This window comes from Streptomyces sp. NPDC019396, from assembly GCF_040632375.1.
Taxonomy (GTDB): Bacteria; Actinomycetota; Actinomycetes; order Streptomycetales; family Streptomycetaceae; genus Streptomyces.
In genome coordinates this window covers 1-55683 of sequence record NZ_JBEYBS010000015.1, presented here as the reverse complement: position 1 = coordinate 55683, position 55683 = coordinate 1, and the positions used below count along the sequence as shown (strand labels likewise).

The window sequence follows — 55683 nt, the reverse complement described above, 5'->3', positions numbered from 1 at the left end:
ACGGGTTCGGGTCCGTCGGGGGGCGGCTGTGTCGGAGTGGTCATGCCGTATGCCTTTCCCGGGATTGCGTTGCCGTGTGCGTACGCTGCGGCTACCCGGGGACCGCGCCGTGAATCAGCGCACCGGCCGGCAGCCGCTCGTCAGGCATCGGGTGGGCGGCGGTCAGCCCTCGGTCACCGCCTGGTGCTCCTTGGCCAGTTCCAGGTACATGAGGGCGTTGACCTTGAGCCCTTCGCGCTCCTCGTCCGTCAGTTCGCGCCTGACCTTGGCCGGTACCCCGGCCACGAGTGAACCGGGCGGCACCCGCATCCCCTGCGGGACGAGGGCCTGGGCCGCCACGAGTGAACCCGCCCCGATATGGGCGCCGTTGAGGACGGTCGCTCCCATGCCGATCAGGACGTCGTCCTCGACGGTGCATCCGTGCAGTACGGCGTTGTGCCCGACGGTCACGCGCTCGCCGACGGTGACGGGGAAGCCGGGATCGACATGGACCGTGCAGTTGTCCTGGACGTTGCTGTCCACGCCGATCACGATCGGGCCGCAGTCGCCACGCAGCACGGCGTGGTACCAGATGCTCGATCCGGCGGCCAGGGCGACCTCGCCGATCACGACGGAGGTGGGGGCGACGTACGCGCCGGGGTCGATCCGGGGCTGCTTCCCGCCGACTCCGGAAATGAGTGCCCGCTGTCCCTGTGCCATCGCCTGCTCCTCGTGAGGGTGACCGCCGCAGGGGCTGGTCACATCGTCAGTTCTGGGCCGCGTCGGCTTGCACCGCGGAGGACGCGACCGGTTCGCCGCCGTCGCCGTCCGTGGCCGCGCTGCGTGCCGCGGCCTTCTTGGCCCGGTTCCGGAGCACGAGCATCGAGGTGAGGCCGAACAGCACGGCCAGCACGAGTCCGAGCCACGAGAAGCGCTTGAGCCAGGCCTCGGCCACGATGCCGACCGAGTAGATGACCGCCGTGGTGCCGCCCGCCCAGAGGATGCCCCCGAAGACATTGGCGATCAGGAACTTCCAGTACGGCATGCGCAGCACACCGGCGAGCGGGCCGGCGAAGATCCTCAGCAGAGCCACGAAGCGGCCGAAGAAGACCGCCCACATGCCCCATTTCTCGAAGGACCGCTCCGCCAGCGCGATATTGGCCTCGCTGAAATGCTTGGGGAATTTCTTTCCGCACCAGGCGAGCAGCGGCCGGCCGCCCTTGCGTCCGATGGCGTAGCCGATGGAGTCGCCCACGATGGCACCGGTGCTGGCGCAGATGCCGAGCACCCAGGGGTCGATCTCACCGTGCTGGGAGGCGAGGAGGGCGGAGCTGACGAGGACGATCTCGCCCGGCAGCGGAATGCCGAGGCTCTCCAGCCCGATGACCACACCCACCAGGATGTAGATACTCACCGCCGGGATGGTCTCGAGCCACTCCTGGACGTGCACCGCCGGTCCTCCCGTTGTCGTTCGGCCCGGGCCCGTGGTTCGCGGGGCGCGGCGTGGGCGCGGCCGTTGTGTTCGGGCTCGTGCCGCCCGGCGTGCGCCCCCGTGGCACACGCCGGGAAGCCTACCTGGTCGGACGAAAGCCGCCGCCCTGCCGTCCCGCGTCGGGACGGCAGAGCGGCGGGGTGGCTCCCGGGACCGGGGGTGGCTCAGGCGTTGGGACGCAGGGTCCACAGGACGGTCATCTCGCCCGTCACGGCGCCGTCCTCGCGGGTGATCGCGACCTCGACGGGGAACTCGGGGCGGACGCCCGCGTCCAGCTCGGCGATGACCTCGGCGGCGGGACGGCCGAGGGTGGCGGTCGCCGTGACGACGCCCATGGCCAGCTTCTTGTAGCCGATCTCCGCCTTGACGGCGAGCGGCACGGCCCGGCTGAGCTGCTCGCCGAAAGCGGCGATCACGATGGCACCGCTCGCGGACTCCGCGAGGGTGAACATCGCTCCGGCGTGCGGGCCGCCGACGTGGTTGTGGTAGTCGGCCTGGTCCGGCATACGGACCACGGCGCGTTCGGCGGTGCTCTCCAGGAACTCGAGGTCGAGGGTCCTGGCCATGGGAACCGTCGCGAGGAGAAGCTCGCCGGCGGACATCTGGTCTGCGCTCATAGGGACGGATGTTACCGGCCAGTAGCCGTCTTGGCCATCCCCTGCCGGGACTCCGGATGGGCATGTCCACCCGTTATGTCCGCACAGAAGGCGGGGGTGGATTGCGACAGCGGATGTCAGCGGTGGGAGCGCTTGGCGACATGAACTCGCCAACCTCTATGGTTGGGGGCCATGTGGCCAGGACAGCAGCCGCCCGGGGGCGAGCAGAACCCGCAGGACCCGAACCAGAACCCGTACGCGCAGCCGGGATACCAGCAGCCGAACCCGTACGCGCAGCCGGGATACCAGCAACCGAATCCGTATGCCCAGCCGGGGCAGCAGCCGAATCCCTATCCCCATCAGCAACCGGCCACACCCCCGTACCCGCATCCCGCTCCGCCGCAGCCCGGTCCTCCGCAGCCCGGCGGGCCCGGCGGGTCGTCGGACCGCAAGAAGACGACCATCGTCGCCATCGTCGCCGCGACGGCCGTGGTCGCCGCCGCGGTCATCACCGGCGCCGTGGTGCTGAACGGCAAGGACGAGGGCGACGACCGGGCCGACGACGGCAAGAAGCCGGTCGTCTCCCCCGCTCCCTCCACCCAGGCTCCCTCCCCCACCGCGAACCCGCGCGACGGCTCCAACGAGGCCAAGCCGCTCATCACCGGCTGGAAGGTCGTCACCAACCCCAAGCACGGCACCCAGTTCGACGTGCCACCGGAGTGGGAGGTGGCCGGTACGGGCGTGGCCACCGGGTTCGAGGACCAGGAGAAGGGCGACGGCTCGCCGCTGATCATGATGACGGCGCCCGCGTACTTCAAGAGCAAGTGGTGCAGCATCGACTCCAACAAGGACGGCCGCGACGAGGACTCCAGCCTCGCCGGGACCGGCACCAAGGGCGGCCAGGGCGCCAAGGACACGGCCAGCGCCTCGCACAGTGAGGCCGGCACCTGGGTGTGGGCCGCCTACGGGCAGGCGGAGCCGCAGAGCAAGGTCAAGTTCACCAAGCCGAAGCCGTACACGACGAAGTCCGGGCTGAGCGGACATGTCTCGACGGCCTGGATCGACGGCGTCAAGAAGGACGACAAGTGCGACACCGACGGCAAGTCGATCGCCTTCTCCTTCAAGAACGCCAAGGGTGACTTCGCGAACTGGATTCTCTACGCCAACAAGGGTGTGCCGGACGAGCTCCCGGACGCGACGATCGCGCAGGTCCTGAGCACGGTGCGCCTTGCGGGGGCCTCCGCGTCCTGATCGTCCCCGGCCACGGCGTGCGGTTTGGCAGGAAAGGCCGGGGCGGGCGATAGTCCACGGGTGACAGGTCCCGCCCCGGCTCCCCGGAGCCGTACACCCCGCCGCCCGCGCCGACCGGAATGGGCGGGCCGCAACTACACGTTGCTGACCGCCTCCGCGGTCGTCACCAATCTGGGCACCCACGGTGCGCTGATCGCGGCGGCGTTCGCGGTGCTGGAGTCCGGCGGAGACGGCGGGGACGTGGGGCTCGTCGCGGCGGCGCGCACCCTGCCGCTGGTGCTCTTCACGCTGATCGGCGGAGCCATCGCGGACCGGCTGCCGCGCCACCGGGTGATGGTGGCCGCGAACGCGCTCAACTGCGTGTCCCAGGCTGCGTTCGCCGCGCTGGTCCTCATGGGCGAGCCGCAGCTCTGGCAGATGATGCTGCTGACCGCGCTCTGCGGCACGGGGCAGGCCTTCTTCAACCCCGCGGCCGAAGGCATGCTGATCTCCAGCGTGCGCGGGGAGCAGGCAGGCAGGGCGTTCGCGCTCTTCCGGCTGGCGATGCACGGCGCGGGCATCGGTGGTGCCGCGCTGGGCGGTGTACTGATCGCCGGATTCGGTCCCGGCTGGGTGCTGGCGGTCGATGCCGCGGCCTTCGCGGTGGCGGGCGCGTTCCGGGCGTTCCTGGATGTCAGCCATGTGCCGCGGCGCGGGAACGGCGGCGGGCTGCTGGCCGATCTGCGCGACGGCTGGAGTGAGTTCGCCGGCCGGACCTGGCTGTGGTCGATCACGGCGCAGTTCGCCGTGGTGAACGCGGTCGTGGGCGCGGCGGAGGCGGTGTACGGACCGCTGGTGGCCGAGGAGTCCCTGGGCGGTGCGGGCCCCTGGGGTCTGGCCCTGGCGGCGTTCGGCGCGGGCACCATCGGCGGGGCGCTTGTGATGACGCGCTGGAAACCGCGGCGGATGCTGTTCGTGGGCACTGTGTGCGTGTTCCCGCTGGCGCTGCCGTCGGCAGCGCTGGCCGTGCCGTTGCCCTTCGGTGGCCTTGCCGCGGTGATGTTCGTCAGTGGTGTCGCGATCGAGGTGTTCGGTGTGGTGTGGATGACCGCGCTGCACCAGGAGGTGCCGGAGGAGAAGCTGTCCCGGGTCTCCGCGTACGACTGGTTCAGCTCCACGGCGATGCTGCCCCTGTCGACGGCGCTGGCGGGTCCCACAGAGCAGCTGTTCGGACTGGAAGAGTCGCTGTGGGGGTGTGCGGCGCTCGTCGTGCTGGTGACGGGACTGGTGCTACTGGTGCCCGACGTACGGAATCTGACCAGGCGTACGCGCCAGGTGGCCGGGCACCGGATCGAGTCCACGCCCCCGGTGTCGGCGGCGGCCTCAGGGTCCTGAGGTCCTGGGACCTGAGGGCGGCCACTCGGTCCTCGGGCCCTCAGCCGATACCGAAGGCACCTTCGGGCGGCTCTGGCGAGGCGACGGCGTCCCCGTCGCCCACCGGCTCGGCGTCCCCGATGAGGCGGCGCAGCTCCCGGCCGTGTTCGACACGGGCGGGGAAGGCGTCGGACGCGCTGCGGCGGGCGAGGCCGGCGAGGTCGAGCGGGTGGTGCGAGGCGAGCAGTATCGCGTTGCCGAACCTCCGTCCGCGCAGCACGGCCGGCTCTGCGACCAACGCCAGTTCCTCGAACTCGGCGGCGAAGTTGGCCAGTTGCGAGCGGAGGAAGGCGAAAGGCGCACCGTCGGCGAGATTGGCGGCGTAGAGGCCGCCCGGGCGCAGCACGCGCCGTGCGGCACCCGCGTACTCGCGTGAGGTGAGCTGCGCGGGCACCCGCGAGCCGCCGAACACATCCGCGATCAGCACATCGACGCTGCACGCCGGCGCCTTCTCCAGCCAGCCGCGGGCATCGTCGGCGTGCACCGTGATGTCCGCGGTCCCCGGCAGGGGCAGGTGGTCGGTCACGAGTGCGAGCAGCCCGTGGTCCGCCTCGACCACGACCTGCCGGGAACCCGGCCTGGTGGCGGCGACATAGCGGGGCAGGGTCATCGCCCCACCGCCGAGGTGCAGCACGTCGAGGGGTTCCCCCTCGTCCGCGGCGCAGTCCACGGCATGGGCCAGCCGCCGGGCGTACTCGAATTCGAGGTGGGCCGGGTCGTCGAGATCGACGTACGACTGGGGCGCCCCGTCCACGGTCAGCAGCCAGGCCCGCTCCCGGTCGACATCGGGCATGAGCTTGGCGATGCCGTGGTCGACGCGACGGCTGACGGGGAGGGCCTCATTCACCTGCCCATTGTGCGCCCGGACTACTGCATTCGGGCGATCCTGCCGGGCTCAGGGCTTGGTCCGGGAGGGTTTGGCTCCCGAGGTCGTACCGGAGAGCTTGGTGCGGGAGGACTTGGCACCGGAGGGCCAGACCGCCCCCACAGCGTCCGCGTGGGCCTTGGCCTGTGCGAGACCCGCGCGTGCCGATGGCGCGCGGCGGGCGGGGTCGAGGACATTGCGGCCGAACGCCCTGCGAGCGGCCCGGTCCGGGGTGATCAGGGTCACCCGGGCGCCCGATGCGGCCAGCCGGGCGGCCAGGGTGCGGGCGGAGAGCACGGGGCCGCCACCGACCGCGATGGGGGCCACGATGACGACGGTTCCGTATCCCAGGGCGAGGTCGGCGTTGGTGGAGGAGCGGACTCCGCCGTCGATGAAGCGCCTTCCGCCGATGGTGACGGGTGGCCAGACACCCGGTACGGCGCAGCTCGCGCCGACCGCGTCGATCAGGTCCACACCGCTGTCGCGGTCGAAGGCGCGGAACTCGCCGCTGACCGCGTCGACGGCGGTGACGACCAGTCGCCGCGCACGCGGCCATTCGTGTGTGAGCAGCCGCTCGGCGAAGACCGCCCGGCGTACCTCTTCCGGCTCGGTAGGGGCGGACAGGGCGAGCCGCCCCATACGCGCACCGTAGGCCTCGGGTTCGCGGCACCACAGGACACCCCAGAGGTAGCGGGCCAGCACGGCCGCCCCCATGCCGGCGGGAACCTCCCCGTCGGGGTCGGCGAGCTGACGGTCGTACAAATCGGGCAGGGTGAGCCGTCCGGAACCGAGCTGGGCACCGACGACCGAGCCCGCCGATGTACCGACGATCAGATCCGCATCCGTCGGGTCGACACCCTCCCGGGCGAGTCCGCTCAGAATGCCGATCTCCCAGCCGATCCCGGCGAGGCCGCCGCCGCCCAGTACGAGGGCCGTGCGGTGCTCGTTCGATGCGCGCTTGGCTGCCGGTGCCTGCTTCGCTGCGTCGTCCTTGTCCGCCATGGCAACAGTGTGGCGCCGGACGGCCGGGTCCGCCCCCCGCTTGTGGCGGGTGGCGGACCCTTCACGCCGGATCGCGCCGGTCAGAGCAGCTCGGTCACGGTCCCCGCGCCGACCGTGCGGCCCCCTTCGCGGATCGCGAAGCCGAGACCGGGCTCCAACGGGATGTCACGGGCGAGCTCCACGGTCATCGTGACCGTGTCGCCCGGGCGGGCGATCGCCGGCTCACCGAGGTCCACGTCCCCGACGACATCGGCCGTGCGGATGTAGAACTGCGGCCGGTAACCGGTGCCGACCGGGGTCGTACGGCCGCCCTCACGGGCGGACAGCACGTACACCTGCGCCGTGAAGCGGCGGCGGGGCACAACGCTTTCCGGCGCCGCGACGACATGCCCGCGGCGCACGGCGTCGCGCGGCACACCCCGCAGCAGCAGCGCCACGTTGTCGCCGGCCTCCGCCGACTCCATGGGCTTACCGAAGGTCTCCAGACCGGTGACGACGGTGGTCACCTCCGCGCCGAGCACCTGCACCCGGTCGCCGACCCGTACGGTGCCCCGCTCGACCGCTCCCGTGACCACCGTGCCGCGCCCGGTGATGGTGAGGACGTTCTCCACCGGCATCAGGAACGGCGCGTCCGTGTAGCGGACCGGCACGGGCACATAGGTGTCGACCGCGTCGAGCAGCGCCCCTATGGCCGCCGTCCACCGGGGGTCCCCCTCCAGCGCCCGCAGCCCGGACACCCGGACGACCGGCACCGAGTCACCGCCGTATCCGTGTGCGGTGAGCAGCTCGCGGACTTCGAGCTCGACCAGGTCCGTGAGCTCGGGGTCGCCGGCGTCCGCCTTGTTGAGGGCGACGACGATGTGGTCGACACCGACCTGACGGGCCAGCAGGACGTGCTCGGCGGTCTGCGGCATGATGCCGTCGAGCGCGGAGACCACCAGGATGGCCCCGTCGAGTTGCGCGGCCCCGGTGACCATGTTCTTGACGTAGTCGGCGTGGCCGGGCATGTCGACATGGGCGTAGTGCCGGGTGTCGGTCTCGTACTCGACGTGCGCGATGTTGATGGTGATACCGCGGGCGGCCTCCTCGGGCGCGCGGTCGATCCGGTCGAAGGGCACGTACGTCGTGGATCCGCCGGAGCTGGTGGCGCCGTCGTTGGGGGTGCGCTCGCTGAGCACTTTGGTGATGGCGGCGGTGAGGGTGGTCTTGCCGTGGTCGACGTGGCCCATGGTGCCGATGTTGAGGTGCGGCTTGGTGCGCACGAATGCCGTCTTGGGCATGGCTGTCGCGGTTCCTTCCCGGAACTCTTCGCGCGATTCCCCGCGTGAACTCCCTGCGGAGGGGGACCCCTTGACCGGACCGACCCTCCCCCTGCGGGGTCCGCCGGACAATCCGGAGAGGGTCAGCTTCGGGCGCCGTCGAGCGGCGCGGCGGCGACTGCCGCTGCGAACGCCGCGACCGCGGCGACCGCAGCGGCGGTCGTGGCGGCATCGACCGCGACCGCGGCCAGGAAGGCGGCAGCCTTCGGCGCGCCCGCGACTGCGGACGGCGCTGAGGTGAAGGCGTACCGGAACATGCGTCCATGATCGATGGACGGTGGGGTCCACGTCGAATGGTTTTCGGGTGCGGCGTGCCGTCAGGAACCCGCGTGTCGGATGTTCTTGAGCGCCTCTCGTACGGAGAGCGGGGCGAGCCGGTCATGTGCTTCGTCGACGAAGGCGCGCACCGCGTCCGGATCGGTCTTGGCGTACTCGCGCAGGCTCCAGCCGATCGCCTTGCGGATGAAGAAGTCGGTGTGGTCCGACTGACGCAGGCAGTAGCGGAAGAGGCGCCCGGCGTCGGTGTCGGCCTTGTAGCGGAGCTGGTGCAGCAGCGCGGTACGGGCGATCCAGAGGTTGTCGTCCTCGATCCACTCGTCCATCACGGACACCAGTGCGGGGTCGGCCGCGACGAGAGGGCCGACGACATGCGCCGCGAGGGTGTCGACGGTGTCCCACCAGGAGACGGTGACCAGGAGGTGCCGTACCACCGGCAGGAATCCCGGTGAGCAGTGCCCGACCCAGCGGCGCAGGTAGTCGGCGGCGAAGTAGTGGTACTCGCGCTCGGGCAGGTCCCAGCAGCGCAGCGCGATCGCGGTGCAGTCGGTCTCGTCCGGACGCGGAGTGCCCCGGAGCACGGTGCGGGACAGGGCGCGCCGATCGGGGGTGCGCAGGCCGAGGAACGGCGCGACGTGCTTCATGTACGCGGCGGCCTCAACCGCACGTGCAGGGTCGGCGGCAGCCGCGTAGACGGTGGTGAGCCGGTCCAGCACGGTGTCTGCGAGTGCGCTGGCGAGCGCGGCCGGGAGCGTCATGCGGCACAGATTACGGCGATCGAACCGATTCGTCGGATAGTCTCCCCGGATGCTCGACCCCGTAACCGGACCGCGGGACGGCCTCGCCCTGCGCTGTGGCCGGGCCCTGCTCTCGCCCTGGGCGCGGCTGGTACTGCTGGCGCTGCTGCTCGTGTCCGCGGCCTGCGCCGTGCTGGTCTACGAGCCGCAGCGGCTGCTGGCCGCCGGCTGGCCGCCGCAGCTGAGCGGCGGCACGGCGTTGGCCCTGTTCGGTGTCTGCTACGGGCTGTGCACCGCCGCACTGGTGCCGCGCCCGCTGCTGAATCTGGCCGCGGGCGCGCTCTTCGGTGCCCCCGCCGGGCTCGCGGCGGCGATCGCGGGCACGGTGATCGGGGCCGGCATCTCCTTCACCCTGGGGCGGGTGCTGGGGCAGGAGGCGCTGCGCCCTCTGCTGCGCGGGCGCTGGCTGAAGGTCGCCGACGGTCAGCTGAGCCGCCATGGGTTCCGCTCGGTGCTGGCGCTGCGGCTGTTCCCCGGTGTTCCGTTCGCCGCCGTCAACTACTGCGCCGCCGTCTCCCGTATGGGCTGCGTTCCGTTCCTGCTGGCCACGGCCGCCGGTTCGGTGCCGAACACCGCCGCGTATGTGATCGCGGGCAGCAGGGCGGGGTCACCCGACTCACCGGTCTTCCTCGCGGCGACGGGCTTCATCGTGCTGTCGGCGCTGGCCGGGGCCGCCGTGGCCTGGCGCAAGCGCCACCGTCTGCGCGAGTCCTGACGGGGCCGGGGCGGGGCTGCGCCCTGGGCATCCGGCTGCGCGTCGTCTACAGCGCTTCGAGGATCGTCGCGTTGGCGAGTCCTCCGGCCTCGCACATGCTCTGGAGGCCGTAGCGGGCCCCGCGGGCGCGCATGGCGTGGACCAGCGTCGTCATCAGGCGGGTGCCACTGGCGCCGAGCGGGTGCCCGAGCGCGAGGGCCCCTCCGTTCACGTTCAGCCTCGCCGGGTCGGCGCCGGTCTCCTGGAGCCAGGCGAGCACCACGCTCGCGAACGCCTCGTTGACCTCGAAGAGGTCGATGTCGTCGAGGCGGAGCCCGGCCCGCTTCAAAACCTTCTCGGTGGCCGGGAGCACACCGGTGAGCATCAGCAGCGGATCCGAGCCGGTCACGGCGAAGCTGTGCAGCCGGGCGAGCGGTCGCAGACCGAGGCGTTCGGCCAGCTCCGCCGAGGTGATGAGCACGGCGGACGCCCCGTCGTTCACCGGACTGCTGTTGCCGGCGGTGACGGACCACTCGATCTGCGGGAAGCGCTCGGCGAACACGGGGTCCTGGAACGAGGCCCGCAGCCCCGCAAGCACCTCCGCCGTCGTGCCGGCTCGTACGCTCTCGTCCGTGCTGAGCCCGCCGATCGGGGCCACTTCGGCGTCGAAGAGGCCGTCCGCCCAGGCCTGGGCGGCGCGCTGATGCGAGGTCACGGCGAAGGCGTCCATCGCCTCGCGTCCGATCGACCACTTGGCCGCGATGAGTTCGGCGCTGATGCCCTGCGGCACCAGTCCCCCGGGGTACCGCCCGGCGACTCCCGGGCCGAAGGGGTCGGCGCCCGGGGGCACGTTGGACCACATCGGTACGCGGCTCATGGACTCGACCCCGCAGGCGACGACTGCGTCGTACGCACCGGCCATCACGCCCTGAGCGGCGAAGTGGACGGCCTGCTGGGACGATCCGCACTGCCGGTCCACCGTGGTGGCGGGGACGGACTCGGGCAGTCCGGCCCCGAGCCAGGCGTACCGCGTGATGTTCATGGCCTGCTCGCCCACCTGGTCGACGGTGCCGCCGATCACGTCGTCGATCAGTTCGGGGGCGATCCCGCCACGCTCCACGAGCGTACGCAGGGTGTGGGAGAGCAGTTCCACGGGATGGATCCCGGAGAGCGCGCCGTTCGGCTTTCCTTTGCCGACCGGGGTCCTGACTGCTTCGACGATGACGGCATCACGCATGGGAGGGCGCCTCCTCGTTCGGGGCACGGCGACAGGGGGATGGCTCCGGCCTCGTTAGTTGGAAAACCGGACCCACTCAGTGCTCCACGGTAGAGGGTTGAGTTGGATTTTCCAACCCACTACTTCCTAAGCTGTCCCCATGACGACCCCGCGCCCCTGCTCCATCGCCGCCACCCTCGCCGTCGTGGGCGAGAAGTACGCACTGCTGGTGCTGCGCGAGGTATTCCTCGGCGTCCGCCGCTTCGACCGGATCGCGCGCAACACAGGCGCCCCGCGCGACGTCCTGACTGCGCGGCTGCGCCGCCTCGTGGAGGCCGGCGTGCTCGAGAAGGTCCCGTACAGCGAGCGGCCCCGGCGGTTCGAATACGTCCCGACGGACGCCGGACTCGAGCTTCAGTCCGTGCTGCTGACCCTGATGGACTGGGGCGACCGGCACCTCTCCCCGCACAAACCGACCGTGCTCGTGCACGAGTGCGGGGAGGAGCTCAGGCCCGTCGTCGTATGCGCCGCCTGCGGCGGTGCGGCGCCCCAGGACAGCCTGACCGCCCGTATCGAAGCGCCGGGCTGGACGGTCTCCGGACCGGCCGATGACGACCACTGACCAAAGCCCTCCGGCAGAGGCCCCAGGGGACGCCCGAGGGGCGGCGGCCACCGCCCCTGATCGCGATTCCCGGCGGTGTCGTAGATCACCCGGGGGGAGCCCGCCCGTTCGGCCGAATCCGCCGGACGCTACGCTGCCAGGCGCGGACGCATGATCGCGGCCCGCGCCACCCGTACGTTCCGACCCCTGACAGCACTTGGACGGCTTAGCTTTCATGTCGTGGTTCGAATCATTCATCCTCGGGCTCGTCCAGGGGCTGACGGAGTTCCTGCCCATCTCCTCCAGCGCGCACCTTCGCCTCACGGCGGCGTTCGCCGGATGGCACGACCCGGGTGCGGCCTTCACCGCGATCACCCAGATCGGCACCGAGACGGCCGTGCTGATCTACTTCCGCAAGGACATCGCGCGGATCGTGTCCGCGTGGTTCCGCTCGCTGACGAACAAGGCCATGCGCGGCGACCACGACGCGCAGATGGGCTGGCTCGTCATCGTGGGCTCGATCCCGATCGGCGTACTCGGCGTCACCTTCAAGGACCAGATCGAGGGGCCCTTCCGTGACCTCCGTCTGATCGCCACCACGCTGATCGTCATGGGCATCGTGCTGGGTATCGCCGACCGCCTCGCGGCCCGTGACGAGGAGGGCGGCAAGCACCGTGCCCCCCGGCACCGCAAGAGCCTCCAGGAGCTGTCCGTCAAGGACGGTCTGATCTTCGGCCTCTGCCAGGCGATGGCCCTGATCCCCGGCGTCTCCCGCTCCGGCGCGACCATCAGCGGTGGTCTGCTGATGGGCTACACGCGTGAGGCGGCGGCGCGCTACTCGTTCCTGCTCGCCATCCCTGCCGTGCTGGCATCCGGCATCTTCGAGCTGAAGGACGCGGGCGAGGGCCACGTCTCCTGGGGCCCGACGATCTTCGCGACCCTCGTCGCCTTCGCGGTGGGCTACGCCGTGATCGCGTGGTTCATGAAGTTCATCACGACCAAGAGCTTCATGCCGTTCGTGATCTACCGGATCATCCTCGGCATCGTGATCTTCATTCTGGTGGGTACGGACACCCTCAGCCCGCACGCGGGCGAGTCCGCGGGCTGACGCCCCGGCCCGGCCATGCGGCCGCCCGTGTGACGACACCCCGGCGCGGCGGGATGTCGTCACATGGGGGGCCGCATACGCTCGCGCCGTGTTCAACCTGACGGCGTTTCTGAAACGGCTGGTCATCGGGCGGGCGCTGCGCAGCGATGAACTGGGGGCCACCCTGCTGCCCAAGCGGCTGGCGCTCCCGATCTTCGCCTCGGATCCGCTGTCGTCGGTCGCGTACGCCACGCAGGAGATCCTGCTGGTGCTCACCGTCGGCGGACTGGCCTATCTGCACTTCACCCCGTGGATCGCGGCCATGGTCGTGCTGCTGATGACGGTCGTGGTGCTGTCGTACCGGCAGGTGGTGCATGCCTATCCGACCGGCGGCGGCTCGTACGAGGTCGCCTCGACCAACCTCGGCGAGTCGGCCGGCCTGGTCGTCGCCGCCGCGCTGCTGGTCGACTATGTGATGACCGTGGCGGTGTCGGTCGCGTCGGGGGTCGACAACATCATCTCGGCGATCCCCTCGCTGGCCGACTTCCGGGTGGCCCTGGCCCTTGCCTTCGTCGCCCTGCTCACCGCGATGAACCTGCGCGGGGTGCGGGAGTCCGGCCGTACGTTCGCCGCGCCGACGTATCTGTTCATCGCCGGTGTGCTGATCATGTGCGGCACGGGACTTCTCCGCTACCTGCTGGGCGACGCCCCGGTCGCCGAGACGGCGCAGTACGGCATCGAGCCCGAACCGGGAGAGGCGGACCTCATGGGTCTCGCCCTGGTGATGCTGGTGCTGCGCGCCTTCTCCAGCGGCTGCACCGCGCTGACGGGAGTCGAGGCGATCTCGAACGGAGTGCCGGCCTTCCGCAAACCGAAGGCGCGGAACGCCGCCACCACACTGGCCGCGATGGGCCTCGTCGCCGTCACCATGTTCGTCGGGGTCACCACCCTCGCCATCGTCGCCAAGGTGCATATCGCGGGGAACAGCTGCGACCTCATCGGCCTGCCGAACTGCGCGGACTACACCCAGCGCACGGTCATCGCCCAGCTCGCCGCCTCGGTCTTCGGCGGCGAGCACAGCTTCGGCTTCTACTACGTGCAGGCCGCCACCGCGCTGGTGCTGATCCTCGCCGCCAACACCGCCTTCAACGGGTTCCCGCTGCTCGCGTCGATTCTCGCCCAGCACCGCTACCTGCCCAGGCAGTTGCACAACAGGGGAGACCGGCTGGCCTTCTCCAACGGCATCCTGGCCCTCGCCGTCGTCGCGGGAGCACTGCTGTGGGCGTACAAGGCGAACGTGACCAGCCTCATCCACCTCTACATCCTCGGCGTGTTCACCTCCTTCACGCTCTCCCAGACCGGAATGGTCCGGCACTGGAACCGGGAACTGCGCACCGAAAGGGACCCTGCGCTGCGCAGGCGCCACCACACGGCCCGCGTCATCAACGCCACGGGCGCGGTCATCACCTGTCTGGTGCTGGTGATCGTGCTTCTCACCAAGTTCACCCAGGGCGCCTGGCTGGCGGTGCTCGCCGCGCTCGTGCTCTGGGTGACGATGCGGGCCATCCGCCGCCACTACGACACCACATCGGCCGAACTGGCAGTGACGGACCCTCATGTCGAGCTGACACCGCCGTCCCGGGTCCTCGCCATCGTGCTGGTGTCGACCCTGCACAAGCCCACGCTCCGGGCACTCGCCTACGCCCGGGCCTTCCGGCCCGACCGGCTCGAGGCGCTGACTGTCGCCGTCGACCGCGACGCCACCGCCGAGTTGCAGCGCCAGTGGGACGAGTACGGCATCGACGTGCCCCTCAAGGTCGTCGACTCCCCCTACCGGGAGATCACGAGCGCGGTCCTGGTGTACGTGCGTTCCATCGTGCGCGAGAGCCCGCAGGACGTGATCGCCGTGTTCATCCCCGAGTACGTGGTCGGGCACTGGTGGGAGAACCTGCTGCACAACCAGTCGGCACTGTGGCTGAAGAGCCGGCTGCTGTTCAATCCCGGGGTCACGGTGACCAGCGTGCCCTGGCAACTCAGCTCATCGGCCGCGGCCGACCATCCCGCCGCCCGTGCGCCCGGGGCGGTACGGCGCGGCGAGCCGGTCGGCCGCTTCAGGCGCTGACCGTGCGGGCCTCTTGGCGCCGCGCCCGCGCTGACCGACACTTGGCCGATGACGCAGCGCGTGGATCTCGCGACGGTGATGGACCGGCTGGCGATCGACGACTTGGTCACCGGGTACGCGGTGGCGGTGGACGACGCGGACTGGACGGCTTATCGGGGCCTGTTCACTCCGGACGGACGCGCCGACTACCGCGGCGCCGGTGGTATCGAAGGCCCTGTGGCGGAGGTCGCGCGGTGGCTGGAGCAGACACTCCGGCTGTTTCCGGTGAGGCAGCATCTGATCGTGAACCGCCGGGTGCACATCCAGGACCTCGGCGGCTATCCGGGGGACGGGGCGGAGGTGCGGTCCGACTACGTCAATCCCATGAGACTCGAATCGGGCGCGGACTTCGTGTCCGGTGGTCGGTACACCTTCAGTCTGACGCGTACGGAAGGTGGCTGGCGGCTGCGCTCGGTCACCGTCCAGGAGAAGTGGCGGCGTGCGTCGTTTCCGGTCGGCGCCGCCGAGTGAGTGCGGCACCGCCGAAGGCCCGACTCCGACCCTCGGCGCCGCCGAGTCCCCCCGTGTGAGCCGCTGACCCACACTGGAGGCACAGACACTGCTCGCGGGAGGCGCGGCATGCGGATTCCGGTCGGCCGGCGGGAGCGGCTGACGAAGCTGCTGTCGTCGCCGTGGTGGCGCGGCGTGGCCGCGCTCGTGGCGGGGGCGCTGCCCGTTTTCGTCTTCCCGGCTCCCGGGCTGTGGTGGTTCGCGTACGTCGCCCTCGTACCGTGGCTGCTGCTGGTCCGCACGGCACCGACAGCGCGACGTGCGCTGCTCGACGGCTGGCTCGGCGGTACCGGCTTCATGCTGGCCGTGCACCACTGGCTGCTGCCGAACCTGCATGTGTTCCTGATCGTGGTGGCGGCGCTGCTCGGGCTGCTGTGGGCTCCGTGGGGGTGGCTGGTCCGGCTGATGCTCGGCGGGCACCCGTCGTCCGCTCGCGCGGTGGCCTCGCTGGCCGTACTGCCTTCGGCCTGGCTGATGGTGGAACTGGTCAGGTCGTGGGAGGGGTTGGGCGGCCCCTGGGGGCTGCTCGGTGCGAGCCAGTGGCAGGTGCCTTTCGCCCTGCGGTTGGCCGCGTCGGGCGGGGTGTGGCTGGTGAGCCTGCTGGTGGTCGCAGTGAACACAGGGGCGGCCTTGCTGGTGGCTGTTCCCACGGCACGCGTCCCCGCGGTGGCCGGGCTCTGCGCGTGCGCCGTGGCGGTGGGGGCGGTCTGGCTGGGGTCACCGGGGCCGGGGCCTTCGGACGGGGAGTTCCGGATCGCCGTTGTCCAGCCGGGGGTGGTCCAGGGGCCCGAGCGGCGCTTCGACCGGAGTGAGCAGCTCACCCGGGAGCTGTCCGGCCGGAGCCCGGACCTGGTGGTCTGGGGCGAGAGCAGCGTCGGCATGGATCTGGCCGCCCGGCCCGATCTGACGGCGCGGCTTGCCGCGCTGTCCCGTGCGGTGGGCGCCGAGATCCTGGTCAATGTCGACGCACGGCGCCCGGCGGGGACGCGGGCGGGGTCCGCCGATGGCGAGGGCGGCATCTTCAAGAGCAGTGTGCTGGTGGGGCCGCGGGGCCTGACCGGCGACCGCTACGACAAGATGCGGCTGGTGCCCTTCGGTGAGTACGTACCGGCCCGTGCGCTGCTCGGCTGGGCCACATCGGTGGGCCGGGCCGCGGGTGAGGACCGGATGCGCGGAAGTCGCCAGGTGGTGATGACGGTGCCGGACGGGCGGACGGGTACGGCTGTCCACCTGGGGCCGCTGGTGTGCTTCGAGTCGGCCTTCCCCGACATGAGCCGACGGCTGGTCAGGGATGGCGCCGAAGTGCTGATCGCCCAGTCGGCGACATCGACGTTCCAGTCGAGCTGGGCTCCGGCGCAGCACGCCTCGCTCGCGGCGCTGCGGGCGGCGGAGACGGGCCGGCCGATGGTGCACGCCACCCTCACCGGCGTCAGCGCGGTGTACGGGCCGGACGGCGAGCGGGTGGGCGAACGGCTGGGCACCGGCGACAGTGCCGCCGCCGTGTACGTCGTTCCGCTGGTCCACGGCACGACGCCGTATGTGCGCATCGGCGACTGGCCGGTGTACGGGGCGCTGGCGGTGCTGGTGGCGCTGTGCCTCACCGGGGTGGTGCGCCAGATCGTACGGTCGCTCAGGAGGCCTGCTCCAGCGCCTCCCGCACGATCCGCTCGCACAGCTCATGGGTCAGCAGTGCGTCCTCGGCGCTGAGGAACTTCCCGGAGCGCACGGCGTCGAGGAAGGCGAACACCGTCTGCTCGATGCCGCGTTGACGCGCGACGGGCACCCAGTCACCGCGCCGGCGCACCGTCGGCTGGCCCTTGTGGTCGATCACATCCGCGAGGTTGAGCACCTCGCGTTTGGTGTCCTGTCCCGCCACTTCGAGGATCTCCTCGTTGGAGCCGCCCCGCCGGTTCATCATGCCGATCGCGGTGAAGCCGTCCCCGGAGAGTTCCAGCACGACGTGGTGCATGAGCCCGTCCTTGACCCGGGCCCGTACCCCGGTGTGCTCGACAGGCCCCGGCAGCAGGAAGCGCAGGGTGTCCACGACATGGATGAAGTCGTCCAGGACCAGGGTGCGCGGGTCCTCGGGGAGACCGATGCGGTTCTTGCGCATCAGGATCAGTTCCCGGGGGTGGTCCAGGCACTGGCCGTACGCGGGCGCGAAACGGCGGTTGAAGCCCACGGCCAGTGAGGTGCCGGTGCGCTCCGACAGCTCCACCAGCCGGGCCGCGTCGGCGAGCTGGTAGGCGAGCGGTTTGTCGACATAGGTCGGCACACCCGCCTCCAGCAACCGGGTCACGATCTCGGGGTGCACGGGTGTGGGGGCGTGCACGAAGGCGGCGTCGAGGCCCTGCGCGATGAGGGAGTCCAGGGTGGTGTGGCACCGGTCCGCGGGGATGTGGTGGCCTGCGGCGATCCGGTCGAGGTTGGCGGCCGTTCGGGTGTGCAGGTGCAGTTCGGCATCCGCCCGGGTGGTCAGCACCGGCAGGTACGCCTTGCGCGCGATGTCCCCGAGCCCGATGCAGCCGACCTTCACCGTGGTCTCCCTCATCCCTGAGTCCCGCGTCAGCGCGCGCCCGTATGCCGGGGCGCGCTGACGCCAGGATACGGCGGCTGCCAGTCGGCGATGCCGTCGAAGCCGCGCAGGACGAGTCCAGGGCCGAAGCGCGAGACCGCCCTGATGAGGGCGTCGCGTACGGCGACGCCGACGGCGCTGTCGTGCAGGGCCATCCGCCCGGTCCGGGTGGCCAGGCGGACGATGCCCATGGTGCGCGGCAGCCGTTCGCGCGTGTACGCGGCGAGGCCCCGGCCGGTGTCCGGACCGCTGCCCGCGTGCTGGGCGAGCACGATCGCGTCCTCGATGGCCTGGTTGCCGCCCTGGCCGAGGGTGGGCTGCATGGCATGGGCGGCGTCGCCGATGAGCGCCACCCGGCCGCTGTGGTAGGCGGGCAGCGGTTCGGCCATGTGGTGGACGTCGTGGCGCAGCACCTGGCCGGGTCGGGCGCACGCGATGATGCCGGGGACCGGCTGGTGCCAGTCGCCGAAGCGGCGCAGCAGTTCGGCCCGCTCGTCGTCGGCCGCGTGCTCCCCCGGGGGTGCCAGGGCCGCCGCGTAGGCGTAGACCCGGCCGTCCTTCAGGGGCTGGGTGCCCCAGAGACGGCCCCGGCCCCAGGTCTCGTGGGGGGCGAACGGAGCGTCGGGGGCGGGGACGACGACACGCCAGGTGGTGTAGCCGGAGTAGCGGGGTCCTGGATGTCCGGGGAAGAGCACGGCGCGCACCGCGGAGTGGATGCCGTCGGCGCCGACCACGAGGTCGGCTTCGAGGTCTGTCCCGGGGGTCCTGACCACCGCGGGACGGCGGTCGTCGCCCGGATCCGCGAGTGTGGCCGCCGCTGCTGTGCGTACGGCTCCGTCGGGCAGTGCGGAGACGAGGATGTCCACGAGGGTCGCACGGTGCACCAGGACCAGGGGGCCGCCGAACCGCTCGGCGGCGGCGCCGCTGTCCGTGCGGTTGAGCCAGCGGCCCCGTGGGGTGCGCAGACCGCCGTCGCCCTGCCAGGCGGACAGGGCTCTGACCTGGTCGCCGAGACCGATGACATCGAGCGCGCGCTGCGAGTTGGGGGCGAGTCCGATTCCGGCGCCCACGGGGGCGAGGGCGGTGGCGCGTTCGAGGACGGTGACGTTCCAGCCCCGCTGGTGCAGGCCGACGGCGGCGGTGAGTCCGCCGATGCCGCCGCCGATGACGATGGCCCGGGGCTTGCGTGCGTGGTCCATGATTCCTCCGTGACTACACCTGTAGTGCGCTTTACGGTACTACAGCCGTAGTGCGAGAGGTAGGGTGCCCTCATGCCCGCACGCTCCACCGGCTCCACCAACTCCACTGGCCGCTCCGCGCTGATCGCCGACACCGCGCTGGCCCTGCTGGCGGAACGGGGGATGCGCGGGCTCACCCACCGCGCGGTCGACGAGGCGGCAGGACTCCCCCAGGGGTCGACGTCCAACCACGCCCGCACCCGCCAGGCACTGCTCGAAGCGGCCGTCCGGCGGCTCGCCGAGCGGGAGGCGCAGGTGCTCACGCCGGACGAGCTACCGGACGGGACCGGGGGCGTGGACGGGGTGCTCGACGCGCTGTCGCTGGCGCTGCACCGCTATCTGACCGGGCATCGCACGCTGCTGGTCTGCCGCTACGAGCTGGCCCTGGAAGCCACCAGGCGGCCCGAGCTGCGGGCGTTCTATGACCGGACGGGCGCCGCCTTCCGCGAACCGCTGGTCGCACTGATGCGGGGCGCCGGTTCCGCCGAGCCCGAGCGGCACGCCCTCTCGGTGGTGGCCTGGTGCGAGGGGCTGATGTTCTCCTGCGCGGTCGGCTCGTACCACGCGTCCGTCCCCACCAGGAGCGAGCTCAGGAAGGGGTTCGGTGAGCTGCTGCACGGAATGCTCTGTCCTTGACGGGAGACGAGGCGCCGCCGGAGCGGGAGGCCGCGGCACGGCAGGTACGAAATGCCTTGCACCCGAGCATGCCCATGATCAACGATGCGCCTCATGACCACCTCCGAACGCACCAAACCATCCATCACCGCGGGCGAGCGCGACATGCTCGAAGGCTGGCTCGACTTCCACCGGGAGACACTCGCCCAGAAGTGCGCGGGGCTCGACGACAAGCAGCTGCGGGACCTCTCCGCCCCGCCGTCCGAGCTGACCCTGCTCGGGCTCGTCCGGCATATGGCGGAGGTCGAACGCCACTGGTTCCGCCGGATCCTCATGAACGAGGACATAGCCCCGCTCTACTACGGCGAGGAGGATCCGGACGGGGACTTCCACGTGACCGCCGACGACACCTGGGAGCGGGCGCACGGCGACTGGGAGGCCGAGATCGCACGCGCCCGTGAGCTCACCGCCCCGCTGTCCCTGGACGAGCGGACGCAAGGCACCAACAGCGCCGGAGAACCGTTCAATCTGCGCTGGATCTACGTCCACATGATCGAGGAATACGCCCGGCACAACGGGCACGCCGATCTGCTGCGCGAGCGGATCGACGGAGCGACCGGATTCTGACGCCGCCCGCTCACTCCCCCGCCAGCCGGCCCTCCAGCCGTGCGATCGCCGCCCGGACCCCCTCGCCATAGGGGTCGTCCGTCAGCACCGCCGAGGCGGCCCGGGCCCGGTCGAGATGGACCCTGGCCGCCTCGAGGCGCTGGAGCTTCAGATAGTCGGCCGCCAGATTGAGGTGCAGCGCCGGGTGGAACGCCGCTTCGCCGGCCAGCCCCTGCGCCGCCGACAGCGCCCGCAGATCCCAGGCGAGCTCGTCGCCGGGATCGTCCTGGGTGTCCGCCATGTAGTGCGCGAGCGTGCAGCGGTGCAGCGCGGGCCCGCACTCGCCGATCTGCTGCCACAGCTCCCCGAAGCGATTGCGCGCCTCCTCGCGGTCCCCGGCATGGAGCAGCATGACCGCCTGCCCGATCCTGGTCATGACGGCGTCATCCGGCGTCTCACCCTGCTCGCTCACTGCGGCCTCCAGCGCCTTGACACGGGTGATCCCGACGCTACCCCGGAATGCCCGGCGCAGACCCGGAGCAGACCCGCAGCGGGCTCCGAGCCTGCATCGCCCGGATGCGGCACCTCAGGGCCGTCCCCTGGGCTACCCCAGGTCGGGGATCCGCCAGTCGATCGCCTCATGGCCCTGGGCCGCCACTGCCTCGTCTATCTGGGTGAAGGGGCGGGAACCGAAGAACTTCTTCGCGGACAGCGGTGAGGGATGCGCGCCCTTCACCACCACATGGCGCTCCTGGTCGATCAGCGGCAGCTTCTTCTGGGCGTAGTTCCCCCAGAGCACGAACACCGCCGGGTCGGGCCGCGATGCCACGGCGCTGATCACGGCGTCCGTGAACTTCTCCCAGCCCTTGCCCTTGTGGGAGTTGGCCTCGCCGGACCGCACCGTCAGGACCGCGTTGAGCAGCAGCACGCCCTGCTGGGCCCACGGCATCAGATAGCCGTTGTCCGGCACCGGGTGCCCGAGCTCTTCCTTCATCTCCTTGTAGATGTTCCTCAGCGACGGCGGGGTCTTGACGCCCGGGCGCACCGAAAAGCACAGGCCGTGCCCTTGGCCCTCGCCGTGGTACGGATCCTGGCCCAGGATCAGCACCTTGACCCGGTCGAAGGGCGTGGCGTCCAGCGCCGCGAAGACCTCCTCGCGCGGCGGGAACACCGGCCCCTTGGCGCGCTCGTCCTCGACGAAGTCGATGAGCTCCTTGAAGTAGGGCTTCTGGAGCTCCTCGCCGAGGACGCCGCGCCAGGACTCGGGCAGCATATCGGTGTCGGTCACGTCAACAACCTCCGGTGAGCGATCAGTTCTCGTCCAGAGAACTTACCGGCGGCCACTGACAATCGGGGCCACGGCCGGACTCCGGAGCCCGGCGGGGACCGCTACCAGCTCGTCTTCCGCTCCAGCGTCCACACCTGCATGATCGTCTGCGGGTCGAGGGCGCGCTCGCAGCCCGCGATCTCCTCGCTGGCGGCGATATGCAGCTTGCCCTGCCACAGCGGCAGCAGCCGCACGTCCTTCACCAGGAGCTTCTGGGCTGTCTCGAACTGGTTGGACACGGACACCGACCCGCGGTCGCTCTCCTTGCGGGACAGCGTGAGCTGCTCGGCGATCTCCGGGCTGTCGTAGGGGGTGCCGAGCGCGTTCTCCTTGCCGACGAACGGCGCGATGAAGTTGTCGGGGTCCGGGAAGTCGGGGAACCAGCCTCGGCCGAAGACCGGGTACTGCCCGTTCTTGTAGCCCTCCTGGTACTCCTTCCAGGGCTTGCTCTGCAGTTTGACCTCGAAGAGTCCCGACGCGTCGAGCTGGCGCTTGATCTCGGCGAACTCGAGGGCGGTGGAGGAGCCGTACCGGTCGGTGGTGAACCAGAAGGTCAGCTTGACCGGGGTGTCGATCCCCGCCTTCTCGAGGATGCGGCGCGCCTCCTCGACGTCCGGGTCGCCGAACGTGTCGAAGAAGCTGGTGGTGTGGCCCGCGATGCCCTTCGGGATCATGGAGTACAGCGGCTCCGCGGTGCCGTTGTAGACCTTGGCCACGAGCGCGTCGCGGTCGATGACCTGGGCGATCGCCCGGCGTACGGGGAGCTTGGCGGCAGCCGGGTCCTTGGGGTTGAACACCAGGTACCGGATGTCGGCACCGACGGTCTCGACGACCTGGATCCCCTCGTTCTCCGGCTTCTTCTCCTGGAGGGAGGTGACCTCTTCCGCGGTCAGACCGCGGTTGGTGGCGTCGATCTCCTTCTTCTTGAGGGCACTCACCATCACTTCCGAGTCCTGGAAGTAGCGGATGGTGACCGCCTCGTTCTTGCGGTCGGCGAAGCCGTGGTAGCTGGTGTTCTTCTTCAGCTCGGCCCGGTCGCCCTCCTTGTAGGACTCCAGGTTGTACGGACCCGAGCCGGTGAGCCTGCCGTCCTCGCGGAGCGCGTCCGCCGGGTATTCGGCGGGGTCGACGAGCGACATGGCGGGAGTGGCGAGGATGAACGGGAAAGTGGCGTCGGACTTGGAAAGCCGGAACGTAATAGTCCGGTCGCCCTCCGTCTGCACCGCGCTCAGCGATCCGAGCAGTCCGGCGGGACCACCCTTGACATTGATCTTCTTGATCCGGTCGATGGAGTGCTTGACCGCGGCGGCGTCCAGCTTGTGACCGTTGGAGAAGGTGAGGTCCTCCCGGAGCGTGCACTGGTATGCCGTACTGGTGGCATCCGTGAACTGGCAGCTCTGCGCCGCATCGGGCTGCGGGCTGGTGCTCCCGATGGGGAAGCTCAGCAGCGTCTGGAACACATTTCGGTAAAGCTCCCAGGAACCGTCCCACGCGGCGGCGGGATCGAGCGTGCTGGGCTCACTCGTGGTGCCGACGACCACCGGCTTCGCCCCATCGGCCTCATCGTCGGAGAAGAGCCCGCATCCCGCCACCAGGGATATGGACGCAACGGCCGCGGCGCCCCGCAGCATCGTCCGGTTGAACACGTGCACACGCTCCTCGTTCAGCCATGGGTCGGCGAACCATACCGCAGCGCCCCTCCGAATCAACGGTGTGGTCCGGAGGGGCACTTATGGCAATCCATGGCTATTCAGGCATAAAACGACTCAATGGACTCCGGCATTGAGGAAGATACCGCCGTCGACGACGAGTGTCTGCCCCGTGATCCAATCCGATTGATCCGAGGTGAGAAAAGCCGCGGCGCCACCGATGTCACGGGGAACGCCCAGCCTGCCCATGGGATAGGCGGCTGCCGCCTCCGCTTCCCTGCCTTCGTACAACGCTTCCGCAAACTTTGTCTTGACCACGGCGGGTGCGATCGCATTGACTCGGACGACCGGCGCGAATTCGTGCGCCAGCTGAAGGGTCAGGTTGATCATCGCCGCCTTGCTCATTCCGTACGCCCCGACGAACGGGGAGGCGGAGATCCCCGCCACGGAGGCGATGTTCACGATCGCGCCACCGTGCTCACGCTGCCATGCCCGCCAGGTTTGCTGGGCGTAACCGAGCGCGGAGATCACGTTGGTCTCGTAGACCTTGCGGGCCACGGCCAGGTCGAGCTCCGCCATGGGGCCGAAGACGGGATTGGTGCCCGCGTTGTTGACGAGGAAGTCCACCCGCCCGAAGGCCGCCATGACCTGCTCGACGGCGGCGGCCTGGTGCGTCTCGTCGTGGGCCTTGCCCGCGACCGCGATCACCCGATCCGCGCCGAGCCGTTCGACGGCCTCCTTGAGCGAGTCCTCGTTCCGACCGGTGATGCACACCTGGTCGCCGCGGGCGACCAGTGCCTCGGCGACGCCGTAGCCGATCCCCCGGCTGCCACCCGTGACCAGGGCGACCTTGCCGGAGAGCGGCGGAAGTTCCTGAGTCGTCATCGTCGTACCTCCGAGTCAGTTGAGCGGGCCGCCGGCCACGTACATGACCTGCCCGGAGATGAATCCGGCGTCGTCACCCGTGAAGAAGGCGATCGCGTTGGCTACGTCCTCCGGCCGGCCGACCCGCTGCACCGGGATCTGGGTGGCGGCGGCGGCCTGGAACTCCTCGAAGCCCATGCCGACGCGGGCGGCGGTCTGCGCCGTCATCTCGGTGACGATGAAGCCGGGAGCGACCGCGTTGGCGGTGACCCCGAACTTGCCGAGTTCCTTGGCAAGGGTCTTGGTGAACCCCTGGAGACCTGCCTTGACCGCGGAGTAGTTGGCCTGGCCCCGGTTGCCCAGCGCGGAGCTGGAGGACAGCGAGACGATCCGCCCGAAGCCGGCGTCCACCATGTGCTTCTGGCAGGCCTTGGCCATCAGGAACGCGCCCTTGAGGTGCACGTTGATCACGATGTCCCAGTCCGACTCGCTCATCTTGAAGAGCAGGTTGTCCCGCAGCACCCCGGCGTTGTTGACGAGGATGGTCGGAGCGCCGAGCTCGGCGGCGACGCGGCCCACAGCGGCCTCGACCTGGGCGGAGTCCGAGACGTCGCACCCGACGGCGATCGCCTTGCCACCGGCCGAGGTGATCTTCTCGACGGTGTCCTTGCAGGCCGCCTCGTCGAGGTCGAGTACGGCGACGGCACGGCCCTCGGCCGCCAGGCGTACGGCGGTGGCGGCGCCAATGCCGCGCGCCGCTCCCGTCACGATGGCAACGCGCTGCTCGGTGCTGGACATGGTTGGCTCTCCTCGCCCTTGGATCCCGGTGAATGCAGTTGAACGCATGCGGTTGTACAGCTGGATGAGGTCGCCCGGTCACGGCCCGGAGAAGGGATGAGCGACCGCTTAGTACCTTCAGCTGGACGAGACGCTAGAAGCCCTGGCACCCGGTGTCAACGGACCCCCCGCATTACGGCGCCCGGTTCACCTCCGCCACCCGCGCGATCAGCGCACCAGCACGTCGAGCAGGCGCTCGACCTCGGCTTCCGGATCAGTGGTCAGACCGGTGTGCACGGGCCCTGGCTGCACCACCGTCGAACGCGGCGCGATCAGCCAGCGGAAGCGGCGTCCCGCATCGTCCCGGGCTGCCTGTCCCGCATACTCGCCGCCGCGGCACACTCCCTCGACGGCATGCAGCGCCGCCCGCACACCGGTGATGTCCGCCTGCGGGTCCAGCGCCCTCAGCTTCGCCTCGTCCAGATGGGTGCGCGCGGACACGAAGGACCGGGCACGGCAGTAGACCACCACCCCCGCGTTGAAGCACTCGCCCCGCTCGACCCTGGGCACGACGCGCAGCAGCGCGTACTCGAACACGTCCCGCTCTTCGCCGCCCCTGCTCACTGCCCGCCGCCCTTCACGCCGTCCCGGTCCTTCTTCGTGGGATGCGGCCACGGTGTGAGGTGCTCGGTCAGCCATCCCGGGGCCTGCGAGGGCCGCGACGCGGAGGGGGCGCCGAGGGTGATCCGCTCGTGGATGGAAGCGGCGCGCGACAGCAGTGCCTCCACGTAGGAGCGCCGGACGGCGTCGGTGGACTCGAACCCCGGCTCGTCGACAAGCCATTCGTCGGGCACGTCAGCGGCCACTTCGGTCAGCAGTTCCTCGGTGACCTGCGGCGCCAGCGCGGCGGCGGCCGTGGCGACGTCGGGACGGAAGGGGGCGAGGGCGTGGTCGGACGCGTCGTAGGGCTTGGCGGCCGAGGCCCTCGCGCCCGCCCAGTTGTGGTGCCAGATCATGGTGGCGCCATGGTCGATCAGCCACAGATCACCGTGCCAGACCAGCATGTTGGGGTTGCGCCAGGACCGGTCGACGTTGTTGATCAGCGCGTCGAACCAGACGACCCGGCCCGCCTCCGCGGCGTCCACCTCGTACGCCAGCGGGTCGAAGCCGAGCGACCCGGGCAGGAAGTCCATCCCGAGGTTCAGGCCACCGCTGGCCTTGAGCAGCTCCTGCACCTCCTGGTCGGGCTCGGAGAGCCCGATGACCGGATCGAGCTGGATCTGCGCCAGCTCGGGGACCCGCAGGCCCAGCCTGCGACCGAGCTGACCGCAGATGACCTCGGCGACCAGCGTCTTGCGCCCCTGGCCGGCTCCGGTGAACTTCATGACATACGTACCGAGATCGTCGGCCTCGACGATGCCCGGGAGGGAGCCGCCTTCACGCAGGGGCGTGACATAGCGGGTCGCCGTGACTTCGGAGAGCATCCCGCCAGATTACTGTGCGCCCCCACGGCGTGGTCGTTGAACATCGTGGGGCCGGGTCCCGTACAACATCACGAACGGGCCCGATCCCGGGCCGCCGATGGAAAGGGAGGCCCGCATGAGTGGAACGCAGGGACCGGCGCACCCCGTGACACGCCGCACCGCCGTCGCGGCGGCGGGCGGAGCCGGGCTGTGCCTGGCCCTCACGGCGTGCGGCGGATCGAACGAATCCGGAGCGGCCGGTGAGCCGGCGGCCAGCACGGCCACCAAGGACCCCGGTGGCGCGACGGGCGGCGGTGGCGGGAAGGTGATCGCCAGGACGGCGGACATCCCCGAGGGCGGCGGCAAGGTGATCGGCGACGTGGTGGTGACCCAGCCGAAGGCCGGGGAGTTCAAGGCCTTCTCCGCCAAGTGCACCCACCAGGGCTGCGCCGTGAAGAACGTGTCGGAAAACATGATCAACTGCCCGTGCCACAACAGCATGTTCGACGCGTCCGACGGCAGCGTGCACAAAGGCCCTGCCACATCCCCGCTGCCGTCCGCCGCGATCGTGGTGGAGGGGGACTCGATCAGGCTGGCGTGACCCGCTCCGGATGCTTCCAGCACGCGAGCACGTCGTCGGTGGTGGTCACGGTGGCGACGAGGGCGAGCGTGTTCCTGACCATCGCGGGGGTGTACTCCGCGGGCACCCCCGCGATGGCGTCCGCCGGTACGACCGCCCTGTAGCCGAGATTGACGGCGTCGAACACGGCGTTCGGGATCGCCACGTTCGCCGAGACCCCCGTGACTACCAGCGTGCGGCAGCCGAGATTGCGCAGCAACGCGTCCACATCGGTGCCGGCGATCGGGGAAAGCCCGTGCAGTCTGCGGACCACGATGTCCTCGTCCGCCACCTCGATGGGCGCGGCGACACGGACCGCCTCGGTGCCCGGGTGCTGCTGGACCGGCAGTCGGCGCGCGGCCCGGAAGAGGCGTGCGTTGTGGTTGGAGCCGCGCCCGTCGGGCCGCCGCTCCGCCACCGCGTGCAGCACCTGCACCCCGGCCCCGTGCGCCCCCGCGACAAGGCGGGCGATCCGGGCCAGGACCCCGGACGACCGGGCCTCGGTGGCGAGTGCGGGAAGGGCGCTGTCCGCGCCGACCACTCCGTTCTGGCACTCGACGGTCAGCAGCACGGTGCCGCCCGGGTCGAGCTGCTCCACCAGCTGCTCGCGCATGGGCATCCTCCGGCCTCCACTCCCCGTCGGCATCATCTTGCGGGCGCGTGACCGTATCGGGCATTGCGTCAGGAGGGAAGACTCCGCATGATTCCTGTCACCCTGTCAGCTACGAGGAGGAGACCAGGACATGCCCGCCACTCAGCGCCGGGGCCGCCGGATCATGATGACGCCGGAGGAGCTGGACGTCTTCCTCGCCGAGCAGCGCACCTGCCGGGTGGCGACGGTGTCGGCCGACGGACGGCCGCACGTCAGCACCCTCTGGTTCGCGTGGGACGGCACCTCCCTGTGGCTGTACTCGATCACCCGCAGCCGCCGCTGGACGGATCTGCGCCGCGATCCGCGGATCGCGGTGGTGGTGGACACCGGTGAGGAGTACGGCGAGCTGCGGGGTGCCGAGCTCTCCGGCAGCGTCGAATTCGTCGGCGAGGCCCCGCGGACCGGCGAGCCGGATCCCGGGCTCGACGAGGTCGAGCGGTTGTTCGCCCGGAAGAACTTCGGCTTGGACGCCATGCCGCACGACGGCAGGCACGCCTGGATGAGGCTCACCCCCGAGGCGATCGCGTCATGGGACTTCCGCAAACTGGCCGCCCTGTAAGGGGCGGTGGGTCCGGGCGGGTGCCTGCTCAGAGCGCGGCCACGCCCGCCGCGGCCCGGTGCAGCGCTTCGACCGCCGCGCGGATGGACGGGCGGCGGTCCGCGTCACTGCGCCAGATCGCGTAGATGTGGCGGTGCATCTTCTGGCGTACGGGCACGAATCTGACGCCTTCCGGCACCGGACCCCGGCCGAGCCGCGGGGTGACGCACACGCCCATTCCCGCGGCGATCAGCGCCAGCTGGGTGTGGTGTTCTCCCGCCATGTGCGCGATCCGGGGCTCGACCCCCTTCGCGCGGAGGGTGAAGACCAGCCACTCGTAGCAGAACTCGCCCTCGGGCCAGGACACCCACGGGTCGTCGGCGAAGTCCTCGAGATCCACCTCGGCGCTTGCCGCGAGCGGGTGGTCCGCGTGCATGGCGACATCCGCCGCGTCGTCGAGCAGTCGCGCCCGTGCGAGGCCGCCGGGCACGGGCAGCCGCTTGTTGCTCCAGTCGAGGACGACGGCCAGGTCGAGGTCGCCACGGACCACCTGCCGCACGGCGTCCTCCGGCTCCACCTCTATGGAGCGCACGCGTAGTTCGGGATGGGTGTCGCGCAGGGCGGCGAGCGCCTGGGGGAACAGCCCCCGCGCCGCGGTCGGGAAGGCTCCGATGCGCGCCTCACCGACGACCTGACCGCGTTGTGCCTCGATATCGGCCTGGGCGAGCTCCACCTGGGAGAGGATCCGGGCGGCGTGGTCGGCGAGCAGCCGCCCCGCGTCGGTGAGCCGCACTCCCCTGCCGTACTTGGCCAGCAGCTGCTGGCCGACCTCCCGCTCCAGCTTCGCCATCTGCTGTGACACGGCCGACGTGGTCACATGCAGCCCTTCGGCCGCCGCGCTGACCGAGCCGTGCCGTGCGAGTGCGTCCAGCGTGCGCAGGCGCTCCAGATTCAACATGTAAGTAATGCTAATCCAATAACGGAGAATTTCTCGCTTGTCCTAAGTGATTGACCAGTCCACAGTGAGGGCATGAGCACCGTTTCGCCGACCCGGCAGCACAGCCCTGCACCCTCACCGACCACCCATGCGGGCGGCTCCGCGTCCTCCGCCCCGACCCGCCGTCGCCCGGCCCTGGACTGGCGTATCAGGTTCGCGGTGCTCGCCCTGATCTGGGGCTTCAGCTTTCTGCTGATCAAGGTGGGGACGCACGGTTTCGCGCCGTTCCAGGTCACGTTCGGCCGGCTGTTCTTCGGTACGGCCGTGCTGGCGGTGGCCATGGCGGTGCGGCGTGAACGGCTGCCGCGCGGCCTGCGCACCTGGGGCCATCTGATGGTCGCGGGCTTCTTCCTCAACGCCCTGCCGTTCTCGCTCTTCGCCTACGCGGAGCTGACGATCCCCTCCACGCTGGCCGGGATCTGCAACGCCACCTCCCCGCTCTGGGGCATGGTGCTGTCCATGGTGGCGCTCTCGGAGGACCGCCCGACCAGGCGCAGGGTCGCAGGGCTCGGCATCGGCTTCATCGGCGTACTGACCGTGCTCGGCGCCTGGCAGGGCTTCGCAGGCGTCGACATGACCGGCACCCTGCTCGCGCTGCTCGCCTCGCTGAGCTATCCGGTGGGCTGGATCTACGTCCGCCGCACCCTCGCGGGGTCGTCCCACTCGCACCTTTCCCTGACCGGCGCGCAGTTGCTGCTCGCCACGCTCCAGCTGGCCGTGGTGACACCGCTGTTCACCGCGCGGCCGACGGCGTTTCCTGTGGTGCCGCTGCTGGCCGTGATCGCGCTGGGCGCGCTGGGAACGGGTTTCGCGATGCTCCTCCAGTACGGCTTGGTCGCCGAGGTCGGGCCGACGACCGCGACGATGGTCACGTATTTCATCCCGGTCATCGCCACCGCCGCCGGTGTGCTGGTGCTGGGCGAGCAGCTCGGCTGGAACACTCCCGTCGGCGCGCTCGTCGTGCTGGCGGGCGCGGCGCTCACCCAGAGCAGGCGTCAGCCGTAGCTGCGCACGGGCGGAGGGGCCGTCGCGGAGGCCACCGCGTCGGCGAGCGGCTCGATGTCGGCGGCGCTGAGCGTGGACACGGTGAGCCTCATTCCCGGGGGCGCCGACAGGCGGAAGCGGGCACCCGGGGCCACCGCCCACCCGGCTTGGAGCATCCGGGCCACGGCACCCGTCTCATCGGGGACCGGCACCCAGACATTCATCCCGCTCCGCCCCTGCGCAGCGACCCCCCGTCGCGCGAGCGCGCCGATCAGAGCGTCCCGCCGCTCCGCGTACGCGCGCGCCACCGCCGCCGGGTCGACGGCGCCCGTCGACCACAGCTCCACCATGGCGCGCTGCGTCAGGCGGCTGACCCAGCCGGGCCCGAGCCGCTGCCGTCCCCCCACCCGGTCGATGGTGAGCGGGTCGCCGGTCATGACGGCGAGCCGCAGATCGGGCCCGTAGGCCTTGGCGACGGACCGCACCAGCGACCAGTGCCGGGACGCTCCGGCCAGCGGATGGAGCGGCTCGTCGACGATGGCGAAGCCGTGGTCGTCCTCGATGACGAGGAGCTCCGGATGGGCGGCGATGAGGCCCCGCAGTTCCCTGGCGCGTGCCTCGGTGATCACAGCCCCGGTGGGGTTCTGTGCCCGGCAGGTGACGATCAGCGCCCTGGCCGCCTGGCCGAGCGCTCTGCGGACGTCATCCGGGCGGGGCCCGTCATCGTCCACGGCGACCGGGACGGGCCGCATCCCGAGCGCCGCCAGCAGGTCGAACACCCGGCCCCAGCCGGGATCCTCGACGGCGACGGCGTCACCCGGCCGCAGATGGGCGGCGAGCACACGCTCGATGGCGTCGAGGGAACCGGAGGCGGCCGCGATCGGCCCCTCCGGCACACCGTCGGCTTCCAGACCTGCCCGGGCGAGTCGTGCGAGCTCGGGGTCCACGGGTGCTTCCCCGTAGAGCACGGGTCGCCCGTCCTGCTCGCCCGCCGCGACGGTGAAGGCGTCGTACAGCCGTGGCAGCAGAGCGGGGTCGGGATTCCCGTCGGCTACCTGACGGGCGCCGGGCGGGGCTTCGAAGCCGAGCGAGTCGCGGCTGGTGCTGGCAGGGCGCGAGCGCACCCGGCTGCCTCTGCGCCCCGCAGTCTCGATCACCCCGCGCTCGCGCAGGGTGCGGTAGGCCGCCGCGACCGTATTGGGGTTGACGCCCAGCTCGGCGGCCAGCTCCCGCATGGGCGGAAGCAGTTGACCGGGTGCGAGCGCTCCCGAGCCCACCCCCTGCTCCACGCTCCCGGCGATCTCCGCTGCACGGCGCCCAGCAATCCGATACTCTCCTAGCACAAAAGAGATTTTGTACTAGTGCAATGGAGTTGTCAATCCATGTCCTCGCTCCCGCCCTCACCGCCCCAGGACATCGCCTCCTACCCGAAGACGGAGCGCACCTACCCCACCCGGGGACGCCCGCGTGCCTCCTACGACCGGGCGCTGGTGCACGCGATCCTCGACGAGGCCTATGCCTGCCATCTCGGTTTCATACGCGACGGAGCACCGGTGGTGCTGCCGACGCTCTACGGCAGGATCGGCGAGCGGCTGTACGTCCACGGCTCGACGGGTTCCCGCCCGCTCCGGATGGCCGGTCGGAGCGACTCGAGCGATCCGGGCGACCCAGGTCTGAAGGTCTGTCTGACGGTCACCCATGTCGACGGCCTCGTGCTGGCCCGCTCGGCTTTCCACCACTCGATCAACTACCGCTCCGTCGTGGTCCACGGCACCGCCCACCAGGTGGTCGACCCCGAGGAGAAGCGTGTGGCACTGGACGCGATCGTGGACCAGGTCGTCCCCGGGCGGTCCCGCGACTCCCGCCCGGCGAACGACCGGGAACTCGCCGCCACCGCCGTGCTCCGGCTCGGTCTGGACGAGGTGTCGGCCAAGGTCCGCACCGGTGGTCCGAACGACGACCCGGAGGACCTCTCACTGCCGCACTGGACCGGAGTGATCCCGCTGGCCCCGCGCCATGGCACGCCCGTCCCCGCGGACGACTTGGACCCGGCCGTCTCCTTGCCGGACTATCTCGCGGCACTGTGACGGCCACCCGGGGCGGCGCACGGGGGTCGCGGCCGCGGGTGGGGGCGGGCTCGCAGGGTGCTGCGCGGTCCGCCCCCGTTTCACCGGCGCAACCGGGCCGTCAGACGGCGACCGTTTCCGCGGTGTCCCCGCGCGGGGCTGGCGCATGCGCCTCCTGCCAGGCCAGCGCGACGACCGCGGTGAGCAGCAGCAGGGTCCCGGCCACCGTCGCCGCCGACAGCCGTTCGCCCAGCACGGTCACCGCGAGCGCCGCGGCGCTGACCGGCTCCAGAAGCATGATCACGGAAACCGTCGCGGCTCTGACCACGGCCGCCCCCGCGAAGTAGAGCGCGTAGGCGAGCGCGGTCGGCACGGCGGCGACGTACACCAGCAGCCAGATCACCCGGGCGGGTTCCGCGGTGTGCGGCAGCAGCCCCTCCACGAGTGCGAACGGGAGCAGCCCGGCGGCGCCCACCGCGAAGGTCCATGCCGCGGTGGCGAGCGCGTCCCCGCCCGTGCCCGCCCGCCCCAGCCACCGCGTGAGGAGCGTGATTCCCGAGTATCCCGCGGCGGAGAGGAGCGCGAGCGCCACCCCGACCGGCCGGACCGTGCCGGCGTCGCCGCCCAGCACCAGCACGATCAGTCCGGCCAGCGCGCCGACCACGGCCGCGGCACCGCCGCGCCCGAGGCGCTCCCCCATGGTCAGCCTGGCTCCGAGGGCGATGAGCACGGGGCCCGCGCCGAGGGTGACGACCGTGGCGACGGCGAGCCCGGTCTGCTCGACTGCCGCGAAGTACGCGCTCTGGAACACCGTCAGGCCCGTGCCGGTGCCGAGGATGCGCAGCACTCGGTGGCGTCGCGGCTCGGCCGCCTCGACCGCGCCGCGCGGGCGCAGCGCCAGCACGCCGGCCAGCAGCACCAGTCCGCCCAGGCAGCGCCAGAAGGACAGGGCGAGCGGGCCCAGATCGCTGGCCACGTAGACCAGGGACGCGGCGGCTCCCGCTGTCCCCCAGGCCACACCGGCGACAGCGAGATAGAAGAGGCTGCGTCCGACGGGCAGGCCGGAGGCAGCAGAGGATGAAGGGTTCGACACGTGACTTCTCCGTGCGGGATGTCCGGGGGATCCCCGGGGCCCTCCCCCGGTCACGGGGGCGTGAAGGCTCCACGACGGGCCGGTTGAAGACGGGACTGGTGGCCGCTGGGCTTCACACGCAGGCAGCGACAAACCGCCCCGGGGGACACCACACCCCGGGCCCGGTCTTCATCGGCGATCGCCGGCCCGCGTCAGCGTGCGGGAGGCGGAAGCACGGTCGAATGCATGATCGGCAGCCTATGCCGAGGTCGCACCGTCGGACAAGCGGGCGCCGGGGACGGCGCCCTCGGCCTCTTCGGCACTCGGGGGAATTCCCGGGCCCGCCCCACCGGCCACCGGCCCCGACGGGGCCTTCGGCGTCGACGACTGGGCGATCAGCGCGCCGACCAGCACCACGGCGCCGCCCACGATCTGCGGCGCCGACAGATGCTGGCCCAGCAGGACCCATGCCAGGACGGTCGCGATGACCGCTTCGAGGCAGGCGACGACTCCGGCCACCTGCGGGGACAGCCTGCGGACCGAGACGACACCGCTGATGTAGGCGAGGACGGTGGCGATCAGCACTGTCCAGCCGAGGAGCAGTGCGGCGGGGACGGCGGTGCCGTCCATGCTCGCGTCGCCCGCGAGCACCGACCAGTCCATACCCCACGGACGGGCGATGGCCGTGAGCACCACGGCCCCGATGACCAGCCCGTACGCGATCACGCCGAGCGGATCGGGGGCGTCCTTGCCGTTGCTGCCCTGGTCGGAGAGCACGAAGTAGCCGACCTGGCAGCAGGCGGCGCCGAGGGCCAGCAGGATGCCGATCGCATCGAACCCGAGCCCGGACCACACCTCGACGACACAGGCGAGGCCGCCGACGGCCAGGATCACCCCGAGTGCCGCGGCCCGGGTGACCGCCCTGCGCTGGACGAAGCGGACCCACCCGAGGACCAGGGCGGGAGCGAGGTACTCGACGAGCAGGGCCACGCCGACGGGGATCCTGGAGATCGCGGCGAAGTACAAGGCCTGGACGCCCGCGACGGCGAGCAGTCCATAGCCCGCGAGCAGGGCCGGCTTGCGTATCAGCAGGTCCCGGTGGCGCCAGGCGAGGGGAAGCATCACGAGCGCGGCGCCGGCCACTCGGAGCCAGACCACATGCAGCGGATCGAGCCCCGCATCGATCAGCGGCTTGGCCGCGACTCCCGAACCACCGAACGCGAACGCCGAGGCCAGGGCGAGGCCCAGGCTGACGTTCCTTCCCTCCGAGACGTGCATCGGCACATCATGACAGGGAAGGTCAGGAGCGTCACGGCCGTGACGCCTGTTGAGACAGCTCCGCGATCCGGACGTCGAGCCGACCCGTGTCGACGCCCGCGCGTCTGAGCACATCGACGGCGCGGCAGTCCCGGTCCGCGGCAATCGCGGCGAGCAGGTCAAGGCCGGTGGCACGCGCGTCGCCGCGCCGGGCAGCGCGCTCCAGAGCGATCTCCAGGGCCGCTGACGCCGAAGGCGACCAGCCTGCCGCCTCGACGTCACGCAGCACGGCGATCGCCCCCGAGTCCTCGACCGAACCCTGCCAGCGCAGCCCGTATCCGATGCTCCGCTGGACGAGATACCCCAGCACCCGGGCCGCCTGACCGGTGCCGTCGAAGACGGCGCGCGCCCCGGCGTCCTCTTCCATGAGGGAGTGCAAGAGGTGGGCGGTGTCGATCTGCCGGTCCCCGTCCCGCAGCGCACGCCGGCGGGCAGCCGCGACGACCGACGCCAGCTCCGCCGTAAGCCGTGAGTAGGTCGCTGCGTTCAGGGGAGCAGGCTGACGGGGCGGGCGGGGGACGGGAAGGTGCACGATGACACCCCATCAGTCCGCCGGTGCCCGAGTCATCGACGCACGGGAGCATCTCGGCATCCCACGCAAGGTGGGCGGGTCCGCCCCCATCTCCTCCTTGGGGAGGAGATGGCAACAGGTCTGACTGTTCATCAGTATTGAATGTTCGAGGCCGCACGACTACGTTCCGCGACACCGGTACCCGAGACACCGGTACCCGAGACGAAGGGGTGGCCCCATGGCCGAGGTCAGTGCAGAGGCACGCATCGATGCGCCCGCCGGGAAGGTCTGGGCCCAGCTGACGGACTTCACTTCGTACGGCCGCTGGAACGCCACCCACACGAGCTTCCCCCAGGGCGGCCCGCACACCCTGGAGACGGGCGCCACCTTCCCGGAGAACATGAAGCTCATGGGTTTTCCCGCCGAGGTGATGTGGACGGTGGCCGAGCTGGAGCCGGAACGGGTCCTCGCCATCAGGGGCAGGGGCCCGATGGGAGTGACCGTCGGCACGCGGTACGCGCTCGTCCCCGACGGGGACGCCACGACCCTGCGCATCGAAGGGGAGTTCACGGGCGCCGCCGTCTCGCTGATGGCGGGCAAACTCAAGGACTCGGCCACCGCCGCACTCAACGAGTCCCTGCGGAAGCTGAGCGGGCTGGTTTCCTGAGCCGGCACCCCGGGACGGACACAGGGGCCCCGCACCAGGCGGGGCCCCTGTCCGGGACTTCCGGGCATCCCGGGCCGCGACTCAGTGCTCGTCGGCCAGGATCAGGTACAGCTTCTTGCGTGCGTCGTTGATCACGGCGATCGCCTTCGTCCGCTGGTCGGCGGTGCCGGTCTTCCAGACCTGACCGAACGCCTCCATCAGACCCACGCCCGCCGCCCTTATCTCGTGCATGGCATCCCAGTCGATACCGCGGCCCGCATCCTCCCAGGGAGCGTCCGGGACCGACTCGGCCTCGGTGCGCCCCGCATCGGTGAGCGTGAACAGCTTCTTGCCGCCGTCACTCTCACTCGCGATCAGTCCCTCGTCCTCCAGCAGCTGGAGCGTGGGGTAGACCGAACCGGGACTGGGCTTCCACGCCCCGGCGCTGCGCTCGCCGATCTCCTGGATCATCTCGTAACCGTGCATCGGCCGGTCCTTCAGCAGCGCCAGGATCGAGGCGCGCACATCGCCGCGCCGGGCTCTCCCCCTCCCACCGCCGCGGCCCCGACCGCCCCAGGGCGGACCCCCGAAACCAGGCCCGAAGGGACCGAAGGCGGCGCGCCGCCCCTCGAAGTCACCCCGCTCGCGAGGGCCGGGCCCGTGATGGCCGGGCCCGCAGTTGCCGTGTCCTTGTGAGCGCATCGCTCTGCTCCCTCCATCGTGATCTATCTACGCGCCATCGTTGTACTGTCGCGATGCGGCGACGATATATCGGAATAACTCGTCTGGCAAACATCACCGAAGAGCCACCGGACGCTCCGACCGGTCCACAGCCATCGGATTGGCCTTGGCCTGCGGGCTTGCCCGAGCCCTACCGTCACGGGCATGCGGATACGAATCGTGGATGCCTTCGCCGACCGGCCCTTCACCGGCAACCCAGCCGGAGTCCTCCTGCTCGACACCCCGGCCTTCCCCGACGACCCGTGGCTCCAGAACGTGGCGCGAGAGGTCAACCAGGCCGAGACGGCCTTCGCGCACCGGCTGGCGCCCGGCGGGCCGGCGGACTGGGCGCTGCGCTGGTTCACCCCGGCGACAGAGGTCGACATGTGCGGCCATGCCACCCTCGCGACGGCCCATGTCCTGCACACCACCGGGACGGCGACCGGCACGGTGCGCTTCCTCGCGCGCTGCGGGATCCTCACGGCGACGGCCCATGAGGACGGTTCGATCACCCTGGACTTCCCCGTGGCACCGCTCACCCGTACGCAGCCACCGGCAGGGCTCGCCGAGGCCCTCAACGCCACTCCGCTGGAGGTCCAGGACACCGGCGAGCACATCGGGGACCTGCTGGTGGAACTCACGGACGAGGCGACCGTGCGCGATCTGGCGCCCGACCTCATGGCCCTGGCCCGGCACTCGGAGCGGGGGGTCATCGTCACCGCCCGGGCCGAAGACCCCCGCCGCGGCTACGACTTCGTCTCCAGGGGCTTCTTCCCGAACGTGGGAATCGACGAGGACCCCGTCACCGGCAGCGCCCACACCGCGCTCGCCCCGTACTGGTCAGAACGACTCGGCCGCAGCGAGCTCGTCGGCCTCCAGGCGTCCGCCCGCTCCGGACTGGTGCGCACGGCGCTGCACGGCGAACGCGTCCTGCTCACCGGGCACGCCGTGACCGTGATCGACGGGGAACTGCTCAGCAGCCCGTAGCGCGCCCAAGTCGTGTACGGGCGGGCGGCATCACGGCGTCGGCAGCCAGCCCACCTTGCCGGCAAGCAGCCCGTATCCGACGAACGCCACGATGTCGAGCAGCGCGTGCGCCACGACCAGCGGCCCCACCCGTCCCCAGCGCCGGTAGAGCAGGACGAAGAGGGCGCCCATGACCATGTTGCCGATGAATCCGCCGACGCCCTGGTAGAGGTGGTACGAGCCGCGCAGCACGGAACTGGCCACGAGCGCCCCGACCGGAGTCCATCCCAGCCGGTCCAGTCTGCGCAGCAGATAGCCGACGACGATCACTTCCTCCACCACGGCGTTCTGCACCGCGGAGAGGATCAGCACGGGGTACTTCCACCAGACCTCGGGCAGCGCCTCGGGCACCACGGTCAGATTGAACCCGGCGGCTCTGGCGATCAGATAGAACGCCAGCCCGGCGCTACCGATCCCCGCCGCCACCAGCGCGCCCCGGCCGAGGTCGGGCCAGGGCCGGGTCCGGTCGAAGCCGATGGCCCTGAGTCCCCAGGCGCCCTCCCGGAAGAGCAGGTGGGCGACCAGCGCGACGGGCACGAGTGCGGTGGCGACACCGAAGAGCTGCCAGGCGAGATCGAGCCAGGGGCGCCCTGGGGCGTAGGAGCTGTTGAGCGTGGCGGCCTGGTCCTTCAGACCGCCCGGTTTCGTCAGCGCGCCGGTGAAGCTGATCAGCGAGGACAGCGCGCTGGCGCCGAGCGACAGCGCGAGGACGAGCAGCATCTCGGACCGCAGGGTCCTGGGCGACAAGCCCCCCTCGGGGAGCGATCCGGGCGCGCGTCCCGCCTCCGCCTGCACATCCGCCTCCTGTTGCCTCGTCCAGCGGGTCACAGCTTGCCCGACGAAGGCAGCGCACACGACGGCAGGGCCTCGGTAGCGGCGTCTACCGAGCGAGGTCGAGGGCTCAGCCCACCGACCAGGAGGGCCAGGTGTGCACCGGGTCACCCTGGTGCATCAGCTCGGCATAGCGGCGTGTCACGGCGGCGAGCGCGGGTTCACGGCCAAGCCCCGACTCCATCGCCCGGTGGAAGGCGTCCACCTGCCAGGACGCGCCATTGACCTTGCGGCGGCAGCGGCCTTCGATGATCCCGAGGTAGAAGTCGCGGTCCGCGGCCTCCACGTTCCACGCCTCGAGCCCGGCGGCTGCGAGCGGCAGCAGTTCGTCCCGTACGAGCTTGACCGCCGGTACGCGCGTCATCCCGCCACCGCGGCCCGGCCGCGGCCACATCAATTCGGCGTCGATGCCGTGGCGGCAGGCCGTGTCGAAGTTCTCAGCGGCGACCTCGAAGGGCATCCGGGTCCACACCGGACGGGACTCCTCGGCGAGCGAACGCACCATCCCGTAGTAGAAGGCCGCGTTGGCCACCACGTCGTTGACGGTCGGTCCGGCGGGCAGCACACGGTTCTCGACCCGGAGGTGGGGTACGCCGTCGGCGAGTCCGTACACCGGGCGGTTCCAGCGGTAGACCGTGCCGTTGTGCAGCACGAGTTCCTGGAGGCGCGGGACTCCCCCGTCGTCGAGCACCCTCAGCGGATCCTCTTCGTCGCAGATCGGCAGCAGCGAGGGGAAGTAGCGCAGGTTCTCCTCGAAGAGTTCGTAGGCCGACTCGACCCAGCGCTCGCCGAACCAGGTCCGCGGCCTGACGCCCTGCGCCTGGAGCTCCGGCGGCCGGGTGTCCGTCGCCTGCTGGAACAGCGGTGGCCGGGATTCGCGCCACAGCTCCTTGCCGAAGAGGAAGGGCGCGTTGGCACCCAGGGCGATCTGGACGGACGCGATGGCCTGCGCGGCGTTCCACACCTGGGCGAACCGGGCGGGCGTCACCTGGAGGTGGAGCTGCACGGAGGTGCAGGCGGACTCGGGCGCGATCGACGTCGACGTACAGCTGAGGCGCTCGACCCCGTCGATGTCGAGGGTGAAGTCCTCGCCCCGCGCCGCGACGATCTGGTCGTTCAACAGGACGTACCGGTCGACGTCGGAAAGGTTGGCGGAGACCAGGTCATTGGGTTCGATGGTCGGGAGAATTCCGATCATCACGATGCCGGCGTCCAGCTCGGCAGCCTTGCGGTGGGCATATCCCAGGCTGGTGTGCAGCTCCTCGGCGAGCTGGTCGAAGACTCGCCCCTCGAGGCGGTGCGGGGCTATGTTGACCTCCAGATTGAACATTCCGAGTTCGGTCTGGAAATCACGGCTCGCTATCCGGTCGAGCACCTCGCCATTCCTCATGCGCGGCAGTCCGTCGGACCCGGCGAGATTCAACTCGATCTCCAGGCCCATCAGATTCTTGGGCCGGTCGAACCTCTTCTCCGCCAGGAGCCTCCCCATCCCCGCGAGGCACTGCTGGAGCTTCCTCCGGTACCTCTGGCGATCCGACAGGTCGAACGTGCCTGCAACGACCTTCTCCCCCATCGAAGCACCCTTCCTCGAGTGGGCGGCCTGCGGCACAGGCCGTTCGCGTCACGGACGATAATGCCCAGACCGACTGATCTATAACGCCTCACGGGCGATGACGGCGCGATAGTGTGGATGAGGCATTCACGAGGCACATTCCGTCGGCATGAAGCAACGCGCAGTTACCCTCCTACGGATGTAGCGCAGGCGTCGCGCAGATGTGGTGAGAATCGCCGATGAGATCCAGCCGACCACAGGTGCAGCGGATCCCCTGGTGACAGCGCCGGGTTCACGAAAAGACCGGGAAGAACTCCCCCCGAAAAGGTCCTGATTCGACCTTGTCCGCAATATCGGGCAGAGCTAGCAGAAACACTGCGTGAACACACGTCGTATAAACTCGGCAAACGAGGCAGAGAGTTGGCGCCCGGGCATGGCATTTCCAGCCCCCTCTGGCCCACGCTGACAGCGCCGTCCGCATCTGCCGTCGCATCACCGTGTCTCTTGAGTGAGAGGCGACCCACCATGCCGCTGCATGTTCCCCCGGCACCCACGCCTGCGCTGCGCAGCGTTCTCACGGCCCTCGGTTCCCCCGCCGCGGTCCGCCAGGCCCCCACACCCACCCTCCGCTCCGTCCAGGGAGCGGTGAGTGCCGAACTCCCCCTACCCGTCCATGTGCTGGACCAGGTCGTACCCCGGCCCGGCCAGGCACCCCGCACGAGACTGGCGGGCTGGAGATTCCTCATACGCGCCGGTGAGCGCTCCGTGGCCGCCGCCGACACGATGCTGACCCCGGACGGCTGGGCTTTCTCGCACTTCTTCGAAGGCCCCTACCTCGTCTCGACCGAACGGGCGCTGATCCAGGCGGAGGCCCTGACCACCGACTACCAGCCCCGGTTGCTGTCCATCCCCGAGCTCTACATGCTCACCCTGTGGCTGCACGGGGACACGGCGGCCGACGCATCGGCGGGCGCACCCGCACCCGATGATCTTCTGGTCCCTCTCGCACCGGCCCCACCGGGCATCGCCGCCCACCGCCCCCACCGGGCAGCCGAGCTACTCCCGGTCCTCACCCTGCGGGCGACCCGTGCCCCGCTCCTGGGGTCCCCAGCCTGAAGACACGACGGCCCACGACAGCACGGTGCGCCCGCCCCGTGACCGACAGGTCACGGGGCGTTGTGCTGCACCGAGGGGGGCAGCCCCGCATAGTCCGCGCGTCGCGGACACCTAGTCAGGATGGTTCTCCCGAACCATCCGAAGGGACGGTGCCCTTCGGTTGAACCGTCCGCGCGGGTGATACGTCATTAAGTGGGAAGACGAGCTGCCGTGAAATCCCTGCGGATCGACGCTCGTGGGGCAACACTGGGATCGGACCGACGAAAACGGGGGCGGTCATGAACACCGCATCGAGCCGCAGCACTCTCCTCACCACACCGCAGCGAAAGAACCCTTCCATGTGCCAGCACCAGCCACCCTGTCCTTCAGCCGACTCTCCCGACCGGGACGCCGCCCGTCTCATGGCGCACCACCCGGAGCAGGGCTGGAGCCTGCTGTGCAACGGCGTCCTGCTGTTCGAGGACACCGGTGAGCTGCTCCCGGACGGGCAGATCATCGCTCCTCACCGGCCGCAGGCGGTGGCCACGGCAGCCTGAGGGATTCGCTCAGGCAGGCTCCACACGGACCCGAACGGCTGAGGGCCGGTTCGGAGAGACTCCGAACCGGCCCTCGGTGTGCCCGGCTGTGGGATCAGACGTCGTACTCGTCCACGGGCGGGCAGGAGCAGACCAGGTTGCGGTCACCGAAGGCGCCGTCGATCCGGCGCACCGGGGGCCAGTACTTGTCCGCTGCCTGGACACCGGCCGGGAAGACCGCCACTTCGCGGCTGTACGCGTGGTCCCACTCGCCGCCCAGGGCCGCGGCCGTGTGCGGGGCGTTGCGCAGCGGGTTGTCGTCGGCGGGCCACTCGCCCGAGGCGACCTTCTCGATCTCCGCACGGATCGCGATCATGGTCTCGCAGAACCGGTCGAGCTCGTTCAGGTCCTCGCTCTCGGTGGGCTCGATCATCAGTGTGCCGGCCACCGGGAACGACATGGTCGGCGCGTGGAAGCCGTAGTCGATGAGCCGCTTGGCGATGTCGTCGACGCTGACCCCGGTCGCCTTCGAGAGCGGCCGGAGATCCACGATGCACTCGTGCGCGACGAGTCCGGCCGGGCCCGTGTAGAGCACGGGGTAGTGCGGCTCGAGGCGCTTGGCGATGTAGTTGGCCGCGAGCACGGCGACCTGCGTCGCACGCTTCAGGCCTTCGCCGCCCATCAGCCGGACGTACGCCCAGGAGATCGGCAGGATTCCCGCCGAGCCCCACGGGGCGGCCGAGATCGGGCCGACGCCCGTCTCGGGCCCGGCGCTGGGCTGGAGCGGGTGGTTCGGCAGGTACGGGGCGAGGTGCTCACGCACGGCCACCGGGCCGACACCGGGACCGCCACCGCCGTGCGGGATGCAGAAGGTCTTGTGCAGGTTGAGGTGCGAGACGTCGCCGCCGAACCGGCCGGGCTTGGCGAGGCCCACCAGGGCGTTGAGGTTGGCGCCGTCGACGTACACCTGGCCGCCCGCGTCGTGCACCTGCGCGCAGATGTCGGCGACGTGCTCCTCGAACACACCGTGCGTCGAGGGGTACGTGATCATGAGCACGGACAGCTCGTCACGGTGCTGCTCGATCTTGGCGCGCAGGTCCTCGATGTCGATCTCGCCGTCGTCGGCGGTCTTGACCACGACGACCTTCATGCCCGCCATCACCGCGCTGGCGGCGTTGGTGCCGTGCGCGGACGAGGGGATGAGGCAGATCGTGCGCTGCTCGTCACCGTTGGCGCGGTGGTACGCACGTACGGCGAGCAGACCGGCGAGCTCACCCTGCGAGCCGGCGTTCGGCTGGATGGACACCTTGTCGTAGCCGGTCACCTCGGCGAGGCGCTCCTCCAACTCGTGGATGAGCGTCACATAGCCCCCGGCCTGCTCGACCGGGGCGAAGGGGTGGATCTGGCCGAATTCCGGCCAGGTCACGGGCTCCATCTCGGTGGTCGCGTTCAGCTTCATGGTGCAGGAGCCGAGCGGGATCATTCCCCGGTCCAGCGCGTAGTCACGGTCGGCGAGGCGGCGCAGGTAGCGCAGCATCGCGGTCTCGGAGCGGTGCTGGTGGAAGACCGGGTGGGTGAGGTAGTCGTCGGTGCGCAGCAGCCCGGCCGGGAGGGTGTCGTCGGCGGTCCTGTCCAGGGCCTCGATGTCGGCGCCTTCGCCGTCGACGCCGAAGGCGGACCAGACGGCGGCGAGCTGGGCCCGCCCGGTGGTCTCGTCGCAGGAGAGGGAGACGTGGTCGGCGTCGGTGAGGTGCAGGTTGACGCCGTTGTCGCGGGCGGCGGCGACGATGTCCGCGGCCTTGCCCGGGACACGGGCGGTCAGCGTGTCGAAGTACGCGTCGTGGACGAGCTCCACTCCGCCGGCGCGCAGACCCGCGGCCAGGATCGTGGCGTAGCGGTGGGTGCGGCGGGCGATCGTCCGCAGGCCGTCGGGGCCGTGGTAGACGGCGTACATCCCTGCCATCACCGCGAGCAGCACCTGCGCGGTGCAGATGTTGCTGGTGGCCTTCTCGCGGCGGATGTGCTGCTCACGGGTCTGGAGCGCCAGGCGGTAGGCCCTGTTGCCGTCGGCGTCGACGGAGACGCCGACGAGGCGGCCGGGCAGGCTGCGGGCGTGCTTGTCCTGGACGGCCATGTAGCCGGCGTGCGGACCGCCGAAGCCCATCGGGACACCGAAGCGCTGGGTGGTGCCGACGGCGATGTCCGCGCCGAGCGCACCCGGGGAGGTGAGCAGGGTGAGCGCCAGAAGGTCGGCGGCCACGGTGACGATCGCCCCGAGCTCATGGGCCTGGTCCACGACCGGCTTGAGGTCGCGGACGGCTCCGGAGGCTCCGGGGTACTGGAGCAGCACACCGAAGACGCCGCCCTCGGCGACCTCTGACGGGATCCCGTCGCTCAGATCGGCGACGACGACCTCGACTCCGGTGGGCTCGGCGCGGGTCTCGATCACGGCGATGGTCTGCGGCAGGGTGTCGGCGTCGATCAGGAAGACCCCGCCCTTGACCTTGCCGACACGCCGGGACAGGGCCATGGCCTCGGCCGCCGCGGTGGCCTCGTCCAGCAGCGAGGCGCCGGAGGTGGGCAGACCGGTCAGCTCTGCGACCATCGTCTGGAAGTTGAGCAGGGCTTCGAGGCGGCCCTGGGAGATCTCGGGCTGGTAGGGCGTGTACGCCGTGTACCAGGCAGGGTTCTCCATGACGTTGCGCAGGATCACCGGCGGGGTGAAGGTGCCGTAGTAGCCGAGGCCGATCATCGGGGCGAGGACCTCGTTGCGGTCCGCGAGGGTGCGCAGCTCGGCCAGGACCTCGGCCTCGGTGCGGGCACCCGGCAGCCCGAGCGCCTCGGCACTCTTGATGACGTCCGGTACGGCGGCGGCGGTGAGCTCGTCGAGCGAGCCGTAGCCGACGTGCGCCAGCATCTTCGCCTGGGCCTCGGCATCGGGCCCTATGTGACGCTGCTCGAAGGGGATGCCCCGCTCCAGCTGGGCGAGCGGAGTGCGGTTGGCGGTCATGTGAGGCCTCCTGGTCGATACGACCTGCGAGGGACACCACGGCGCGGGTGCCCGGACGGCCTCCCCCTCTGTCATCTAACCTGAGAGCTTCACCGGTCCGCCCACTCACTGGCATTCCGGTTTTCACCGTCGGTGAGAGCGGTTGCCATGCGGCATCCGCTCTGCTTTCCAGAGTGACCTCGCCCATGCGGTACTGGCGCCTGAGAGATTCCGGGGAGGATTTGCTCCTTCGGCGGCTCCGGTACATGTCCGGAGCGCTCTCCCGCGCGGGGTCAACAGCCGTGTGCCAGCCTACCAGCGCGGACTTCACCGGAAAGGTCGAGTGGCCGACCCCACAAAAGTGCACTTTCGTAGTACTTACGGAGCAGTGCGACCATTTGGAGGGACCGTGCAGACCGATATCGATCCGCGCAGCCTGATAGGCCGCAAGGCGTTCGACCGTAACGGCACCAAGATCGGGACCGTGGACGAGGTGTACCTCGACGACGCCACCGGCGTCCCGGAGTGGGCGGCCGTGCGGACCGGCCTGTTCAGCAGGGACGCGTTCGTGCCGCTGGAACCCAGCGAGCTGGACACCGACGGACTGCACATCCCGTTCGAGCGGGCCCTGATCAAGGACGCACCGGACTTCGGAGTCGGCCGGCATCTCTCCCCCGAGCAGGAACTCCAGCTGTACCACCACTACGGCCTCGACCTCCCCAGTCCCGCGGAGAACCCCCCTCCCTCGACGCCGCCCGGGTCGAGCGGCCGATCGCAGGCACCAGGCAATTCCGGCGACCGCGACTTCGGTCAGCTGGCCGGTAACGACGACTGAGCCGGCTGCGCCGGCGTCCCGGCCGACGGCGCTCCGTCCGCCGCGGCGGACGGAGTCTCACGTATGACCAGCGGCAGCGGTTCCGACAGCTCGAGCTCGGGATCATCCACGGGGAAGGTGCGCACCCGGCCGGGGGCGGTCGACCAGGGTTCCTCGAAGCGGACCGTGACCCGTCCGAGGCCGCTCCCCTGCACCCAGCCCGAGCCGTGGCGTGCGTGCCGGACGTCGTGTCCCGCGGGCCAGCGCCGCTCAGCGGGTGGCGCCGTCGGCGTCCGCTCGGGCTCCGGCTGCCCGCCGGTGCCGTGCCGCGGGCTCTCGTCCGCCGGACCACCGCCGTCACCGTCGCCGGTGGCCTTCTCGCCGGCGGCCTGCGCGAACAGGTCCTCCTGGGTGTAGTCGGCGAGCCCGCTGACGCCCACGCCGAGCAGCCGCACCCCACCGGTCGTGTCCACCGCGTCCAGCAGGCGCGCGGCGGCCTCCCGCACCACGGACGGGTCGTCCGTGGGCCCGCGCAGGGTCTCCGACCTCGTCAGTGTCGAGAAGTCGAAGCGCCGCACCTTCAGCACGATGGTCCGTCCTGAGTGACGGGACTCCCGCAGCCGCCTGACGCAGCGGTCGGCCAGGCGCTCCACCTCCGTTCTGATCCGCACCCTGTCGTGCAGATCGACGTCGAAGGTGTCCTCCACCGACACCGATTTCGCGTCACGCTCGGCCACCACGGGGCGGTCGTCATGCCCGAGGGCCATCCTGAACAGCGATGTGCCGTGCGCCTTCCCCAGCAACCGTACGAGCTCGTCCTCACCGGCGCCGGCGAGGTCGTGGACCGTGGTCATCCCGGCACGCCGCAGATGCTCGCCGGTCGCCGGACCGACGCCGGGCAGGATCCGCACCGTCATCGGCGCCAGCAGCTCCCGTTCCGTACCTGGTTCGATCAGCACCAGGCCGTTGGGCTTGGCCTGCTCCGACGCGATCTTCGCGAGCATCTTGGAGCCCGCGAGACCCACGGAACCGCTCAGCCCCGTGACCGCCAGAATGTCCCTGCGCAGCCGCTGACCGGCCTCCCGCGCCGAACCGGAGTCATCGGCCACCCCGCCCGCCTCGAGGTCCACGAACGCCTCGTCCAGGCTCAGGGGCTCCACCAGCGGTGAGAGACGGGCGAGCAGCTCCATCACCTGCTCGCTGACCGCCCGGTACAGCGAGAAGCGCGGGACGAGGTACGCGGCGTTCGGACAGAGACGTCTCGCCTGGGCCATGGGCATCGCCGAGTGCACACCGAAGCGTCTCGCCTCGTACGAGGCCGTGGCCACCACCCCACGTGGCCCCAGCCCTCCCACCACCACCGGTTTTCCGCGCAGACTGGGCTTCGCCGCCTGCTCGGCGGCGGCGAAGAACGCATCCATGTCCAGATGCAGGATCGTCGGGGCGGATCTCACATGTCCGATGCTGCCCTACGCCACTGACAATCGCCCGCACTCACGTGCGAGCCACACGGACACCGGGCCGGTCAGACGGCCCGGTCGCGGCGGCGCCGGGCCAGCTCGTCCGCCGGATGCTGCCCGACCAGCGTCTCACCGATGTCGACGCGCTCACCGTGAAGCTGCGACAGCGCCGCTTCGACATCCCGCCACACCACACCCACGGCGATCCCGAAGATCCCCTGGCCGCCCTGGAGCAGGTCGACCACCTCGTCCGGCGACGAGCACTCGTAGACGGTCGCCCCGTCGCTCATGAGCGTCATCCGCTCGAGGTCGGCGAACCCACGCGCCCGCAGGTGCTGTACGGCGGCACGGATGTTCTGCAAGGCGACACCGGTGTCCAGAAAGCGCTTCACGACCTTGAGAACGACCACGTCGCGGAAGCTGTAGAGGCGCTGCGTGCCGGAGCCGTACGCCGCCCGCACACTCGGCTCCACCAGGCCGGTACGCGCCCAGTAGTCGAGCTGCCGGTAGGTGATGCCCGCGGCGGCACAGGCGGTCGGCCCGCGATAGCCGATGGTCTCGGACGTGGCGTCATATGCCGCGTTCATGTGAAGCGGATACGGCCCGCCGTGCCCCGGACCGAGTCCGGGGGGTCCCCCTGCCGCACCGTCGCCGCTGGTTCTCACGCCGACCTCCGTCCTTGACCTGCCAACTCGACGGTAGGCAGTCGTCCGGGGCGCGTCAACGATCGCCACACTCGGCACGCCGAGTGATAATCACCCAGAGAGTGGTTTGCCGTGGTCCCTCACCGGGAATCCATGCGCGAACGCGCGTCCATCCGGATTCAGTGACGCTACCGACTCACTGGCTGCTGGATCCGAAGTCCTCGGGTGAGATCTGATCGAGGAACTCGCGGAACTTCTCCACCTCGTCCTCCTGCTCGTCCGGGATCGCGATGCCCGCGTCGTCCAGCACCCCGTCACTGCCGTAGATCGGCGTGCCGGTGCGCAGTGCGAGAGCTATGGCGTCGGACGGCCTCGCGCTCACCTCGACCCCACTGGCGAAGACCAGCTCGGCGTAGAACACGCCTTCCCGCAGGTCGGTGATACGGACCTCGGTGAGCTCCTGCCCGACCGCCTCCAGCACGTCCTTGAAGAGGTCGTGGGTCAGCGGCCTGGCGGGGGTCATCCCCTGCTGCGCGAAGGCGATCGCGGTCGCCTCCCCGGGGCCGATCCAAATGGGGAGGTAACGGTCGCCTCCCACTTCACGCAGGAGCACGATCGGCTGGTTGGAGGGCATTTCCACCCGGACACCCACAACATCGAGCTCGTTCACACAGCAACCCTAGGACGTGCCCGGCAGGTTTGGGTAGTCGGGTTCCCCCAAGATCAGCCGGAGCTCAGCACAACCTGACACCCAAAGCGGTCTGCACCAGAGCCGCGTGCAGCCTGACGGAGAGGTCCGCGAGCTCCTTGGTGGTGGCCTCCGCATGAGCCCTCGTCTGAGGGTTGCGATGCCTCCGCAGCGGTGCGACCACTTGTTCGACCAGCCCGGCCTCACGGTCCGCAGCGGCTTTCATCGCCCGCAGATGCCGCGGCTCCAGACCAAAACGGCCCATGTGCGCCAGCAGCTTGGCCACCGTCACGGACTGGGCGTCATAACCACCGTCCGCCGCGGGAGTGATAAGCCCGTACGACTCCCAGACGGCCAGCTCGTCCTCGCTGACCTCGGCGGCCGCCAGCAACTCGGACCGGCCTACCCGGGCCGCGGTCGGCCGGTCGCACTCCGCGCCCGGGTCGTACGGATCACCCGCACCCGGGTGCCGAGGAGCCGGCCGCTCACCCCGGGCCAGGGCGTCGAGCTGCTCCCTGATGACCTTGAGCGGAAGATAGTGGTCCCGCTGCATCCGCAGGACCTGGGCGAGCCGCTCGACATCCTCCGGACTGAATTTGCGATAGCCCGAAGCGGTGCGCTGCGGCTCGACCAGACCCTCGCTCTCCAGGAAGCGGATCTTGGAGATGGTGACATCGGGGAACTCGTCCCGCAGCTGGCTCAGCACCGAACCGATGCTGACCAGCCGGTCGCCACCGGCGGTGCCGCGCGCGGCACCGCCCGTCGGTGTTGTTCGCAGCATGGACCTTCCCTGAAGGGTCACACGCCCCGCTGGCTCGAGTAGAAGACCAGCCGGTACTTGCCGATCTGGACCTCGTCACCATTCGACAGCAGGACCGAGTCGATGGGCTCCCTGTTGACGTAGGTGCCGTTCAGGCTGCCGACGTCGGTGACGGTGAAGCTGCCGTCGGGCGTCCTGCGGAACTCCACATGGCGCCGGGACACGGTGAAGTCGTCGAGGAAGATGTCGCTCTGCGGGTGCCGGCCCGCCGTGGTGAGCTCACCGTCCAGGAGAAAACGGCTGCCGGAGTTCGGCCCACGCCGCACCACCAGCAGCGCCGAGCCCACAGGCAGCGCGTCGACCGCAGCCTGCGCCTCGGGTGAGAGCGAGGGAACGGCGGTCTGGCCCGTCACCTCGGCGTCGTAGGCCTCCAGACCCGAGATGGAGATGGTCGACGTGGTCTCCGCCGCTCGCTCCGCCTGCGCCCCGGCCCGCAGCGGCGCGCCGCAGTTCGAGCAGAAACGGCTGGTCTCGGCGTTGCGGTGCCCGCACCGCGTACATACCGGCATGGACGAATCCTCCTGCCGCGGCTGCCCCGCGGGGGCCTGTGGAGCGTACGGGTCCGAGGCCAACCCTCCACCCGTACTTGAGGTTGACGGTTCTCCGAAACCTATGGGGCCGGGACCGGCAGGGTCAACAGCAGACGCGCCCTGGCCGCCCGGAATGTCTCCGGCCTCGCCGGAGACCTCGTCCCGGAACAGCGGTCGCTCGCCCCCCTGCTCCGCCTCCTGGCCACGGCGCGGTCCGCGATGACGGGCGGAGCCGCTGTCCTCGCGTGCGCTCTTGCCGAACAACTTCCCAAACAACTTCACGGGCGATTCCCCTTGACCGAAACAGACCCGCCCGTAAGGCAGGAATCCTGATTGACCACACCTGCCGACCCGGACAACTTCACAACGTCCGTACCCTCCGGACAGTTTCCACCACTCAGCACCCTTACGATGCGTCGACCCCCCGCAACCTCATGCCCTTGTCCGGTCTCCCCATGCTCTCTGGTCTCATGAAGAAGACGACTGAGCGTAGTCAGGCCGTTCCACCGGTCGCAAGGCGTCCACAACGATCTTCTCCGACCGGGTCACCGTAGCCGTGGCCTGCTCCTTTTCCAGGGTCTGCACCACGCCTCCGGGGATGTGCAGCGCCGGTTCGAGGTCCTGCGGCTTGCCGATGACCTTGAACTCGTACGGAGCGCCGACCTGCTTCCCGTCGATCTGGATGTCGCCGCCGCTGCCGGAGAAGTACGTGTTGGCGACCACCCGGACGTCGTTGATCTGAATGGCCTCGGCACCCGCCGCCCGCAGCTCCTGGATGGCATCCAGCAGCATGTCCGGCTCGACGGCTCCGGCATTGTCGATCGTCAGGGTGATGCCCGGCCCCTCGGCCTTCACCGTACCGGCGAGAATGCCCAGCTGACGCTCCTTTTCCTGGGTCTGCCGACGCGCCTCTTCCGCCTGGTCCGAGCTGGTCTCGAGCTCGGTCCGCTGATCCTCGAGACGCTGCTTCTCATCTTCCAGACGCTCAGTACGGTCATCGAGTTCATCGAGGATGCGGACGAGATCTTCCTGGCGCGCACCGCGCAGTGCGCTGTTGTCGCTCGTGGACTGGACCTGGATGGCGAGACCGAGCCCGAGGACGAACAGCAGCAGGGCGACCACGAGTTGGGCGCGCGTGACACGAGGCGGCCACAATCCGGCGATCAGCCGCTGACGGCCGGTCACCTGCTCGGCCTCCGGTGCACCCGGCTCCTCGGCACCTCCGGGCTGGTCATCGCCCATGAGCTCCTCCGCCCTCGGCGCCCTCACCGGCTCGCGGCCCCGCGCGGGCTCAGCCACGTACCCGGGCTCGCCCGCACTCCCGGCGCTTTCGGCGCTCCCGGCGCTCTCGGCGTGCGCAGCGCCTCCGGACCCGTCCGCCTTCTCAGGGTTCTCCGGGATCTCAGGGTTCATCCGCTCGTGCTCCTGCATCGGTCTCACGCCCGGAACACATGGCGACGGATGGCAGCCGCGTTGGAGAAGATCCGGATGCCCAGGACGACCACGACGCCCGTCGACAGCTGCGCCCCGACGCCCAGCTTGTCGCCGAGGAACACGATCAGAGCCGCGACCACCACATTGGACAGGAACGAGACCACGAAGACCTTGTCGACGAAGATCCCGTCGAGCATGGCCCGCAGACCGCCGAAGACCGCGTCCAGGGCCGCGACCACGGCGATCGGAAGGTAGGGCTCGACCACCGCCGGCACTTCGGGACGGAGCAACAGCCCCGCCACGACTCCCACCACGAGGCCCAGTACGGCGATCACGATCTGCCCTTCCCTGTCTCTGTCTCTTCCTTGCCCGGACCCCTGCCCGCCCGGGCATCGGCGGTCCTCGGCTGTGCGGTACGTACGATCAGGCTCGGCGCGGCAGGCAGACGCACCTCTTCCTGGGGAGAGATGCTGCTGCGGATCCCGAAGTTCTCTTCCAGCGCGTGCAGGTACTGGCCGTCGGCACTGTCCTGGAACACCGTGCTCAGCTTCTTCGCGTCCCCCACCGCCAGGACCGTGTAGGGCGGCACCAGCGGTTTGTTGTCGACCAGTATGGCGTCACCCGCCGCACGGATCGCCGACAGGGCCGTCAGCCGCTGCCCGTTGATCGCGACGGCTTCCGCGCCCGACTCCCACAGACCGTTCACGATGCGCTGCATGTCCCGGTCGCGCACCCGGCCGGTGTCGGAGAAGCCGGCGCTCTCACGAGGACCACCGCCACCGGCCTCCGTGCCCTTGGCGTCGTCCACCACCAGCTTGACGCCGGAGCCGTGCACCTCCGTGTCGCCCGAGAGCAGCGTGACCAGCTCTGCCCTGTCCCCGCCGTGCTTCTCCAGCGCCTTGCGCTGGCGCTCCCCCACCTCGTCACGGAGACGGTCGACATCGGCCTCGAGCTTGTCGGCCGCTGATGTCTCGGCGTCGATGCGGTCGATGAGCTCCTCGCGCTCCTTCGCCACCACAGGTGCCGATATCCGCGCCTGCGCCGCGCCCAGCGTCACCACCAGGGCCGCCAGCACCAGCCCGGCGGCGAGCCCCAGCTTGGCCCGCAAGGTCCTCGGCAGGCCCCCGCCTTCCGCGTCCCTGCGAGCCGCCGCCTCCGCGTAGCCGTCGTCCAGGCTGTGGTCCATGACATTGGTCAGCAGCGACATGGACGCATCGGGACGCGCCGGCGGTGAGGCGGTGCTCCGAACGGGGGGCTGCTGCGGCATGCCGCACATCGTCGCACGTCGCTCCCGCTACCGCCGAATGGCCCCACCGATGCGCCGGAAGGCGGACCTGCCGCCCTCCAGCGCACCACGGTGTCCGCATCTGGCCGCGGTTCAGTTGCCGGCGCTCTCCACGACGCGGGACCACTCGTCGAGCAGCGCCTGGGCGGACGCGTCATCGGGACCCTCGGCCCACAGATGGGTGACGGCTTCTGCCGGGTCGGGCAGCACCATGACCCAGCGGCCGTCCGCTTCGACCACCCGCACCCCGTCGGTGGTGTCGACGGAGCGGTCTCCCGCGGCCTCGACCACCCTGCGCATCACGAGGCCCTTCACGGCCCATGGAGTCGCCAGATCGCGCTTCAGCACGTGCGCCCGCGGAATCCGGGCGTCGATCTGGCTGAGCGTGAGCTGAGTGCGGGCGACCAGCCCGAGGAGCCGGACGAAGGCAGCGGTGCCGTCGAAGACACTGCTGAACTCGGGAATGATGAAGCCGCCGCGGCCGTCTCCACCGAAGATCGTGGAGTCCTCCCGGCAGACCCGGGTGAGATCGTCGGGCGAGGTCGTCGTCCAGTCGACCTGCGTCCCGTGGTACGCGGCGACCTGCTCGGCGATACGTGTCGTGGTCACCGGCAGCGCGACCCTCCCGCTACGCCGCTCCGCGGCGACGAGGTCGAGCATCACCAGCAGAGCCCGGTCGTCCTCCACGATCCGGCCGCGCTCGTCGACGAGCGAGAGCCGTTCGCCCACGGTGTCGAAGCGCACCCCGAAGGCCGCCCTGGCCGAGGCCACGATCTCACCGAGCCGCACCAGTCCCTTCCGGCGGGCGTCGGTGGTCTCGGTGGGCCGCGACTCGTCCAGCCCGGGATTGATCGTCAGCGCGTCCACACCGAGCCGTCCGAGGAGGCTGGGGAGAACAAGACCCGCGCTGCCGTTGGACGCGTCCACGACGACCTTCAGCCCCGCGTCCGAGATCCCGCTCGTATCGACCTGCCGCAGCAGCGTTCCCGTGTAGGAGTCGAAGACGCTGGCCGGAAAGGACAGGTCGCCGATCTCACCGGGGAAGGCCCTGCGGTACTCCTGGCGGGCATAGACCCGGTCCAGCTTGCGCTGCCCGGCCTGGGACAGATCCGCTCCGCGCTCGTCGAAGAACATGATGTCGACCGAGTCGGGCACCCCCGGCGAAGTACGGATCATGATCCCGCCGGCGCTGCCTCTCGCCGTCATCTGCCGCGCCACCGGCAGCGGCACGTTCTCGAGGTCCCGTACGTCGATGGCACTGGCCTGGAGCGCCGAGATCACGGCACGTTTGAGCGCCCGCGCTCCACGGGAGTGGTCGCGCGCCGTGGTGACGGTCGCGCCCTTCTTCAGTGTGGTGGCGTACGCACCCGCGAGCCGTACCGCGAGCTCCGGGGTGATCTCCACATTGAGGATCCCCGACACTCCACGGGCCCCGAAGAGGTGCGCCTGCCCGCGCGACTCCCAGATGACCGAGGTGTTGACGAACGCACCCGCCTCGATCGTCTTGAACGGATACACGCGCACATTGCCCTGAACAATCGATTCCTCACCGATCAGGCACTCGTCCCCGATCACCGCGCCGTCCTCGATGCGCGCCGCCCGCATGATGTCGGTGTTCTTGCCGATCACACAGCCGCGCAGGTTGCTGTGCTGCCCGATGTAGACGTTGTCGTGGATGACGGCGCGGTGGAGGAAGGCGCCGCCCTTGACCACCACGTTGGAGCCGACGACGGTGTGCTCGCGGATCTCCACGTCCGCTTCCACCTTGGCGTAGTCCCCGACGTACAGCGGCCCGCGCAGGACCGCGTCCGGGTGCACCTCGGCCCCTTCGGCGACCCATACCCCGGGGGAGATCTCGAAACCGTCGATCTCCACGTCGACCTTGCCCTCGAGAACGTCGGCCTGTGCCTTCACATAGCTCTCATGGGTGCCGACGTCCTCCCAGTAGCCGTCGGCGATATAGCCGTAGATCGGCTTGCCCTCCTTCATGAGCTGAGGGAAGACATCGCCGGACCAGTCCACCGAGACATCGGCTTCGACATAGTCGAACACCTCCGGCTCCATGACATAGATACCGGTGTTCACCGTGTCGGAGAAGACCTGCCCCCAAGTGGGCTTCTCGAGAAAACGCTCGACCTTTCCGTGCTCGTCCACGATGGTGATGCCGAATTCCAGAGGATTCGGCACACGCGTCAGACACACCGTGACCATCGCGCCCTTTTCCTTGTGGAAGGCGATGAGGTCGGTCAGGTCGAAGTCGGTGAGAGCGTCACCGGAGATGACGAGGAACGCGTCGTCCTTCAGTGCGTCCTCGGCGTTCTTCACGCTCCCCGCTGTGCCGAGCGGCTTCTCCTCGTGGGCGTAGGTGAGGTCCATCCCCAGCTCTTCGCCGTCGCCGAAATAGTTCTTGACGAGGGACGCGAGGAACTGGACGGTCACGACCGTCTCATGGAGCCCATGCCGCTTCAGCAGACGCAGCACATGCTCCATGATCGGCCTGTTCACCACCGGCAGGAGTGGCTTGGGCATGCTCGAGGTCATGGGGCGAAGTCGTGTTCCTTCGCCACCAGCCATCACGACGGCCTTCATGTCGGAAGCGTCCTCCTTGAAGAGACGACGGTCTAGCCGACTTCACCCATCCGGGCAGGCCCCTGTACGTCTTGTACGGGCCGGCGGGATTCTGCACGACTCCGGGCAGATGGCTCAATCGGCCACGCGATCCGCCTTGACGAGTCGGCGGACCTGGACCACGTAGAGGATCCCTGCCCACCAATACAGAGTTGTACCCCATCCAGCGAACGCCCATCCGAAGATCTGGGCAACTGATGCAAGCCACCCGTTTCCGTCACTCAAGAGGAGCAACGGGAAGGCGTACATCAGGTTGAAGGTTGCAGCTTTGCCGAGGAAGTTCACCTGCGGCGGGGGATAGCCGTGCCGGCGGAGGATTGCCACCATCACAAGCAGCATCGCTTCACGAGCCAGGAGGGCCGCGGTGAGCCAGAGCGGCAGGATCCCGCGCCATGTGAGGCCCAGGAGCGTGGAAAGAATGTAGAGGCGGTCAGCGGCGGGGTCGAGGATGCGACCGAGGCTGCTGATCTGGTTCCAGCGACGGGCGAGCTTTCCGTCGAGATAGTCGCTGACACCGCTGAGCGCGAGCACGAGCAGCGCCCACCCATCGGCATTCGGCCCGCCGAACTCGGGCAGGAGGATCAGCCACAGGAACAGCGGTACGCCGAGGAGGCGCGCCATGCTGAGGATGTTGGGGATGGTGAGCACCCGGTTCGTCTGAACGCGGGTCTCCTGGACCTCCACCCGGGGGCCTCCTGTGGGGAACGTGCCGATGATGCCCCTGACCCTACCTTCAGGCGTCAGGGGGTCGTAAAGAGGGCCTCTCGCCTACCTTGTGGACCCGTTCGACCTCCTCAGCGACGTCCCGGGAGTCGATCTCGCGCAGGCCTCCTGGAGCTGCGAGCAGGTCGACTAC

General features: G+C 70.2%; 57 protein-coding genes and 1 riboswitch. Of the genes, 19 read left to right on the top strand and 38 right to left on the bottom strand.

Features of this window, described 5'->3' with window-relative positions:
* Window positions 1-162: 162 nt before the first annotated feature.
* The 3 genes from ABZ532_RS18940 to ABZ532_RS18930 form a co-directional block, all read right to left on the bottom strand.
* Window positions 163-699: a gamma carbonic anhydrase family protein gene (locus ABZ532_RS18940; protein WP_361284420.1), complete on the bottom strand. Its 537-nt coding sequence runs from the start codon at window positions 697-699 to the stop codon at window positions 163-165.
* Window positions 700-745: 46 nt separating this feature from the next.
* Window positions 746-1429, bottom strand: a complete 684-nt coding sequence (locus ABZ532_RS18935) for a DedA family protein (RefSeq protein WP_361284417.1) — start codon at window positions 1427-1429, stop codon at window positions 746-748.
* 206 nt (window positions 1430-1635) lie between these two features.
* Window positions 1636-2073 carry a DUF4442 domain-containing protein gene (locus tag ABZ532_RS18930; RefSeq protein ID WP_361284753.1) on the bottom strand — a complete coding sequence of 146 codons (438 nt, stop codon included), beginning with the start codon at window positions 2071-2073 and terminating at the stop codon, window positions 1636-1638.
* 186 nt (window positions 2074-2259) lie between these two features.
* Between ABZ532_RS18930 and ABZ532_RS18925 the strand changes: the two genes are divergently transcribed.
* Together ABZ532_RS18925 and ABZ532_RS18920 are read left to right on the top strand one after the other, a co-directional pair.
* Complete coding sequence (locus ABZ532_RS18925) at window positions 2260-3318, top strand: hypothetical protein (RefSeq protein WP_361284414.1); 1059 nt, start codon at window positions 2260-2262, stop codon at window positions 3316-3318.
* 60 nt (window positions 3319-3378) lie between these two features.
* Complete coding sequence (locus ABZ532_RS18920; RefSeq protein ID WP_361284411.1) at window positions 3379-4692, top strand: MFS transporter; 1314 nt, start codon at window positions 3379-3381, stop codon at window positions 4690-4692.
* Between the two features lie 40 nt (window positions 4693-4732).
* Here ABZ532_RS18920 and ABZ532_RS18915 read toward each other — a convergent pair whose 3' ends face one another.
* The 5 genes from ABZ532_RS18915 to ABZ532_RS18895 all read right to left on the bottom strand — a co-directional run bounded on the left by ABZ532_RS18915 (window position 4733) and on the right by ABZ532_RS18895 (window position 8951).
* The gene (locus tag ABZ532_RS18915; RefSeq protein ID WP_361284408.1) at window positions 4733-5578 is read right to left on the bottom strand and encodes a fused MFS/spermidine synthase; all 846 of its coding nucleotides are present in this window, start codon (window positions 5576-5578) and stop codon (window positions 4733-4735) included.
* 48 nt (window positions 5579-5626) lie between these two features.
* On the bottom strand, window positions 5627-6598 hold the full coding sequence (locus ABZ532_RS18910) for a patatin-like phospholipase family protein (RefSeq protein WP_361284405.1): 972 nt from the start codon (window positions 6596-6598) through the stop codon (window positions 5627-5629).
* Window positions 6599-6678: 80 nt separating this feature from the next.
* On the bottom strand, window positions 6679-7878 hold the full coding sequence (tuf, locus tag ABZ532_RS18905; protein ID WP_361284402.1) for an elongation factor Tu: 1200 nt from the start codon (window positions 7876-7878) through the stop codon (window positions 6679-6681).
* A 122-nt stretch (window positions 7879-8000) separates the two neighbouring features.
* Complete coding sequence (locus ABZ532_RS18900; protein WP_361284399.1) at window positions 8001-8174, bottom strand: hypothetical protein; 174 nt, start codon at window positions 8172-8174, stop codon at window positions 8001-8003.
* A 60-nt stretch (window positions 8175-8234) separates the two neighbouring features.
* Window positions 8235-8951 carry a DNA alkylation repair protein gene (locus ABZ532_RS18895; protein ID WP_361284396.1) on the bottom strand — a complete coding sequence of 239 codons (717 nt, stop codon included), beginning with the start codon at window positions 8949-8951 and terminating at the stop codon, window positions 8235-8237.
* A gap of 49 nt (window positions 8952-9000) precedes the next feature.
* Between ABZ532_RS18895 and ABZ532_RS18890 the strand changes: the two genes are divergently transcribed.
* Window positions 9001-9705 (top strand): VTT domain-containing protein, encoded by a 705-nt coding sequence (locus ABZ532_RS18890; protein ID WP_361284393.1) that lies wholly within the window; start codon window positions 9001-9003, stop codon window positions 9703-9705.
* A gap of 46 nt (window positions 9706-9751) precedes the next feature.
* On the opposite strand, the gene ABZ532_RS18885 is transcribed toward ABZ532_RS18890, so the two are convergent.
* Window positions 9752-10921: a thiolase family protein gene (locus tag ABZ532_RS18885; protein WP_361284390.1), complete on the bottom strand. Its 1170-nt coding sequence runs from the start codon at window positions 10919-10921 to the stop codon at window positions 9752-9754.
* Window positions 10922-11060: 139 nt separating this feature from the next.
* Between ABZ532_RS18885 and ABZ532_RS18880 the strand changes: the two genes are divergently transcribed.
* The 5 genes from ABZ532_RS18880 (at window position 11061) to lnt (ending at window position 16966) form a co-directional block, all read left to right on the top strand.
* On the top strand, window positions 11061-11522 hold the full coding sequence (locus ABZ532_RS18880) for a helix-turn-helix domain-containing protein (protein WP_361284387.1): 462 nt from the start codon (window positions 11061-11063) through the stop codon (window positions 11520-11522).
* Window positions 11523-11736: 214 nt separating this feature from the next.
* The gene (locus ABZ532_RS18875; RefSeq protein WP_361284384.1) at window positions 11737-12609 is read left to right on the top strand and encodes an undecaprenyl-diphosphate phosphatase; all 873 of its coding nucleotides are present in this window, start codon (window positions 11737-11739) and stop codon (window positions 12607-12609) included.
* Between the two features lie 88 nt (window positions 12610-12697).
* Window positions 12698-14710 carry an APC family permease gene (locus ABZ532_RS18870; protein WP_361284381.1) on the top strand — a complete coding sequence of 671 codons (2013 nt, stop codon included), beginning with the start codon at window positions 12698-12700 and terminating at the stop codon, window positions 14708-14710.
* 48 nt (window positions 14711-14758) lie between these two features.
* Window positions 14759-15220 carry a nuclear transport factor 2 family protein gene (locus ABZ532_RS18865; RefSeq protein ID WP_361284378.1) on the top strand — a complete coding sequence of 154 codons (462 nt, stop codon included), beginning with the start codon at window positions 14759-14761 and terminating at the stop codon, window positions 15218-15220.
* A gap of 108 nt (window positions 15221-15328) precedes the next feature.
* Window positions 15329-16966, top strand: a complete 1638-nt coding sequence (gene lnt / locus ABZ532_RS18860; protein WP_361284375.1) for an apolipoprotein N-acyltransferase — start codon at window positions 15329-15331, stop codon at window positions 16964-16966.
* Here the strand turns inward: lnt and ABZ532_RS18855 are convergent.
* Complete coding sequence (locus ABZ532_RS18855) at window positions 16890-17795, bottom strand: Gfo/Idh/MocA family oxidoreductase (RefSeq protein ID WP_361284750.1); 906 nt, start codon at window positions 17793-17795, stop codon at window positions 16890-16892. The genes lnt and ABZ532_RS18855 overlap by 77 nt on opposite strands.
* A 29-nt stretch (window positions 17796-17824) precedes the next feature.
* On the bottom strand, window positions 17825-19033 hold the full coding sequence (locus tag ABZ532_RS18850) for an FAD-dependent monooxygenase (RefSeq protein WP_361284372.1): 1209 nt from the start codon (window positions 19031-19033) through the stop codon (window positions 17825-17827).
* Window positions 19034-19105: 72 nt separating this feature from the next.
* Between ABZ532_RS18850 and ABZ532_RS18845 the strand changes: the two genes are divergently transcribed.
* Together ABZ532_RS18845 and ABZ532_RS18840 are read left to right on the top strand one after the other, a co-directional pair.
* Window positions 19106-19708 carry a TetR family transcriptional regulator gene (locus tag ABZ532_RS18845; RefSeq protein ID WP_361284369.1) on the top strand — a complete coding sequence of 201 codons (603 nt, stop codon included), beginning with the start codon at window positions 19106-19108 and terminating at the stop codon, window positions 19706-19708.
* Between the two features lie 93 nt (window positions 19709-19801).
* Window positions 19802-20314, top strand: a complete 513-nt coding sequence (locus tag ABZ532_RS18840; RefSeq protein WP_361284366.1) for a DinB family protein — start codon at window positions 19802-19804, stop codon at window positions 20312-20314.
* A 10-nt stretch (window positions 20315-20324) separates the two neighbouring features.
* Here the strand turns inward: ABZ532_RS18840 and ABZ532_RS18835 are convergent, their stop codons facing one another.
* The 7 genes from ABZ532_RS18835 to ABZ532_RS18805 form a co-directional block, all read right to left on the bottom strand.
* On the bottom strand, window positions 20325-20765 hold the full coding sequence (locus ABZ532_RS18835; RefSeq protein ID WP_361284363.1) for a hypothetical protein: 441 nt from the start codon (window positions 20763-20765) through the stop codon (window positions 20325-20327).
* Between the two features lie 132 nt (window positions 20766-20897).
* On the bottom strand, window positions 20898-21581 hold the full coding sequence (gene ung / locus ABZ532_RS18830) for a uracil-DNA glycosylase (RefSeq protein WP_361284360.1): 684 nt from the start codon (window positions 21579-21581) through the stop codon (window positions 20898-20900).
* Between the two features lie 101 nt (window positions 21582-21682).
* Window positions 21683-23266: an ABC transporter substrate-binding protein gene (locus ABZ532_RS18825; protein ID WP_361284357.1), complete on the bottom strand. Its 1584-nt coding sequence runs from the start codon at window positions 23264-23266 to the stop codon at window positions 21683-21685.
* Between the two features lie 120 nt (window positions 23267-23386).
* Window positions 23387-24154, bottom strand: a complete 768-nt coding sequence (locus tag ABZ532_RS18820) for an SDR family oxidoreductase (protein ID WP_361284354.1) — start codon at window positions 24152-24154, stop codon at window positions 23387-23389.
* 15 nt (window positions 24155-24169) lie between these two features.
* Entirely contained in the window at window positions 24170-24931 is a 762-nt protein-coding gene (gene fabG / locus ABZ532_RS18815; protein WP_361284351.1) for a 3-oxoacyl-ACP reductase FabG, read from the bottom strand.
* 207 nt (window positions 24932-25138) lie between these two features.
* Window positions 25139-25534 (bottom strand): DUF3037 domain-containing protein, encoded by a 396-nt coding sequence (locus ABZ532_RS18810; protein ID WP_361284348.1) that lies wholly within the window; start codon window positions 25532-25534, stop codon window positions 25139-25141.
* Window positions 25531-26394 carry a HipA family kinase gene (locus ABZ532_RS18805; protein WP_361284346.1) on the bottom strand — a complete coding sequence of 288 codons (864 nt, stop codon included), beginning with the start codon at window positions 26392-26394 and terminating at the stop codon, window positions 25531-25533. Before ABZ532_RS18805 ends, ABZ532_RS18810 begins: the two co-directional genes overlap by 4 nt.
* Before the next feature lie 115 nt (window positions 26395-26509).
* On the opposite strand from ABZ532_RS18805, the gene ABZ532_RS18800 reads away from it, so the two are divergent.
* Complete coding sequence (locus ABZ532_RS18800; protein WP_361284343.1) at window positions 26510-26974, top strand: Rieske (2Fe-2S) protein; 465 nt, start codon at window positions 26510-26512, stop codon at window positions 26972-26974.
* Here the strand turns inward: ABZ532_RS18800 and ABZ532_RS18795 are convergent.
* On the bottom strand, window positions 26961-27611 hold the full coding sequence (locus tag ABZ532_RS18795) for a cysteine hydrolase (RefSeq protein ID WP_361284340.1): 651 nt from the start codon (window positions 27609-27611) through the stop codon (window positions 26961-26963). The genes ABZ532_RS18800 and ABZ532_RS18795 overlap by 14 nt on opposite strands.
* A 124-nt stretch (window positions 27612-27735) precedes the next feature.
* Here ABZ532_RS18795 and ABZ532_RS18790 point away from each other — a divergent pair, with 124 nt between their 5' ends.
* Window positions 27736-28203: a pyridoxamine 5'-phosphate oxidase family protein gene (locus ABZ532_RS18790; RefSeq protein ID WP_361284337.1), complete on the top strand. Its 468-nt coding sequence runs from the start codon at window positions 27736-27738 to the stop codon at window positions 28201-28203.
* Window positions 28204-28231: 28 nt separating this feature from the next.
* Here the strand turns inward: ABZ532_RS18790 and ABZ532_RS18785 are convergent, their stop codons facing one another.
* Entirely contained in the window at window positions 28232-29140 is a 909-nt protein-coding gene (locus ABZ532_RS18785; protein WP_361284334.1) for a LysR family transcriptional regulator, read from the bottom strand.
* A gap of 72 nt (window positions 29141-29212) precedes the next feature.
* On the opposite strand from ABZ532_RS18785, the gene ABZ532_RS18780 reads away from it, so the two are divergent.
* Window positions 29213-30184: a DMT family transporter gene (locus tag ABZ532_RS18780; protein ID WP_361284331.1), complete on the top strand. Its 972-nt coding sequence runs from the start codon at window positions 29213-29215 to the stop codon at window positions 30182-30184.
* On the opposite strand, the gene ABZ532_RS18775 is transcribed toward ABZ532_RS18780, so the two are convergent.
* Window positions 30175-31506 carry an aminotransferase class I/II-fold pyridoxal phosphate-dependent enzyme gene (locus ABZ532_RS18775; RefSeq protein ID WP_361284328.1) on the bottom strand — a complete coding sequence of 444 codons (1332 nt, stop codon included), beginning with the start codon at window positions 31504-31506 and terminating at the stop codon, window positions 30175-30177. The genes ABZ532_RS18780 and ABZ532_RS18775 overlap by 10 nt on opposite strands.
* Window positions 31507-31545: 39 nt before the next feature.
* Here ABZ532_RS18775 and ABZ532_RS18770 point away from each other — a divergent pair, with 39 nt between their 5' ends.
* Entirely contained in the window at window positions 31546-32250 is a 705-nt protein-coding gene (locus ABZ532_RS18770) for a pyridoxamine 5'-phosphate oxidase family protein (protein WP_361284325.1), read from the top strand.
* 100 nt (window positions 32251-32350) lie between these two features.
* Here ABZ532_RS18770 and ABZ532_RS18765 read toward each other — a convergent pair whose 3' ends face one another.
* The 3 genes from ABZ532_RS18765 to ABZ532_RS18755 all read right to left on the bottom strand — a co-directional run bounded on the left by ABZ532_RS18765 (window position 32351) and on the right by ABZ532_RS18755 (window position 35150).
* Window positions 32351-33322 carry an EamA family transporter gene (locus ABZ532_RS18765; protein ID WP_361284322.1) on the bottom strand — a complete coding sequence of 324 codons (972 nt, stop codon included), beginning with the start codon at window positions 33320-33322 and terminating at the stop codon, window positions 32351-32353.
* 237 nt (window positions 33323-33559) lie between these two features.
* Window positions 33560-34579 carry an EamA family transporter gene (locus tag ABZ532_RS18760; protein ID WP_361284319.1) on the bottom strand — a complete coding sequence of 340 codons (1020 nt, stop codon included), beginning with the start codon at window positions 34577-34579 and terminating at the stop codon, window positions 33560-33562.
* Window positions 34580-34610: 31 nt separating this feature from the next.
* Window positions 34611-35150, bottom strand: coding sequence for a Clp protease N-terminal domain-containing protein (locus tag ABZ532_RS18755; protein ID WP_361284316.1), 540 nt, complete (start codon window positions 35148-35150; stop codon window positions 34611-34613).
* 217 nt (window positions 35151-35367) lie between these two features.
* Here ABZ532_RS18755 and ABZ532_RS18750 point away from each other — a divergent pair, with 217 nt between their 5' ends.
* The gene (locus tag ABZ532_RS18750) at window positions 35368-35796 is read left to right on the top strand and encodes an SRPBCC family protein (protein ID WP_361284313.1); all 429 of its coding nucleotides are present in this window, start codon (window positions 35368-35370) and stop codon (window positions 35794-35796) included.
* A gap of 81 nt (window positions 35797-35877) precedes the next feature.
* On the opposite strand, the gene ABZ532_RS18745 is transcribed toward ABZ532_RS18750, so the two are convergent.
* Window positions 35878-36477 carry a PadR family transcriptional regulator gene (locus ABZ532_RS18745; RefSeq protein WP_361284310.1) on the bottom strand — a complete coding sequence of 200 codons (600 nt, stop codon included), beginning with the start codon at window positions 36475-36477 and terminating at the stop codon, window positions 35878-35880.
* 183 nt (window positions 36478-36660) lie between these two features.
* Here ABZ532_RS18745 and ABZ532_RS18740 point away from each other — a divergent pair, with 183 nt between their 5' ends.
* A complete protein-coding gene (locus tag ABZ532_RS18740; RefSeq protein ID WP_361284307.1) occupies window positions 36661-37482 on the top strand; it encodes a PhzF family phenazine biosynthesis protein in 822 nt (273 codons plus the stop codon).
* A 30-nt stretch (window positions 37483-37512) separates the two neighbouring features.
* Here ABZ532_RS18740 and ABZ532_RS18735 read toward each other — a convergent pair whose 3' ends face one another.
* Together ABZ532_RS18735 and ABZ532_RS18730 are read right to left on the bottom strand one after the other, a co-directional pair.
* A complete protein-coding gene (locus ABZ532_RS18735) occupies window positions 37513-38316 on the bottom strand; it encodes a CPBP family intramembrane glutamic endopeptidase (protein WP_361284304.1) in 804 nt (267 codons plus the stop codon).
* A 106-nt stretch (window positions 38317-38422) separates the two neighbouring features.
* Window positions 38423-39925: a glutamate--cysteine ligase gene (locus ABZ532_RS18730; protein WP_361284301.1), complete on the bottom strand. Its 1503-nt coding sequence runs from the start codon at window positions 39923-39925 to the stop codon at window positions 38423-38425.
* A gap of 504 nt (window positions 39926-40429) precedes the next feature.
* Between ABZ532_RS18730 and ABZ532_RS18725 the strand changes: the two genes are divergently transcribed.
* On the top strand, window positions 40430-41020 hold the full coding sequence (locus ABZ532_RS18725; protein ID WP_361284298.1) for a hypothetical protein: 591 nt from the start codon (window positions 40430-40432) through the stop codon (window positions 41018-41020).
* 338 nt (window positions 41021-41358) lie between these two features.
* Complete coding sequence (locus ABZ532_RS18720; RefSeq protein ID WP_361284747.1) at window positions 41359-41556, top strand: DUF5999 family protein; 198 nt, start codon at window positions 41359-41361, stop codon at window positions 41554-41556.
* A 94-nt stretch (window positions 41557-41650) separates the two neighbouring features.
* On the opposite strand, the gene gcvP is transcribed toward ABZ532_RS18720, so the two are convergent.
* On the bottom strand, window positions 41651-44545 hold the full coding sequence (gcvP, locus tag ABZ532_RS18715) for an aminomethyl-transferring glycine dehydrogenase (RefSeq protein WP_361284295.1): 2895 nt from the start codon (window positions 44543-44545) through the stop codon (window positions 41651-41653).
* A 178-nt stretch (window positions 44546-44723) separates the two neighbouring features.
* Window positions 44724-44820: riboswitch (glycine riboswitch) on the bottom strand.
* A 113-nt stretch (window positions 44821-44933) separates the two neighbouring features.
* Here gcvP and ABZ532_RS18710 point away from each other — a divergent pair.
* Entirely contained in the window at window positions 44934-45359 is a 426-nt protein-coding gene (locus ABZ532_RS18710; RefSeq protein WP_361284291.1) for a PRC-barrel domain-containing protein, read from the top strand.
* Here ABZ532_RS18710 and ABZ532_RS18705 read toward each other — a convergent pair.
* From ABZ532_RS18705 to ABZ532_RS18660, 10 genes are all read right to left on the bottom strand, one after another.
* Window positions 45335-46792, bottom strand: a complete 1458-nt coding sequence (locus ABZ532_RS18705) for a DNA polymerase IV (protein ID WP_361284288.1) — start codon at window positions 46790-46792, stop codon at window positions 45335-45337. The genes ABZ532_RS18710 and ABZ532_RS18705 overlap by 25 nt on opposite strands.
* 71 nt (window positions 46793-46863) lie before the next feature.
* Entirely contained in the window at window positions 46864-47385 is a 522-nt protein-coding gene (locus tag ABZ532_RS18700; RefSeq protein ID WP_361284285.1) for a MerR family transcriptional regulator, read from the bottom strand.
* Between the two features lie 253 nt (window positions 47386-47638).
* Window positions 47639-48112: a bifunctional nuclease family protein gene (locus ABZ532_RS18695; protein WP_361284282.1), complete on the bottom strand. Its 474-nt coding sequence runs from the start codon at window positions 48110-48112 to the stop codon at window positions 47639-47641.
* Window positions 48113-48176: 64 nt separating this feature from the next.
* Window positions 48177-48911 (bottom strand): MerR family transcriptional regulator, encoded by a 735-nt coding sequence (locus ABZ532_RS18690; protein ID WP_361284279.1) that lies wholly within the window; start codon window positions 48909-48911, stop codon window positions 48177-48179.
* 17 nt (window positions 48912-48928) lie between these two features.
* Entirely contained in the window at window positions 48929-49867 is a 939-nt protein-coding gene (locus ABZ532_RS18685) for an FHA domain-containing protein (protein ID WP_361284744.1), read from the bottom strand.
* An 81-nt stretch (window positions 49868-49948) separates the two neighbouring features.
* Window positions 49949-50722: a DUF881 domain-containing protein gene (locus ABZ532_RS18680; protein WP_361284741.1), complete on the bottom strand. Its 774-nt coding sequence runs from the start codon at window positions 50720-50722 to the stop codon at window positions 49949-49951.
* Between the two features lie 194 nt (window positions 50723-50916).
* Window positions 50917-51249: a small basic family protein gene (locus ABZ532_RS18675; protein ID WP_242332811.1), complete on the bottom strand. Its 333-nt coding sequence runs from the start codon at window positions 51247-51249 to the stop codon at window positions 50917-50919.
* The gene (locus ABZ532_RS18670) at window positions 51246-52181 is read right to left on the bottom strand and encodes a DUF881 domain-containing protein (protein WP_361284276.1); all 936 of its coding nucleotides are present in this window, start codon (window positions 52179-52181) and stop codon (window positions 51246-51248) included. Before ABZ532_RS18670 ends, ABZ532_RS18675 begins: the two co-directional genes overlap by 4 nt.
* Window positions 52182-52292: 111 nt before the next feature.
* Window positions 52293-54788 (bottom strand): mannose-1-phosphate guanyltransferase, encoded by a 2496-nt coding sequence (locus ABZ532_RS18665; protein WP_361284273.1) that lies wholly within the window; start codon window positions 54786-54788, stop codon window positions 52293-52295.
* A gap of 114 nt (window positions 54789-54902) precedes the next feature.
* Window positions 54903-55511, bottom strand: coding sequence for a CDP-alcohol phosphatidyltransferase family protein (locus ABZ532_RS18660; protein ID WP_361284270.1), 609 nt, complete (start codon window positions 55509-55511; stop codon window positions 54903-54905).
* Window positions 55512-55683: the final 172 nt, after the last annotated feature.

Bases quoted from the DNA above. Each gene is read 5' to 3' on its own strand.
- ABZ532_RS18930 (WP_361284753.1), bottom strand. From the start codon at position 2,073: ATGTCCGCCGGCGAGCTTCTCCTCGCGACGGTTCCCATGGCCAGGACC.
- ABZ532_RS18865 (WP_361284378.1), top strand. From the start codon at position 14,759: ATGACGCAGCGCGTGGATCTCGCGACGGTGATGGACCGGCTGGCGATC.
- ABZ532_RS18820 (WP_361284354.1), bottom strand. From the start codon at position 24,154: ATGACGACTCAGGAACTTCCGCCGCTCTCCGGCAAGGTCGCCCTGGTC.
- ABZ532_RS18895 (WP_361284396.1), bottom strand. From the start codon at position 8,951: ATGACGCTCCCGGCCGCGCTCGCCAGCGCACTCGCAGACACCGTGCTG.
- ABZ532_RS18780 (WP_361284331.1), top strand. From the start codon at position 29,213: ATGAGCACCGTTTCGCCGACCCGGCAGCACAGCCCTGCACCCTCACCG.
- ABZ532_RS18880 (WP_361284387.1), top strand. From the start codon at position 11,061: ATGACGACCCCGCGCCCCTGCTCCATCGCCGCCACCCTCGCCGTCGTG.
- lnt (WP_361284375.1), top strand. From the start codon at position 15,329: ATGCGGATTCCGGTCGGCCGGCGGGAGCGGCTGACGAAGCTGCTGTCG.
- ABZ532_RS18885 (WP_361284390.1), bottom strand. From the start codon at position 10,921: ATGCGTGATGCCGTCATCGTCGAAGCAGTCAGGACCCCGGTCGGCAAA.
- ABZ532_RS18665 (WP_361284273.1), bottom strand. From the start codon at position 54,788: ATGAAGGCCGTCGTGATGGCTGGTGGCGAAGGAACACGACTTCGCCCC.
- fabG (WP_361284351.1), bottom strand. From the start codon at position 24,931: ATGTCCAGCACCGAGCAGCGCGTTGCCATCGTGACGGGAGCGGCGCGC.
- ABZ532_RS18805 (WP_361284346.1), bottom strand. From the start codon at position 26,394: ATGCTCTCCGAAGTCACGGCGACCCGCTATGTCACGCCCCTGCGTGAA.
- ABZ532_RS18875 (WP_361284384.1), top strand. From the start codon at position 11,737: ATGTCGTGGTTCGAATCATTCATCCTCGGGCTCGTCCAGGGGCTGACG.
- ABZ532_RS18795 (WP_361284340.1), bottom strand. From the start codon at position 27,611: ATGCCCATGCGCGAGCAGCTGGTGGAGCAGCTCGACCCGGGCGGCACC.
- ABZ532_RS18745 (WP_361284310.1), bottom strand. From the start codon at position 36,477: ATGCGCTCACAAGGACACGGCAACTGCGGGCCCGGCCATCACGGGCCC.
- ABZ532_RS18770 (WP_361284325.1), top strand. From the start codon at position 31,546: ATGTCCTCGCTCCCGCCCTCACCGCCCCAGGACATCGCCTCCTACCCG.
- ABZ532_RS18740 (WP_361284307.1), top strand. From the start codon at position 36,661: ATGCGGATACGAATCGTGGATGCCTTCGCCGACCGGCCCTTCACCGGC.
- ABZ532_RS18670 (WP_361284276.1), bottom strand. From the start codon at position 52,181: ATGCCGCAGCAGCCCCCCGTTCGGAGCACCGCCTCACCGCCGGCGCGT.
- gcvP (WP_361284295.1), bottom strand. From the start codon at position 44,545: ATGACCGCCAACCGCACTCCGCTCGCCCAGCTGGAGCGGGGCATCCCC.
- ABZ532_RS18750 (WP_361284313.1), top strand. From the start codon at position 35,368: ATGGCCGAGGTCAGTGCAGAGGCACGCATCGATGCGCCCGCCGGGAAG.
- ABZ532_RS18730 (WP_361284301.1), bottom strand. From the start codon at position 39,925: ATGGGGGAGAAGGTCGTTGCAGGCACGTTCGACCTGTCGGATCGCCAG.
- ABZ532_RS18850 (WP_361284372.1), bottom strand. From the start codon at position 19,033: ATGGACCACGCACGCAAGCCCCGGGCCATCGTCATCGGCGGCGGCATC.
- ABZ532_RS18940 (WP_361284420.1), bottom strand. From the start codon at position 699: ATGGCACAGGGACAGCGGGCACTCATTTCCGGAGTCGGCGGGAAGCAG.
- ABZ532_RS18900 (WP_361284399.1), bottom strand. From the start codon at position 8,174: ATGTTCCGGTACGCCTTCACCTCAGCGCCGTCCGCAGTCGCGGGCGCG.
- ABZ532_RS18910 (WP_361284405.1), bottom strand. From the start codon at position 6,598: ATGGCGGACAAGGACGACGCAGCGAAGCAGGCACCGGCAGCCAAGCGC.
- ABZ532_RS18760 (WP_361284319.1), bottom strand. From the start codon at position 34,579: ATGCACGTCTCGGAGGGAAGGAACGTCAGCCTGGGCCTCGCCCTGGCC.
- ABZ532_RS18720 (WP_361284747.1), top strand. From the start codon at position 41,359: ATGTGCCAGCACCAGCCACCCTGTCCTTCAGCCGACTCTCCCGACCGG.
- ABZ532_RS18800 (WP_361284343.1), top strand. From the start codon at position 26,510: ATGAGTGGAACGCAGGGACCGGCGCACCCCGTGACACGCCGCACCGCC.
- ABZ532_RS18690 (WP_361284279.1), bottom strand. From the start codon at position 48,911: ATGCTGCGAACAACACCGACGGGCGGTGCCGCGCGCGGCACCGCCGGT.
- ABZ532_RS18845 (WP_361284369.1), top strand. From the start codon at position 19,106: ATGCCCGCACGCTCCACCGGCTCCACCAACTCCACTGGCCGCTCCGCG.
- ABZ532_RS18925 (WP_361284414.1), top strand. From the start codon at position 2,260: ATGTGGCCAGGACAGCAGCCGCCCGGGGGCGAGCAGAACCCGCAGGAC.
- ABZ532_RS18700 (WP_361284285.1), bottom strand. From the start codon at position 47,385: ATGAACGCGGCATATGACGCCACGTCCGAGACCATCGGCTATCGCGGG.
- ABZ532_RS18890 (WP_361284393.1), top strand. From the start codon at position 9,001: ATGCTCGACCCCGTAACCGGACCGCGGGACGGCCTCGCCCTGCGCTGT.
- ABZ532_RS18725 (WP_361284298.1), top strand. From the start codon at position 40,430: ATGCCGCTGCATGTTCCCCCGGCACCCACGCCTGCGCTGCGCAGCGTT.
- ABZ532_RS18840 (WP_361284366.1), top strand. From the start codon at position 19,802: ATGACCACCTCCGAACGCACCAAACCATCCATCACCGCGGGCGAGCGC.
- ABZ532_RS18680 (WP_361284741.1), bottom strand. From the start codon at position 50,722: ATGGGCGATGACCAGCCCGGAGGTGCCGAGGAGCCGGGTGCACCGGAG.
- ABZ532_RS18785 (WP_361284334.1), bottom strand. From the start codon at position 29,140: ATGTTGAATCTGGAGCGCCTGCGCACGCTGGACGCACTCGCACGGCAC.
- ABZ532_RS18790 (WP_361284337.1), top strand. From the start codon at position 27,736: ATGCCCGCCACTCAGCGCCGGGGCCGCCGGATCATGATGACGCCGGAG.
- tuf (WP_361284402.1), bottom strand. From the start codon at position 7,878: ATGCCCAAGACGGCATTCGTGCGCACCAAGCCGCACCTCAACATCGGC.